This is a genomic window from Parabacteroides massiliensis (genome assembly GCF_900155425.1).
In the GTDB taxonomy this organism is placed as follows: Bacteria; Bacteroidota; Bacteroidia; order Bacteroidales; family Tannerellaceae; genus Parabacteroides; species Parabacteroides massiliensis.
Window position 1 is genome coordinate 1,835,371 of the sequence record NZ_LT700191.1, and the last position, 57,671, is coordinate 1,893,041.

A 57,671-nucleotide genomic window follows, 5' to 3' on the forward strand; every position below is an offset into this window, starting at 1 on the left:
CCCAGCTGTTCGACTTCGACATTTCTCCGGACCTGAGTATGCACTGGTCGCCGGAGGTGACCCCGAAGACCCGCTATACGCCGGGTTCGTATGGATTGAATTGCAGTTTTAAGTTCTGACATCATGAATAAAAATCTACTTATCCTGTTCTGCCTGTTTTGCCTGATGCAGGTTTCCCGTGCACAGGAACCTATAGCGGGTGAACCGCAGTATTCGACATTATCGACAGACTCGTTGTCTGACGTGGTGGGCTTGATACCTGAAAGCCTCGATGCAAACGTGGATAGTTTGCTCCATTCCTGGCATGTGCAATACTTCTCGAAGGTGGATGAGTATTGCCACGATGATGTGGAGAATGTCTATTTCTCCGATTCTGTTTATGAAGAACGCTTGGAGCGTCTTCCGAGTGTGATCCATTTGCCTTATAACGAGGTGGTGAGGGACTGCATCGACCTGTATGCAGGACGCAAGCGTGACCTGGTACGCTATATGTTGGGAATGGCGGATTTCTATTTTCCCATTATCGAACAGGTGCTCGACAAACATAACCTGCCTTTGGAGTTGAAGTATCTGGCCGTTGTCGAAAGTGCCCTGAATCCGGTAGCCCTTTCCCGTGTGGGCGCTTGCGGGTTGTGGCAGTTCATGCTTCCGACCGGCAAGATATATGGTCTGGAGATCAACAGTCTGTTGGACGAGCGGCGTGATCCGGAAAAGGCGACCGAGGCCGCCTGTAAGTATTTCGAAGATATGTATGCCATCTATGGCGACTGGAACCTGGTGCTGGCTTCCTATAACTGCGGTCCGGGCAATGTGAACAAAGCGATACGCCGTTCAGGAGGAAAGACTGACTTCTGGGAGATCTTCCGCTACTTGCCCCGCGAAACCCGTTCGTATGTGCCGCTGTTTATCGCCGCCAATTACATCATGAACTATTATTGTGAACATAATATCTGCCCGATGCAGACCAGTCTGCCGTTGGCGACCGATACGGTTATGGTGAAAAGCATGCTTCACTTGCAGCAGGTTTCCGATGTGCTGGGGATCGACATCGAACAGCTTCGCGCCCTCAACCCGCAATATAAACGCGACATCATTCCGGGGAATACGGAACCTTCCGTGTTGAAGCTTCCAGCCTCGCAGACCTATTCGTTTGTCGACAAGGAAGATTCGGTCTACACGCATCGTATAGAAGAGTTGCTGGCCGATTGCGTGCCGGTCAACGCCGCTGACGGATCCAAGAATCTCACGCTTGAGAAAATAACCCATGTGGTAGCCTCCGGTGAGAATATCTATACCATCGCAAACCGCTATGGCGTTACTCCGAAGGATATCCGTAAATGGAACGGGCTCAGTTCCAACCGCGTTGCCAAAGGCCGCCGCCTGCATCTGCATGTCGATAACGGAGGTGTCGCTTTTGCTTCAACTAAGGCTAAGAAAGCGGAGACTGCTAAAACAGGGCAGAAGGCGACTCCTGTCGCTACCGGAAGCAACCAGACGGCTCGCGTTTCAGGCAAAAGCCAGACTTATAAAGTGCAGTCCGGTGATTCCCTTTACTCCATTGCCAAGAAGTATCCGGGTGTATCGACAGAAGACTTGCAGAAAGCCAACGGGCTGACAAATGCCGATATCCGGCCGGGACAAGTCCTGAAAATACCGGTCGTCTAACTTTTTCTGTCGCTTTCGGGGATATATAAGCAAATATTTCCATATATTTGCCTACATACACGTTTTAAAATACGGGAGGGCATTCGATATGAGCGACATAAATGATACAAAAGACACAGCAGACACGCAGCCGGACCAGCAGGCGAAACCCGCTCTCTCGGCCGACGAGCAGATGATTCAGGATGGCTTCAACGCGCTGCTGCAGGATTATCTTAATTCAAATCACCGGCGTAAGGTGGAGCGCATAACCAAAGCGTTTAACTTTGCCAACCAGGCACATGCCGGTGTGAAACGTCGTTCGGGCGAGCCTTACATCATGCACCCGATAGCCGTGGCACGTATTGTTTGCCGCGAGATGGGACTGGGGTCCACATCTATTTGTTCGGCTCTGTTGCACGATGTGGTGGAGGACACCGAGTACACGGTGGAAGATATAAAGGATATGTTCGGCGAGAAGATCGCCCAGATCGTGGACGGCCTGACGAAGATATCCGGCGGTATATTCGGTGAACAGGCATCGGCGCAGGCAGAGAATTTCCGTAAGTTGCTGCTGACGATGAGTGATGATATTCGGGTAATCCTGATCAAGATTGCCGACCGTCTCCATAACATGCGCACGCTGGGCTCTATGTTGCCCGCAAAGCAATTCAAGATAGCCGGTGAGACGCTTTACCTCTATGCCCCTCTGGCACACCGTCTGGGGCTTTTCTCCATCAAGACGGAATTGGAAGACCTGAGCTTCAAGTATGAACATCCGCAGGAATATGCCTTTATCAACCTGAAACTGAAATCTACGGAAGCAGCCCGTAACACCTTGTTCGAGCATTTTGCCGTGCCGGTAGACAAGAAGTTGAAGGAGATGGGGCTCCACTACGAAATGCGTGCCCGTGTGAAATCCGCCTATTCCATTTGGAACAAGATGGAGAGCAAAGGGGTCAGTTTTGAAGACATATACGATATATACGCCGTCCGTATCATCTTCGACCCGCTGCCGGGGGTGGACGAGAAGAACCAGTGTTGGGATATCTATTCCGCCATCACGGATATCTACCGTATCCGTCCGGACCGTATCCGCGACTGGGTGAGCCGTCCGAAAGCCAACGGGTACCAGGCGTTGCACCTGACCGTGATGGGACCTGACGGGCAATGGGTGGAGATACAGATCCGCAGCCGCCGAATGGACGAGATCGCCGAGAAGGGCTTTGCTGCCCATTGGAAATATAAGGAGCATAACATAGAGGAGGATACGGAGCTCGACAAATGGTTGCAGACCATCACCGAGATACTGGAAAGCCCGGATCCGAATGCTTTGGACTTCCTCGACACGATCAAACTGAATCTTTTTACCTCCGAGATATTTGTCTTTACTCCGAAAGGCGATATCAAGACTTTGCCTCAAGGAGCTACGGCTCTGGATTTCGGATATGCCCTTCACTCGGACATCGGAAACAAATGTATCGGTGCGAAAGTCAACCATCGTTTGGTGCCGCTCAGCCATCAGTTGGCAAGTGGCGACCAGGTGGAGATCCTGACCTCCCGTTCGCAGAACCCGCAGCCGGAATGGTTGAATTTCGTCACGACGGCAAGGGCGCGTGCAAGAATCGATGCTTACCTGAAAAAGGTCCGTAAAGAGGCTGCCAAAGAAGGTGAGATTAAAGTGATCGATGCTTTCAAGCGTAATAATTTGGAGGCCAACACATCCAATATCGACAAGTTGTGCATGTATTACGGTTTCTCCAAACGGGAAGAATTCTACTATGCGGTAGAGAAAGGAGATGTGATCCTGCCGGAAAATATCCATAAACTGTTGAAAGAGAAAACGGACAATGTCCTCTTTAAATATGTCAAGCAGGCGCTCCGCGTGGCAACGAAAGCAACATCCGGAAAGAGAGAAGAGGAAGAACAGCCGAAAGAGAAACCGAAATATGACAAGAAGAAACCTTATATCCTGAAAGAGGAGGCTTTTGAACGCAATTATGTCATTGCCGATTGCTGTAAACCGATTCCGGGTGACGAGTCGTTAGGCTTTATCAACGACGATGGCAACGTGGTAGTCCACAAACGTTCCTGCCCGATAGCCATGCGCTTGAAAAGCAGTTTTGGTGAACGTATCCTGAATACGGAATGGAGCAGCCATCATTCTTCGTTCGAGGCAACGCTTGAGATTAAGGGTATTGACTCGATTGGGGTTTTGAATACGATTACCCGTACGATTTCCGACGATTTCAATGTCAATATCATCCGCCTGCTGATCGAGGCGAAAGACGGTGTGTTCGAAGGAAAAGTGAAGATGAAAGTGCACGATGTGGAGGATATCCAGCGGATGTGCGTAGTCCTGTCCAAGATAAAGAATATCCAGTCTGTGGCCCGTGTGGCAGACTAAGCCGAAAAAGGTGGTGTGTGAAAAACGGCCTTGTCCCGTGCTTGACACACCACCTCTTTCTTTATTAGATATTAGAAAGGCAGATCGTCTATCGGATTGGCCGGGCCGAAATCCGGAACAGCGGATGCTGCAGGGGCGGATGCCGGTACTGCGTTTTCAGGAATCATGGCTCCCGGTGCTGACTGGGGAGCGGCGGCCGTCGGACGTTCCACTTTCCAGGCGTTGATATTCGTAAACCAACGTCCTTGATATTCGCGGCTGTCTATGTCGAAATATACTGTAAGTTCTTCTCCGGGCTGTATGGCTGCCTGGTCGATGCGGTCTGCACCGAAAATCTGGAAGCATACTTTCTTCGGATATTGATCATGTGTTTCCAGGACATATTCCTGCTTTTTCCACTCGTTTCCGTTTTTGCTGATACCGCCTTGAACCGGCAGTACTGCGATGATTCTTCCCGTAATTTCCATGTCTCTTGTTTTTATAAATTGAGTGCGAAGGTACGATTTTCCGGCGTAACAAGCTAATTCTTTAAAGCCGTTTTTGTATGCAGAAGCTATTTGGACGCTTCTAAAGCATCGAATGCATCTTTCATGGCGAGCAGTTCTTCCTTGATCTGCTTCAACCTGTTTACGATCTCTTCATGGCGTATCGTCGTTTCCGGATTCTCTTTCAGCTTTTGCCGGGCGCCAGCCAGTGTCATTCCCCTTTCTTTCACCAAGTGGTAGACCAGACGTATGGCGTCGATGTCTTCTTTCCGGTATGAGCGGGTCCCTTTGCCGGTCTTGCGTGGGTTGATCTGGTCGAATTCTTTCTCCCAGAAACGCAGGGTAGACTCGTTGACGTCGAACATTTGTGCCACCTCGCTGATGGAGAAATAGAGCTTTGGATTTTTATCTTTATTTAATGCCATCGTATTAAACAATGTTTAATCCATAACCTGGCCGTGATTTTCCGCAATCTGTATCATACGGTCGTATTCTTCCGGAGTCAGGTCCATATAGTAGTATTTGGACGGGTTGTCGTACTTGCCACGGACAATCACCTCGTAGTGCAGGTGCGGGCCGGTGGATTTTCCGGTGTTGCCCACTTCCCCGATCACTTCTCCGCGCTTGACTTTCTGGCCGACGCGTGCGCGGTATTTGCTCATATGGCCGTAAAGTGTCTGGAAACCATGACCGTGGTCGATCATCAGACAGTTTCCGTATCCTTGTTTCCATGCGGCAAAAGTGACGACTCCGTCGCCGGTGGCATAGATTTCCGTACCCACTTTGGCGGAAAAGTCCATACCGGAGTGGAAGCGGGGAGTACGGTAGATCGGGTCGATACGTACGCCATAGCCGGATGCCGTGCGTTTCAGGTCCTTATTGGCAATCGGCTGTATGGCGGGGATGCATTTGCTTCGTTCTTCTTGGTTCTTGCCCAAGGTGATGAGTTCGTCCAGCGAGTTGGATTGGATATAGAGCTGTTTGCTCAGCATATCCATCTTGCGGGTGGTCGAAACGACCAGCTCCGAATTGGACAGGCTCATCAGATGTTCATACCGGTTGGTCCCGCCGAAGCCGGATTTGCGGACGGATTCGGGGATCGATTCCGCCTGGAAGATTGCCCGGTACAGGTTTTCATCGCGTTGCTGTATGTCATCCAGGACTTCCAGCGCAGTGTTCAGGCGCAACGAAAGCACTTCGTATTGCGTCTGCAACAGCTTGTTCTCTTTCTTTAAAAGCGATTCGACAGGCGAGTCGAACGTGCGTGAGAAGATAAAGAAAATACCTGCTCCGACCACAATCCCGATGCTCAGGTGGCGGAGCACACCGAAGAAGCGGTCCTTGACGGAAGGGTAAACACGTTCGTAACTGAGCGTGTTTGGGTTATATAAGTAATATGTTTTTCTGTTTTTAAATAGTTTCATCAAATATTTTTTTGCTTGAATACGTGCAAAAATAATAATTTGCTGTACTTTTGCAAATTGTTTTTCAGAATATTAACGAGACTATATAGAATAGATTATGTTGACAGCAAAAGAAATCCGTGAATCATTTAAAGACTTCTTCGCTTCCAAGCAGCACCAGATTGTGCCTTCTGCTCCAATGGTTGTGAAGGGCGACCCTACATTGATGTTTACCAATGCAGGTATGAACCAGTTCAAAGATATAATCCTGGGAAACGTACCCCGTAAATATCCACGTGTCGCGGATTCACAAAAGTGTCTTCGTGTGAGTGGCAAACATAACGACCTGGAAGAGGTAGGACACGACACGTACCACCACACCATGTTTGAGATGTTGGGAAACTGGTCGTTTGGTGACTATTTCAAACAGGAAGCGATCGGTTGGGCATGGGAATACTTGGTAGAAGTGCTGAAACTGAACCCCGACCGTTTGTATGCAACCGTGTTCGAAGGAAGTCCGGCCGAAGGCCTTTCTCGTGACGACGAGGCTGCCGGCTATTGGGAAAAGTTCCTGCCGAAAGCTCATATCATCAATGGTAACAAACATGATAATTTCTGGGAGATGGGCGATACGGGTCCTTGCGGTCCTTGCTCCGAAATCCATATCGACCTCCGTTCGGAAGAAGAACGTGCCGCTATCCCCGGTCAGGAGATGGTGAATAAAGACCATCCGCAGGTGATTGAAATCTGGAACTTAGTGTTCATGCAATATAACCGCAAGGCCGACGGCTCGCTCGAACCGCTGCCAGCCCGTGTGATCGATACCGGTATGGGATTCGAACGTCTCTGCATGGCTTTGCAGGGTAAGACATCCAACTATGATACGGATGTTTTCCAGCCGATTATCAAAGTGATTGCCGATATGGCAGGAACTTCTTACGGCAAGGACAAACAGCAGGATGTGGCCATGCGCGTAATCGCCGACCATATCCGTACGATTGCTTTTGCGATCACGGACGGACAGCTGCCTTCCAATGCAAAGGCTGGCTATGTCATCCGCCGGATCCTGCGTCGCGCCGTCCGTTACGGCTATACGTTCCTGAATCGCAAGGAATCCTTTATGTATAAGCTGTTGCCCGTGTTGATCGAGACAATGGGAGATGCTTATCCCGAACTGATCGCGCAGAAGACGCTGATCGAAAAGGTGATCAAGGAAGAGGAAGAATCTTTCCTGCGTACGTTGGAAACCGGTATACGTTTGCTGGATAAGAAGATGGAAGAAACAAAGGCTGCCGGAAAGAACATGATCAGCGGCGTAGATGCCTTTACACTCTATGATACGTACGGATTCCCGTTGGATTTGACCGAGTTGATCCTTCGTGAAAACGGTATGGAAGCCAACATCGACGAATTTAACGTCGAGATGCAGAAGCAGAAAGACCGTGCCCGCAACGCTGCCGCTATCGAAACCGGCGACTGGGTGGTGCTGAAGGAAGGCGGATCGAACTTCGTTGGTTACGACTTGTTCGAATGTGATGCCGAAATCCTGCGTTACCGCCAGATCAAGCAGAAGAATAAGGTATTATATCAGATCGTCCTGGACCAGACTCCGTTCTATGCAGAGATGGGCGGACAGGTCGGCGATACCGGCTGGTTGATTGCCGACGACGAGACGGTCGATGTGATCGATACGAAACGCGAAAACAACCTTCCTGTCCATCTGGTAACTAAATTGCCGAAAGATGTGACGGCGACTTTCACTGCCAAGATCAACGAGAAGAAGCGCATCCAGTGTGAATGCAACCACTCTGCCACTCACCTGTTGCACGAGGCGTTGCGTGAGGTTTTAGGAACACATGTCGAGCAGAAAGGTTCTTATGTATCTCCCGACTCTCTGCGTTTTGACTTCTCCCATTTCCAGAAAGTGACGGACGAGGAAATCCGTAAGGTGGAAAAGCTGGTGAGCGAAAAGATCCGTGCCAACTATCCGTTGGAAGAACATCGCAATATGCCGATCGCCGAAGCGAAAGCATTGGGTGCTATGGCTCTGTTCGGTGAAAAATATGGTGATGAAGTCCGTGTGGTCAAATATGGCAACTCTATCGAGTTGTGCGGTGGTACGCATATCCCAGCAACCGGCATGATCGGTTCCCTGCGTGTGGTTGGCGAAAGTTCTATCGCGGCAGGTGTGCGCCGTATTGAAGCGGTAACGGCCGAAGCGGCTGAAAACTACACCTTCATGTTGCAAGATTCTTTGCGTGAACTGCGTGCGATGTTCAATAATGTGCCGAATCTGTCTCAAACCATCAAGAAGGCTATCGAAGAGAATGCCGAACTGAAAAAGCAGGTAGGCGATTATCTGAAAGAAAAAGTCCAGCAGTTGAAAAAAGAGTTGATTGCTAAAGCTGTTGAGCGTAACGGGGTGAAAGTTATTGTGTTCCGTGGTGAAGCCAATGTTGATGCAATCAAGGATTTGGCTTTCCAGATCAAAGGCGAAAGCAATACGGACGAAAAGGTCTTCTTTGTGGCAGGAATCAAAGACGGAGAGAAGTGTGCATTGATGGTCATGCTGAGCGAACCGTTGGTAGCCGAAGGTTTGAATGCCGGCAAACTGGTGAAAGAAGCCGCCAAACTGATACAAGGTGGCGGAGGCGGGCAGCCTCATTTTGCAACAGCCGGTGGTAAGAATGTGGCCGGACTGGGCGAAGCCGTCGAACATATCTTGGACGCGGCCGGCCTGAAATAAGAAAAAAGAGATGTTTCCCCTGCATGAGATGATTGTCCCTGCAGGGGAAATTTTTTCCCCCCTGTTTTGATAATCGGATAACATATAATACCTTTGTCGTAAAGATTATAATAAAAAAGGACATTATGGCCGCTCAAAAAGTAGTAATCAGCAAGGATCTCAAAGCCGATTTGCAGGCGTTCTTTGCTTCACTGAGTTATGATAAACTCTTTATCCTGACCGATACGAATACGCAAGAAAAATGTTACCCGCTGATAAAAGATATTCCTGCCTTGCAGAATGCCCCGGTCATTACGGTACAGGCGGGCGATACGCATAAAAACATCGAACAGGTCGCTTCTATCTGGTCTCACCTGTCGAATGAAGGAGCTTCCCGCAACTCGCTTTTAGTCAATCTGGGTGGTGGCATGATTACCGATATGGGAGGCTTTGCAGGCGCGACTTTCAAGCGTGGGCTGCGGACCGTCAATATCCCGACTACCCTGATGGCCTCCGTCGATGCGGCTGTAGGAGGAAAGACCGGAGTAAACTTCAACGGTTTGAAGAACGAGATCGGTTCTTTCTATCCCCCCGAATGTGTCTTTATCGATTGTGAGTTCCTGCGTACGCTCGATCGCGACAACTTGCTTTCCGGTTATGCCGAAATGATCAAGCATGCGCTTATCAGTTCAATGGATATTTATACTTCCGTCCTGTTGTTCGATCTTGATGCGAAAATCGATTATGCTTTTCTGAACAAGATGGTCGCCCAGTCGGTAGCCGTAAAAGAACGTATCGTGGAGGAAGACCCGAAAGAACATGGCATCCGTAAGGCGTTGAACTTCGGCCATACGATTGGCCATGCCTACGAAAGCCTGTCCTTTAAGAAGAACCGCCCTTTGCTGCATGGTCATGCCGTTGCCGCCGGTATTGTCAGCGAATTGTATCTGTCTCATAAGGTATGCGATTTTCCGATGGATAAACTGAGCCAGGTCGTTTATTATTTGAAGGAGTATTATCCGGCTTTCGTGTTCGATTGCAAGGATTATGATACCTTATACGAGTTGATGACACACGATAAGAAGAATGAAGCGGGAATCATTAACTTTACTCTGCTTTCTCAAGTAGGCGATGTCCGGATTAATCAGCAGGTGAGCAAAGAGAAAATCCTCGAATCTCTGGATTTTTATCGTGAAAGCTTTGGAATATAACGAAAACTTTTTACCTTTGCAGCCGTAAAACAAAAGCGGGGTGTAGCTCAGCCCGGTTAGAGTACGCGTCTGGGGGGCGTGTGGTCGGAAGTTCGAATCTTCTCACCCCGACAATAGCTGAGCAAATAAAAAAGAGGCTTACTTGTAAAAGTAAGCCTCTTTTTTATTTCTTTATTTGTTTACCTCCTCCAGCAGGTGGGGAGCGCATTTGAAATGAATGATGGTTCTGGGAGGCAGTTGTACGGTTGTCCCGTTTTTCAGGTTACGTGCAGGACGGCTGGATTGAAAACGGGGTTTGAATGAGCCGAAACCATGCAGGCAGATTCTTTGACCTTCTTTGATCTCCTGGACAATTAGCTTTTGCATTTCATCGATTGTCCGTTTGACATCCTTTTTGTCTAATCCTGTTCTCTTGGACAGGATGTCGATAAATTGACTTCTGTTCATGTTTATATTATATCGCTAATAATTTCACCCATGCCTTTAACCGGAAAGGTCGCTTTTTGTTTAAGGATAAATTCTAAAGAATTTTAATGTGGATCGTATCATTAAAGGGAAAAGATTTCTCTAAAAATCCGGGAGAAGGTATGGCTGTTAAGGAATCGGGCTAAAAGGAAAAAACATAAGAACCGTAACAATAGTTATGGCCATTATGTTTTTTTACAATATACAGAAACTAAGGTTTTCACCAGGTGATTTGTGGCAAAAATTTAGAAATGGTTCTTTTCAGTTCGACAATATTGATGGGTTTGGTGATAAATCCGTTGCTACCAGCGGCACGGGCAGCTTCCATATCGTTCTCGAAAGCGTAAGCAGACTGCATGATAACGGGTATTTGTGAGTTTTTCTTTCTGATTTCTTTCAGAGCATCGATCCCATTCATTTCCGGCATTTTTATATCCAGTAAAATCATGTCCGCCCCTTTTTCTTCAAAAATCCTCAATAGTTCCAAGCCTGTTCTGGCTTGCAGCACATTACAGTGTCTTTTTAGAATGGTTTTTAATAGCAGGAAATTGCTTTCCTCGTCTTCTGCGACCAGAATAGTTACATTGTAGTTGTCTTCGTTCGTCCCCATATTTTTTATATTTGCTATGAACAAATTTCAGTATTAATTTTCACATGAGCAAATAGATTTGGACTTATTCTCTATTTTATGGATCGATTGTTCTTGTTCGCCATTGAATATCGTGAAGCCGGGATCGGATTCATTTTTCCTGTTTGTTGAAAATAAAAGGTCCGAAAGGTTGAAAGATCCGAGGATGTTTGTATATTTAGTGCGTTAAACGAAACGGAGAGATTGAACTTGCCGTTTTCGGGAATGGTTATTAACGAAAAACATGTATAACTTTAAAATCAAACATCATGGGAAAGAGTCAATTAATTCACAACAATGAATTTCATTTGATTAGTAAAGCTGAAATTCGCAAAGCTACAGGCAAATTGGTAGAATCATTGAATCTGGCTGCTGGTTCTACGGACGGATTCGATATTTATAAAGTTGTGGACGCCTATTTTACCGACTTGGACAAACGTCATGAGATAAACGCTTTGTTGGGCATTGGTGAAAGTTGTAACTATTACGGTGAACAGGAACGGGTAGAAGAAGAGATCAAGGAGGTGGACTAAGAGAACTCTCTCCATTCTTTTTTTCAAGCAATAAAAAAGGAGATATCCGTGTGGACATCTCCTTTTCTTTTTATCTGAAAAGGCGGTAATTATTTACCGGCCAATTTTTCTTTCAGAGCAGCGAGTTCTTCAATGTCACCCAGTGTAGTCTTTTCAACCGGACCGGTTACCATTGCAGATTCTTCTTCTTTCTTGCCACCGCGTTTTGCAGATGATTTCTTTTCACCGGCTTCTTTCTTAGCGCCTTTCTGTTCATCTTCGAAGATACGGCTGTGAGAAAGGATGATTCTCTTAGCTTCCTTGTTGAATTCGATCACTTTGAACGGCAGTTTTTCGTCTACCTGAGCCTGTGAACCGTCTTCTTTTACCAGATGTTTCGGAGTTGCGAAACCTTCTACGCCGTAAGGCAGAGAGATTACAGCGCCCTTATCCAGCACTTCGATGATTGTTCCTTCGTGGATAGAACCTACAGTGAAGATTGTTTCGAATACATCCCAAGGATTTTCTTCCAGCTGTTTGTGGCCTAAGCTCAAACGGCGGTTTTCTTTGTCGATTTCCAGAACCTGAACTTCGATTTCAGCACCGATCTGAGTGAATTCCGACGGGTGTTTGATTTTCTTTGTCCAAGACAGGTCAGAGATGTGGATCAAACCGTCTACGCCTTCTTCAATTTCTACGAATACGCCGAAGTTAGTGAAGTTACGAACTTTAGCCATGTGGCGAGAACCTACCGGGAAGCGAGATTCGATATCTTCCCATGGGTCGGCTTTCAGCTGTTTGATACCTAAAGACATCTTACGTTCGTCGCGGTCCAGAGTCAGGATGACAGCTTCGATTTCGTCGCCTACCTTCATGAAGTCCTGAGCAGAACGCAAGTGCTGTGTCCAAGACATTTCAGAAACGTGGATCAGACCTTCTACGCCCGGAGCGATTTCGATGAATGCACCGTAGTCAGCCATAACGACAACTTTACCTTTTACTTTGTCACCGACTTTCAGGTTCGGATCCAAAGCATCCCAAGGATGCGGAGTCAGCTGCTTCAAGCCGAGAGCGATACGTTTCTTTTCATCGTCGAAGTCAAGGATAACCACGTTGATCTTCTGATCCAGCTGAACGATTTCTTCCGGATGAGAAACGCGGCCCCAAGACAGGTCTGTGATGTGGATCAAACCGTCTACGCCACCCAGGTCGATGAATACACCGTAAGAGGTGATGTTCTTAACCGTACCTTCCAGTACCTGGCCTTTTTCAAGTTTGGAGATGATGTCTTTCTTCTGCTGTTCGAGTTCAGCTTCGATAAGAGCTTTATGAGATACAACAACGTTCTTGAATTCCTGGTTGATCTTAACGATCTTGAATTCCATTGTTTTACCTACAAATACATCGTAGTCGCGGATCGGTTTTACGTCGATCTGAGAACCCGGCAAGAATGCTTCGATGCCGAATACGTCAACGATCATACCGCCCTTAGTACGACATTTAATGTAACCTTTGATGATTTCGTCTTTTTCAAGAGCTTCGTTAACACGATCCCAAGAACGTGTAGCGCGTGCTTTCTTGTGAGACAGGATCAACTGTCCTTTTTTGTCTTCCTGGTTTTCGATGTAAACTTCTACTTCGTCACCAATTTTCAGATCCGGGTTGTAACGGAATTCCGCCATAGACACAACGCCATCTGATTTGAAACCGATGTTTACTACAACTTCACGTTTGTTCATTGCAGTTACAGTTCCCATAACGACTTCTTTGTCCTTTACTGTGTTCAAAGTCTCGTCATACGTTTTTACAAGATCGTCCTTGCTTACCTGACCGTAAGAATCGCCCTTTTCAAGAGCATCCCAGTTGAAATCTTCAATGGGCTGAATGTTCTTTAAATTTTCCATTCTCTAATTGTTAATACTTAAGTTTGCTTTAATTAGTAAGTTAGACATTATGTTGTCATCTCTCAAAAATCGGGGCAAAGGTAATGCTTTTTTCTGACTTACAAGACTTTTTATATGGAAAAAACAATCTTTGGGGCTTGTAATACCGCGACTTACATCTTTTCTTTCTGAGACGTTTGCCTCCTTTTGAATATTTGCCTGAACTTGTAATCGGCCCCTAACAGGATGAGGGCAAGTATCCCGATGTGGGCATAGAAAGGCAGCATGCTCATGTCGGGTATCTGTACGGATATTTTTGGGAGGCCCATATAAAGGAACGAGGCGGCCGCAAGGCCGATCATAAGCAGCGAGGCGGTGATGACGGCAATCCATCCCCAACGTTCGCCCAGTTTGCGTCGACGTTCGGCTTCGGCCATGATCTGCCTCATCACGTTGGCACGGAACGAAGCGGGAAGCTCCTCTTCCGGCATCCGGCTAAACAGGTCTTTCAATATATCGTTCTTCTCGGTCATTTTATTGTTCCTCCATTCCTTTTAGTACAACAAACAATTTCTTTCGTATGCGGTGTAGTTTCACTTTTATATTAGAAGAAGTCAACCCGGTGATCGTCGCCACTTCGTCGATCGTTTTCTCTTTCATGTAGAAGAGCAGGATGATCGCCCGCTCGTCGGGCGGCAATTGGGCGAGAGCTGCATCGAGCATCTGTATCCGGTCGGAATCGTCCGTCCTGCCAAGCGCCTCGACCACATCTTGCTCCGATACGTTATTGATAACCGATTCTTCGATCGCCAGAAATTCGTGTTTCTTTTTCCGTGTCTCCGAGATGGCCGTGTTGTAGGCGATCCGGTAGATCCAGGTGGAGAAACTGCATTCCCCTTTGAACGAAGAGAGGTTCTTGAACACCTTCATAAACACATCCTGCGCCAGTTCCTCCGCATCTTCCCGGTTTCTGACCACCTTCAAGATCAACGAATGAACAGGACGGCTGTATTTGTCCAGAAGGCAGGCGAAGCATGCCGTATCTCCCGCTTGTATCCTTTGTATATAATATGTATCGGTATACAATTCCATCGTATTATAATGGACGCAAGCCGGGCGAATAGGTTACAACTTGCATCGACAAAAATAAAAAATATTTTTTTTCTTCCCGGTCTGTAACCTTTCGGGAAGAACAGCGTCAAAAGTAGCAAAGAATTTAATTAATCATTTAAAATAGTACAGTTATGATGAATTTTATTACAGCTCCGTTGATTGTCGGATTTATTTGTTTAGGTATTTATGCGTTGTTTGAACTGTTTGTTCGCCGTAAGGAACGTTTGTTGATCATTGAGAAGATCAGCGAAAGAATGGACATTTCTGATTTAGGGAAAAAGTTGAGCTTCCCTTCGTATTGCCTGCCTCGTTTTTCGTTTAATTCTTTAAAGACGGGATGCCTGTTGATGGGTATTGGTTTTGGGATACTTGTGGGCTTTTTCTGTAATCTAATAATTGCGGCAAATCGCAGCTCTTTGGATTTTGATGATGTATACGATGTTGTCAGCTCAGCCTATGGCGCATCTGTCCTTTTGTTCGGAGGCTTGGGTTTGGTCATTGCATTCATAATTGAGATAAAGATGAAGAAAAAAGAGGATAAATGAAAATGTTTTCACTTTCTTCTTAGGGTGAAACAAAAGTTCCATCGGCAGGAAACAAAAAATCCGTGCCGATGGAACTTTTATTTTATTGGGAGGAAAGAGCCGGTTGGTCGGAACGTTTCCACTCGTTGATCAGCTCGCTGATCGTTTCCTTCACCGACATGATGCGGGTTGTCCGCCAGGCATTGCTGCCTGCAAAGGCGTAGCCGTTTTCAAAGTTCCCTTTGAAAGCGTTATACAAAGCGGTTACGATGCAATAGGGGCTTCGTGAGATGTCGCATGTCTTGATGCAGTTGAAAGGACAAACTTTCGGTTGTTTCAAGCCGTCTTTTACTTTCTGCAAGAAAGAGCTGTGGATGGCTCGTCCCGGCATGCCGACCGGACTCTTGATGATCTCGATGTCCTTTTCTTCCGCTTTGATGTAGCTTTCTTTGAAAGCGTCGGAAGCGTCGCACTCGGTAGTGGCGACGAAACGGGTTCCTAATTGAACGCCCGATGCTCCCAGGTCCATCACGCGTTTGATGTCTTCACCCGTGTAAATGCCTCCTGCCGCAATTACCGGGATTCTCTTGTTGTATTTCTCTTCGAAGTGGGAAACTTCTTTCACTACCTGAGGCAGCAGTTCTTCCAGTGAGAAATGTTCGTCTTCCAATTGGTTCTCCTTATATCCTAAGTGACCGCCGGCTTTCGGGCCTTCCAGCACGACAGCGTCGGGAAGATAGTCGTAGTTGTTTTTCCATTTCTCGCAGATGATGCGGATGGCGCGTGCGCTGGAAACGATGGGGACCAGCTTCGTCACGCTGTCTTTCTTCAGGAAAGACGGCAGGTCCAGAGGAAGTCCGGCACCGCTGAAGATGATGTCCACCTTTTCCGCAATACTGGTTTTTACCAGTTCGGCGAAGTCTGAAAGGGCAACCATCACGTTCACACCGATAATACCTTTGGCCTTTTCCCTGGCTTTCCGGATCTCGGCTGCAAGGCCCAGGTTTCCGGCTTCGGTGTAATTGGGAGAAAGTTTTTTGTATAAGAGACCGAGACCGGCTGCGGAGATAACGCCAATCCCACCTTCATTTGCAACGGCTGAGGCTAAGCCGGACAGAGAGATTCCTACGCCCATTCCACCCTGGATGATTGGAATGCGGGCTTTCAGATCCCCAATTGTTAATGTCTTCATGTAAATATAATATGTAGGTAAAAAATATATGCGGCAAAGGTAGCACAATAAACCAGAGAATGTGCAAAATTAACTGTTATTGTTGCACAAATAAACAATAATTGTGCATCGTGATCGGGGGAAACAAAAAAGGCGGTATCAAAACCGCCTTGCAAGGATTCATTATTGAACTTATTTAACAGGGATATAACCGACTTGTTTTACCGTTGCCTGTCCTTCTGCCGATAAGATATAATCGATAAAGGGTTTCACTTTCCCTTCGTTCTTCACATCGTAGTAATAGAATAGCGGGCGAACGATTGGGTATGTCTTGTTCTTTGCATTTTCGAAGGATGGCTCGGTGAATGTTTTACCGGCGTCGTAAGAGACATGGATCGGTTTTACTTCTTTGTTGACATAAGCCAAGCCGACATAACCGATCGCTCCTTTGGTCTGGCTGACAGACTGGATGATGGCTCCCGTTGCAGGCATGCTGAGGATACCGTTCATATAGTTCTTGTTCTTCAGGACGCTTTCTTTGAAAAACTCGTATGTTCCGGAAGATGTTTCGCGTGAATAGGCTACGATCTTCATGTCGGCGCCGCCCACCTCTTTCCAGTTTTTGATCTTTCCGGTGAAAATGCCTTCCAGCTGTTCACGCGTCAGGTTGGACACTTTGTTGGACGGGTGTACGACTATCGCCAACGCATCGTAGGCGATCACCACTTCTTTGGTGTTTTTCTTCGCTTCCTGCAATTTGACTTTTTCGTCGAATTTCATCTTACGGGATGACATGGCAATGTCGGTCGTCCCTTCCATCAAGGCTGAAATACCGACACCGGAACCGCCTCCTGTCACTGTAATCTTGGCCGATTTATTTTTGTTGATGAAGTTTTCTGCTTCCGTCTGGCTTAAGGGAAGGCAAGTGTCGCTTCCTTTGATTTTCTGTGCAAACACATTCGATACAAACATACAGGCTGCTACTGCGGCCATAACAATTGTCTTTTTCATTACTCTGTTTTTGAATTAATTTTCTGTATGCAAAGTAAATAGTCGTGTGTTGCAAGCGTGTGAAACGGATGTTACGTTTGTGTTAAAACTTATATTGCAGCCGCAGGGTGAAAACGTCGTCTTTCCTGTCCTTCTCATATCCCTTTACGAAGTTGCTCTTTTCGTTGAAGTTGAATTCGTAATAAGCTTGTACGCGGATATGTTTGTTGAAGTGATACAAGGCGCCGATGCCGAGTGTGCTTTGGGCGAGGTCGGTCTTGGAGGTCAGGCTGTTCTCAACGCCGATCTCGTTCCCTTTCAACTTGGTGTTGGGGTCGTAGGCGTCATATTTGAGGACAGCGGAGAATGGAGTGGTGCCGATGTCGTGCACCAAATAGAAAAAATAGCCGATGAAAGGGCGTTTGAACAGGGCGTTTTCCGGTTCGTTGGCCGGACGTGTGCCTGTGTTGGGGCTTTTGCTGCTGGTGGCGATGCCGGGTTGTGTTCCTAACAGTCCTTCACCGCGTAGGGTTGTCGTTCCCCAACTGTTGTTGAACGAGAACTGCGCATCCAGACCGATGTACTCGCGTTTCATGTATGTGCCGGTTTTGCCTTTGTCGATAGCGATGAATTTTTTGCCTTGAAGTTCGTAGGCCGTGGTGGTCGGATTGTAAACGCCGCCGTTGTAGTAGGAAGCGCCTAATCCCCATTTCCCCCAGTTGCCTATTTCTTTTTCGGCTCCCAAGCGGCCGATGAAGTCTTTGCGGTTGTCGGTTTCGCGATTGATGCTGTTGCCGGCAAACAGTCCGGCATCGAGACGGAGAAAACCGATCGGGCTTGTCTCTTTGGCACGGAGCGTCAACATGGCGCCTAAGTCGCGTTCGTCCGGAAAGAAGTATTGGATGATAGTAGCGCGTTCGGGAGATTCCAGACCGCTTGTCGAGTAGCCGATCTCGTATCCGAAAGGCCGGTTGAAAACGCCGGCCATCAGTTGGCTGCGTTTTGTCCAAGGATCTTTGAGGCCGATATACAGATCGCGGAAGCTGATACCTTTGTCGTTGGCCTCGATCTGTACGGCACCGGTTCCGAGGCCGTCGTTATATTCGAATTTCAACCGTCCTCGGCGGATGCCGAAGCGGTTGAAACCTTTATCTTCATGTTCGTTCTTGTCGCCAACTTTCAGGGTGGCATCTTCCTGGCCGTACTGAAATTGTCCTTGGATATAGGCGGACACTTTGAACTTGCTGAGCTTCTGGACGAGTTTGTCCAATGTTGTCGTCTCCTGCGAAAGCGAATCGACACGTGCATTCAGTTTCTCTATTTCCAGAGCTTCCTGTGCCTTCATCGCAAGTGGAAGCAGCGCCAGCAGGCCGAGCGCGATAACCTTTCCTAATTTCATTCCTGATTTTTGTAAATCGTCGTTTATGATTATAATTTTGTTTGCAAAGAAACAGGAATGCTGTTTCGCGACTACGACATATATGTTACATTTATGTTACAGATTGCCCACGACATGGCGCGTGTTTCCCGCACGCTTTTCAAGTTCTTTGATTGTCAGTGTTATCACTTTTCCGATCGGCTTGTTGTCCCGATAAGTGACGATACGCAGCCAGGTTGCATTTTTCGGAATCCGGAGCGGCGTTTCGTATTTCGGAGTGAAACTGTCGGGATCCGTGTTATCGAATGTATAATAGATGTCGAGGTTGCCCGGTTCGCTGTCCAGTTTGATCTCCAACGCACCGTCTTCGGCGTAGTAAGGAGTGACGATGGCGTTATACATGCTGCGTGCGTAGTTGATCTGTGCCTGGTCCGCACGAACGAAATGCTTTTCGACACGCGGCAGGAACCGATCCCATTCCGCCTTGGACGGTCCGGTCCAGAGGACTTCGGCAAGTGCCCATCCGCGTGGCCAGGTCATATATTCGGCATGGTGGAAAGTGGGAACGGATTCAGCCCAGAGGTTGCCTTGTCCTCCTAATATCATCTCGGCCGGCACGCCATCGGGGACCGGGTTGAAACTGTAGGAATCTTTCAGGCGGCACATAGAGTAGGTGTCCGGTTCGACAGACGGTTCGCCTTGCCAAAGGTCGATGTAGCAATGTTCGGCCGGTGTCATGATCACATGATGACCGGCTTTGGCCGATTTGATTCCGCCTTCCATCCCACGCCAACTCATGACGGTAGCATCGGGAGCCAGTCCGCCGTCGATAATCTCGTCCCAACCGATCAGTTTTTTCCCTTTTTCTTTCAGGATGCTTTCCATACGGTGGATAAAGTAGCTCTGCAATTCATTCTCGTCCTTTAGGTTTTCCGCTTTCATGCGAGCTTGGCAACGCGGGCATTTATGCCAGAAACCTTTGAAACATTCGTCGCCTCCGATATGGACATATTCGTCCGGGAACAGGTCGGCTACTTCCGTCAGGACTTTGTCCATAAACTCGAAAGTAATATCCTTGCCTACACAGAGCGTATTTTCGTCCTCACCGTAAAACTTGTTGCCGACCCCGACAGCCGACGGCGCCTTCATACACGCCAGGTCAGGGTAGGCGACGAGTGCCGCCAGGCTGTGCCCCGGCACGTCTATTTCCGGTATGACACGCACGTAACGTTCTGCCGCATAAGCCAACACCTCTTTTACATCTTCCTGTGTGTAGAAACCTCCGTAAGTAGCTTCTTCTCCCGGTTGCTGTGGCTCGCGCTGCCACCATTGCCCGACACGCGGAGCACGCCAGGCGCCAACTTCCGTCAGGCGCGGCAGGGATTTTATTTCCAGGCGCCAGCCCTGGTCGTCGGTCAGATGCCAGTGGAACACATTCATCTTATATTCCGCCAGTTCGTCGATGTATTTTTTCACTTCCTCTTTGGTGAACCAGTGGCGGCTGACATCCAGCATAAGTCCGCGCCAGGCAAACTGAGGCTTGTCGGTGATGTCGGCACAGGGAATTGTCCAATCGGTGCCTTTTTGTTCCCGGTTGCTTTTTATTTCGGGAGGGAGCATCTGCAATAAGGTTTGTACTCCGTAGAAGATTCCGGCCGGCTGATGGGCGGTGATGTCGATATTGCCATGTTTTACCTGCAGGCGGTATCCTTCCGCACCGAGAGCTGCATCTTCGGTCAGTTTGAACTCGATGTTGCCGTGTTTTTCAACCGGGATTTCGAAACCTGTTGCAGGTGCGACCTTATTGTTGAAGTAACGTGCTATCCCCATTAACTGCGGATTGGAAGTGTCGAGTGTGATAGCTGCCCGGCGAGTCAGTTTGAAATGGTCCGTCCCGACCGTCATTTCTTGGGGTTGCGGGATCAATGCCGGTGCATTGTTCGGAATGTCTTTTTGGGAACAGGAGCTAAATCCCATTATGAGGCCAGCTGCAGCGAAGATAAGTAGAGACTTTTTCATGAATTTGTGTACTTGTTTATGTTTAAGTCGCAAAGATAGGGATTAATTGCGAATGCCTGCCGGTTTTTGTTCCGGCAGGCAGATGTTTTCAGAATCTCCAACCGAGGTTGATCTGCAGGACACCGTTACGGGATTTCTCCCCACCCCAATTTATGGAGTTGCCATTCAGTTTGATGTCACCGTCGGATAGGGTATTGGTGAGCCCTATATTGTAGTTCATCGAGACCAGCAAACCTAAATCGAATTGATAGCCGACACCGATACCTAATGCAAAGTCAAAAGTTTTGAATGCATCTTTCGAATCGACCGAGAGATCGGCCCCATTATAAGAGGCACTCGCTTTGGAACGGGCCAAGAAACCGAACTGAGGTCCTGCAAATGCATAAAAACCTTTGTAAAGGTAAGCTTTTGCATAGATAGGAATGTTTATGTAATCGTTTTTGATTTTACCGGAGACACCGCTCTCTGATTCTTTCACACCTTGCATGGAGTAGTAAATGCCCGGTTCTATGGCAAACTGCGGATTGATTGGAAACTCGGCGGCAAAACCGACGTTCAGTCCCGGTTTCATGCTTCCCTCGGTATTTGTCATATTAGCGAGGTTCAAACCGATCTTCGGTAAGAAATGGAACTCTTGTGCACTGGCCTGAAACGCCACGAACATCAACAATAATAAAGCAATCTTTTTCATAATGGATAATATTAAAATGAATAATAGATAAACTTTTCATGACTAAAAAGTTGCGCTATGCTATTATAACGCAACTTCCTATCAATTTATTATTTCTTATGCTCTTCTATCCACTTTCGTGCATTCACGAAAGCTTCGATCCACGGAGTGACTTCGTCACTGTTCTTACGATCTTCAGGGTAGTAACCGCACTGCCACGGGAACAGGGCTCGTTCCAAGTGAGGCATCATTGCCAGGTGGCGTCCGTCGTGCGAGCAGACACCGGCAACCGACCAAGGCGAACCGTTCGGGTTGGCAGGATAGCCTTCGTAGTTGTATTTAAGTGCGATATGGTATTCTTTTTCTTCATACGGGAAAGAGAACTTGCCTTCGCCGTGAGCCACCCAGATTCCTAATTTGGATCCGCTTAATGAACCGAACATGACGGAATGGTTTTTCGGTATCTCGACCGAGATGAAGTTCGATTCGAACTTATGCGAATCGTTGTGCAACATCTTGTGTTTCTTTTCATGTTCCGGATAAACCACGCCCAGTTCAGCCATCAACTGGCAACCGTTGCAGATACCCAGGCTCAAAGTGTCGGGACGTGCATAGAAATTGTCCAGCGCCTTCTTGGCTTTCTCGTTGAATAAGAAACCGCCGGCCCATCCTTTGGCAGAGCCCAAAACGTCGGAGTTGGAGAAACCGCCGCAGAATACGATCATGTTTACATCTTCCAGTGTTTCGCGTCCGGATGCCAAATCGGTCATGTGGACATCTTTCACATCAAAACCTGCCAGATACAGTGCATAAGACGTTTCACGTTCGCACTGGCAACCTTTTTCACGGATTACAGCAGCACGGATTCCGCTCTTTCCTTTGCGGTCGGCAGTCAGGCCGTAAGAAGACAGTTTGCCGGTGAAGTTTTTCGGATACTTGAATTCCAGCGGCTGCATCTTGTAGTTCTCGAAACGGTTGCCTGCGCATACGTTACCGCTCTGCTTGATGTCCAGTTTATAGGACGATTCGTACCATACGTCGCGCATGTAGTCGATGCCGAAGTGGTACTGGATGCCTTCTTTGGACACCAGAATGTGACGTTCGGAAGTCGGCTTGGCAATAATGGCAAAACCTACGCCTGCATCTTCCATCAGCTTTTCGAATGCTTTCTTGTCTTTCACCTGAACCAGGATACCCGGGTTTTCGGCGAACAGAATCTTGACAATGTCCTGTTCCGACAATTTGTCGAGGTTCACTTCCAGGCCGCCTTCCACGTTGGCGAAACACATTTCGAGCAATGCCGTGATCATACCACCGGCTGAAATGTCGTGTCCGGCGAGAACCAGGCCTTTTTCGATAGCGTCCTGCACGGCGTTGAATGCGTCGGCAAAGTATTCGCTGTCTTTAACCGTCGGCACTTCGTTGCCCAATTTGTTCAGAACTTGTGCAAGAGCGGAACCGCCCAACTTCATCGTGTCGAACGAGAAGTCTATATAATATATGTAAGAATTCTTTTCGTGAGCCAATACCGGAGAAACGATCTTGCGGATGTCGCTGACTTCCGCACCGGCGGAAATAATCACCGTACCCGGAGCAAGCACCTTATCGTCGCCGTATTTCTGTGTCATGGACAGGGAGTCTTTGCCGGTCGGGATATTGATACCCAATGCGCAAGCAAAATCTGAAGCAGCCTGGACTGCCTTGTACAGACGGGCATCCTCGCCTTCGTTGCGGCACGGCCACATCCAGTTGGCACTCAAAGATACGCCCGACAACTTATCGGACAACGGAGCGAAAACAATATTTGTCAATGATTCGGCAATCGCCATGACAGAACCGGCTGCCGGGTCGATCATCGCCACCTGCGGAGCATGGCCGATGGAAGTAGCGATACCCGCTTTTCCACGGTAATCCAAAGCTACTGCACCCAAGTCGCTCAACGGCAACTGCAATTCACCTTGGCACTGCTGGCGTGCAACCTTGCCTGTCACCGAACGGTCTACCTTGTTGGTCAACCAGTCCTTGCATGCAACGGCTTCCAACTGAAGCACGTTTTCCAGATAGTGATGCAGTTCGGATTCTTTATAAACGACCGGAGCGTATGTCTCTTCGACCGTATGATCCTTCATGATCGTTCTTGGCGGTTTGCCGAACATATATTCCAGCTTGATGTCGATCGGTTTCACGCCGTCGGCCTGTTCGAAGACGAACTTCATGTCATTGGTCGTTTCTCCCACCACATACATCGGTGAGCGTTCGCGGTCGGCAATACGTTTTACGCGAGCAACATCTTCTTCCTTCATCAACAAGCCCATACGTTCCTGGCTTTCGTTGCCCACGATTTCCTTGGCGGAGAGTGTCGGGTCGCCGACAGGCAGCTGGCTCATGTCGATATGCCCGCCGGTCGCTTCCACCAATTCGGAGAGGCAGTTCAAGTGACCGCCAGCACCGTGGTCGTGGATGGAGATGACCGGGTTGTTGTCCGATTCGGCAATCGCACGGATCACGTTGGAAACACGTTTCTGCATTTCCGGGTTGGCACGCTGTACGGCGTTCAGCTCGATACCGCTGGTATATTGGCCCGTGTTTACGGAAGAGACAGCGCCGCCGCCCATGCCGATGCGGTAGTTGTCACCCCCTAACAGGACTACTTTTTCGCCTGGTTCGGGATTGCCCTTCAAGGCATCGCGCATATTGGCATAACCGACACCGCCGGCCAGCATGATCACCTTGTCATAAGCATATTTCTTCTTGTTCTCTTCGTGTTCGAATGTCAGGACCGAACCGCAGATCAGCGGCTGTCCGAACTTGTTACCGAAATCGGATGCACCGTTGGAGGCTTTGATCAGGATTTGTTCCGGAGTCTGATACAGCCAAGGGCGCGGATCGAGTATCTTTTCCCATTCACGTGCACCTTCCGTACGCGGATAAGATGTCATGTAAACGGCTGTTCCGGCAATCGGCAGAGAGGATTTTCCACCGCCCAGACGGTCGCGGATTTCACCTCCCGATCCGGTAGCCGCACCGTTGAACGGTTCGACCGTTGTCGGGAAGTTATGGGTTTCTGCTTTCAGCGAGATAACCGATTTGATTTCTTTTACTTCATAGAAATCAGGTTTGTCGCCGCTTGCCGGGGCAAACTGTTCGATTACCGGGCCTTCGTTGAAAGCCACGTTATCTTTGTAGGCGGAAACCAATTTGTTCGGGTTTTCCGCCGATGTCTTCTTGATCAGGTTAAAGAGAGAACTTTCTTTCTCTTCTCCGTCGATAATGAATGTACCGCCGAAGATTTTGTGACGGCAGTGTTCCGAGTTCACCTGTGCAAAGCCATACACTTCGCTGTCGGTCAGCCTGCGTTCCAGCTTCTGGCTTACTTCGTTGAGGTAGGCTACTTCTTCATCGCTCAATGCCAGTCCTTCTTGTTTGTTGTAGGCTTCGATATCCTCGATATAAACAATCGGGTCCGGTTGTTTGCTGATCGTGAAGATGTCCTGGTTCAGACCGTTGTAGATACGCTGCAACATCGGGTCATGTTCTGCTTCGCCGGAAGAAACGGGGAAGTATTCCTCGATACGTGAGATTCCGGTGAGTCCCATGTTCTGGGTGATTTCCACGGCATTCGTACTCCACGGGGTGATCATTTCCCGGCGTGGACCAACATACCAGCCTTCCAATGTTTCAGCTTGGAGAGGTTTTGCCTCGCTAAAAGCCCAAACTAATTTTTCTACATCTTCAGGAGAGAAAGCGTGTGCAGCCTCCACAGCTAACACCGTCTTTGTTGGAGATTGAAAGAATAGAATCATATCGTCGATTTATTAATGGTATTCCGTTCATGCGGGAGATAACAAAGGATATCCCTCGCTTACAAAGTGCAAAGATAGTGCTTACTAACTGAATTTCCCCCAAATCTGTTGAAGAAAATAAATTTGTACCTCTCGATAAGTCGCTGTATCTTTACAAACAAAAAAGTGAGTTATATTTTACTCAATAATAAATCATGGCTATAGAACATAAATGTAAGATTACTGTCCTTGAATGCAAGTGCTATAAGGATTATCAAGAAAAATATTTGGCAGATCCAAATAGCGGGCCTTGTCCTTGTTTCAAACCGGGTGATGAGTTCCTTCTCGAACGCAATGGCAGCAGGGATGACTTTTGGCATATGCTTGATGGCCGGTTTTGTTCGGAAGCCTGGGATGCGATCAGTCGTTATGTGTATGCCGCATTGCAAGGAGGCAGCATCATGAAGGGATGGACAAATGACGAAAAGATGATGATCGCTTGTTGCAGTGATGGCACACGGCCTGTCATTTTTAAGATAGAAAGGATTGACGTTGAAGTAGAGAAAGAGACCAATCCCGACGGAAAGCAATAATATAATCTTCGCTATTGTAATGAACATGGAAATGAATATGAATATGAAAGGAATGTCGATAAAAGCAAAACAATTAATTCTGTTTCTTGCCATATCAATGTCAGTGGTAAGTTGTGAGTCAAATGATGTCATAGACGAGGAAACTCCCGTTATGACTATAGAAGACTTCCCTGTGATAGATTGTTCAACATCCACCCAGCCACTAAGTGTCATCTTGGCGGCAAAAGTATTGGGATTGTCTTATACTTGGTGGAATCATGCTGTTTTGGATCAAATATGGTATTGTAAGATCGACTATGATAATGCGGATATTTCGCAAGAAGAGGCGCGATTGTTAGACAGCAAATTGAATTGTAGCACGACTCATGGTTCATACACGAACTTAATCGATGGCAACGTTCAGCTCATAATAGCCTCTCGTAATATATCGAGAGATGAAAAAGCCTATGCCGACAACAAAGGAGTGTCATTGATTGAACGCCCTATTGGCCGTGATGCTTTCATATTTATTGTCCCTGAAAAGAATCCTGTAACCAATCTGACCATTTCACAGATACAAGATATATATACCGGCAAAGTCAGAAACTGGAAAGAAGTTGGCGGAAACGAGGCAACGATCAATCCTTATATAAGAGATGCCAATTCAGGCAGTCAAGAGAAAATGGAAACTATGGTTATGCAGGGCCTGACAATGATTGATTGGCCGGAAATGATCACACATGGCATGGCTGGACCTTTCTTTTCTTTGCGCATGGACAAAAACGGCATAGCTTTTACTCCCTATTTCTATTATAGTATTATGGCACGAGACGAGACTTGGGCGAAATCCATAGGGATTAATGGGGTAGAACCTAACAAAGAAAATATTTCAAACAATACATACCCTTACATATCAGAAATATATGCAGCCGTGCGCTCTGATGTAGACAAAACATCCCAAGCCTATAAACTATTTGAATTCTTGACAACAACAGCCGGGCAAAAAATCGTAAAGGAAAGCGGATATGTCCCAATGCCGACAGGGGCAGAGGGTTCCAAAAGTTCACAAGTACGTTGACAATGACTTGTAACTGATAAGAACCGCTGCCTATTTTACTTTCATTCGCTTAATGTATTCACTTGGGGTTATACCTTCTATACGTTTGAAAAAACGACCGAAATGTGAAGGATAATCAAAACCTAAAGAATAAGATGTCTCGGTCACAGATTTTCCCGACATGAGCATTCCTTTGGATAGTCTGACTATATGCTTGGCGATATATATGTGAGCGTTTTCGCCAGTTTCTTCCTTTACCAAATCACCCAGGTAATTTGGAGCGACACATAAATGCTTGGCACAGTATTTTACCGTTGGCACGCCTAATAGGTGTTGCTGTTCTTTTTGATAATAGTCAGCCAACGTTTTTTCCATTCTGCTTATGATATGGATTCTTTTTGTTCCCAAAGGCAGACTGTATTGCTTGTTAAACAGTTTGTTGCAAAGAACAAGCAGCAGTTCGATAATCTTCTCTATCAGATTGCAGTCTTGGCGTTCTTCGTAGAGTTCGCCTTGTAGCATTTCCAATAAGTTCTTCATCTGTTTCTGCTCTTGGTTGTCCACCACCAAAGCTTCATTGACATGATATTTGAAGAACTCAAAACGAAGAAGAGATTTCTCGAAAGTTTTGCCTTGAAACACTTCCGGACTAAATAATAAAGCCCAGCCTTTCCGTTGAAAACGAGTTCCATCATCAGCAGAACCACCTATTTGAGATGGTGCCACGCATACGATGGAACTCTGGGAATAGTTGTAATGCCCAGAACCATATTCGAGGGATTCTTCTTCATCTTCTAACAAGAATATGCCATATATTCCCCACAAACACCGGCAATGGCGTATGGGAGGCAAGTCATTATAATGGATGATGCTTACAAGTGCATGGTGATCTTCCGCTCCGACAAAAGCATTGTAGTCATGTACACTTCTTATCTTTATATCATATTCCTTTGCCATGGCCAAAAAACAAATTCATCTGTAACTTTGCTGCAAAAATAAGGGAAAAACAACCATAATTCCCTTTGTCGTTGCCATTTTATTCAATATCAGTAATTTTGGCTTTTCTTTCGTTGTTTTGTGTTCTTCTTCAGCCTCTTCCACGCCTTATTTTTGTAACCGTGTTATAAATTAAGGATAGAAATGAAAAGGACATTAATATTGGGGGCTTCTGGAATGTTAGGGCAAGCTATTGTCAAGAAAATGCACTGTCTTTCTGATAATAGGCCGTTAGTCTTGGCTGCACGCCATGCAAAAGAACATTTTCTTGAAAATGCAGATTGCCGTGTAGTGAATTGTGATGCTACGGATGCTTCAAGTCTTCGGACGGCCATGGCAGACTGTGATACCGTGTTCTGCGCTGTATCAGGTGAAGATTTGCCGATAGTCGCCAAGAACATCATTGCCGAAATGGAAGGAAACGGCATTTCACGACTTGTTTTCATGGGAGCTGTGGGTATATATAACGAGATACCTGTCGAACTTGATGACGAAGACAATGTCAGAAACAATGCAGAGCAGATACCTAATCGTGACGCAGTGGAGGCTATTGAAGCAAGTAATCTCAATTATACTGTCATTCGGCCTGGTTATTTGATGACAGAAGGCGATGCGTCAGATTTTGTGCTTACATTCAAGGGAGAACAGGCCAAAGGGTATGAAACCACGTTGAGTTCTGTTGTAAACTTGGCAGTCGAGTTACTTGATAACCCTGGATTATATTCAAGGATGAGTGTAAGCATAACGAAAGATATGACAACAGAATAAGTATATTAACAGGCCTTGTCATGCTCCTTGTAGGAATGACAGGCGCAATAAAAGCACAGAAGATGAACGTTATACCAACAATCAAACTGAACAATGGCATTGAGATGCCACAATTGGGAATAGGAACATTTGCAGTAAAGGAAGATGCCGCTGAAAGAGTGTGCCATGCCGTCAAGACGGGTTTTCGCTTGATAGATACAGCACAAGGGTATGGCAATGAAAAAGAAGTGGGCGAAGGCATCCGTAAAAGTGGCATCGACCGCAAGTTGCTTTTCATTACAACCAAAGTGAATACTACAGAAATGCGCAATAAGACTGTTCGCCAGTCTATAGACAACAGTCTCAATGATTTGGGTCTCGACTATATCGACCTTGTTCTTATCCATTGGCCTGTGGCAGGACATATAGAAGAGACATGGAAAATTCTTGAAGAATATGTAGATAAAGGAAAGATACGTAGTATCGGATTGAGCAATTTTAATCCCCATCATATCGATTCTTTGCTCTTGTATGCGAGGATACGTCCAGTGATTAATCAGATAGAAATCCATCCTTACATGACACAGCAAGCAAATGTGGACTTCAATTTCGGCAAAGATATACAGGTGGAAGCATGGGGACCACTCGGACAAGGTACCAATGGTGTTTTGAATGATCCGACCATCGAGGAGATAGCACGACGTTACAACAAATCTGTTGCCCAAGTTATTCTTCGTTGGCACATGCAGCGAGGACTCATTACAATACCTCGTTGCGATAATGATGACTACACAGGTGAAAACCTCTGCATCTACGATTTTGAGTTATCACCAAAAGAGATGGAAACTATTAGTGGGTTGAACAGGAATCTACGTACATACGAAAAGAATGACCCTGATAACTTTCCTTGGTAAATAACAGGCAAGGATGGGGCGAGAACTGTCATACTATCATTTTTATTTCGTATCGTATGAATATCAATGTTTATGTCGCATGATGGTTGGCATGATGGATGGATATTCAAGTATCATACTATCATGGGTACAACCGCTTTTTGTATGTGTATAAGGTTTATTATTAGGCGTATAGCAATATCGCCACCCGAAACCGTATCTATTACGATCGTTCCTCTCTTGCTCGTTTTTGAATCAAAAGTGCCACTTAAGAACCGGTTCTCATGGAGCGACTAATCCGGAACATGCTAAAAACTAATTCGAAAGTCATAGTAAACTAATTCAAAGCATATAGCATATTACCGATATGTAGTACTACCTATCCTTCTTATGTGGTACTACCTATTGTCGATTAGTAGTACTACATAAGGACAATTGGTGGTAACTACCAATAGATACTTTACTATATGTTTTCATTTAGTTCTTCGGATGCTTTGACTTAGTTAGCGGCATGAACCGAATTAGCCGGGCGGTTACCTGAGGGCGGGGTTCAAGGAGTGTCTTATGAGGAGATGATAATTGAAAAATAAAGAACAGTTTCAATTGTATATAGGGAATTTGTGATTTATATGTCGTATTTTTGTTTTGTGGTAAGGTAGATTAATATCGATATAATAATTAATTTAGTATCATGAAATCAACAATCGTATTAGGAATAGGGGCCACCTTGTTGGCCTCCTGTTCCGGGAACAAACAAAAGACGGAAGAGAAGGGGGGGCAGCAGAGGCCGAACGTTATTTTCCTGATAGCCGATGATATCGGTTATGGCGACTTGAGTTGCAACGGATCGAAGACGATCCATACGCCGAATGTGGAACGCTTGGCGGCGCAAGGTGTCCGCTTTACGGATGCGCATGCGGTGGCTGCGACCAGTACGCCTTCGCGCTATTCGCTGTTTACGGGGCATTATGCTTGGAGACGGAACGATACGGGAATTGCTGCCGGAGATGCCGGAATGGTGATCCGTCCCGAACAACCGACCGTTGCCGATATGTTCCGCGAATGCGGCTATGTGACCGGGGCGATCGGGAAATGGCATTTGGGATTGGGCGACAAGACCGGAACGCAGGACTGGAACGGCTTTATCACGCCCGGCCCGACGGATATCGGTTTCGATTACTCCTATCTGATGGCAGCCACGGCCGACCGTGTCCCCTGTGTATTCGTCGAAAACCAGCGGATCGTCAATCTTGATCCTAACGACCCGATAGCAGTCAGTTATAAGGAACCGTTTCCGGGCGAGCCGTTGGGCAAAGACCATCCAGAGCTGTTGACGAAGCTCAAACCGAGTCCGAACCACGGGCATGATATGGCGATCGTGAACGGCATTTCGCGTATCGGCTACATGAAAGGGGGCAAGCAGGCCTTGTGGGAAGATGAGAATATAGCGGATAGCATCACGGTGAAGGCAGTCCAATTTATCGAAAACCACAAAGATGAACCGTTCTTCCTGTATGTCGGGACCAACGATGCGCACGTCCCCCGCTGGCCGCATCCCCGTTTTGTCGGCAAGAGTGGCATGGGTCCTCGTGGCGATGCTTTGCTGCAATTCGACTGGACTGTAGGAGAAGTGATGGCAGCGCTCGAAAAAGCCGGCATTGCCGAAAACACGTTGATCGTATTGAGTAGCGACAACGGTCCTGTTGTGGATGACGGTTATGCAGACCGGGCCGTGGAATTGTTGGGCGATCATAAACCCTGGGGACCGTTCCGTGGAGGTAAATACAGCATCTTCGAAGCCGGAACGCGTGTTCCGATGATCGTGAGCTGGCCGGCCCAGGTGAAACCGGGTGTTTCCGATGCATTGGTATCGCAGGTCGACTTGTATGCCTCCATGGCAAGCCTGATGGGTAAGACGCTCGAAGAAGGGGCCGGCCCAGACAGTCAGGACCACCTGGATGCATTCTTGGGAAAGGATTTGAAAGGACGCGACTATGTGGTCGAAGTTGCCGGTTCTCTTTCTGTATCCGACGGCGAATGGAAGTATATCGCTCCGAGCAATGGAGCCGCCTACCAGAAACTGACGAATATCGAGTTGGGCAACAGCAAGGAAGAACAGCTTTACAACTTGAAGCAGGACATCGGCGAAAAGAAGAATCTGGCAGCCGAACATCCCGAAATCGTTGCTAAGATGAAAGCTATTTTAGAAAAAGAAAAGGCAAAATAGCCTTTTTACATAAAGAGTGAAAGCGCCTGTAGGTTGTCTAAAAAACATTCCTACAGGCGTTTTTTAGTTAAAAATGAACAAGCTCGTTTTATTCTGTTTTCGGTTTGCGTTATCTTTGCAAATTCATAAGGCAGAAAATAAAAGGATAATGCTTGGATTGATTAGTAAAGGAATTGTTATTGGCGTGCTGGTTTCCGCCCCGATGGGCCCGATCGGTATGCTGTGTATACAACGAACGCTGAACAAAGGACGCTGGCACGGGTTTGTTACCGGATTAGGGGCTGCTCTGTCAGACGTGATTTACGCTACGTTGACCTGTCTGGGAATGGGGGTCGTGGTGAACTTTGTGGAGGCGAACCAGGCTCCCTTGCAATTGATCGGCAGTGTCGTATTGGGTGTTTTCGGTTACTATATTTTTCAATCCAATCCTGTAAGGAATTTAAAAAAGCAGCGGGAGAAAAAGTTATCTTTCACCCAGGATTTTATTACAGCTTTTCTTCTTACCTTTAGCAACGTTTTAATTGTCTTGCTATATATTGGTTTGTTTGCCCGTTTTGGCTTTGTCTTGCCTGAACATTCTGTCTGGATGTTGTTGAGCGGTATTGCTTTTATAGGGGTGGGAGCTGTCCTTTGGTGGTTCGGAATTACTTATGTAGTGGCAAAATTAAAAAAATGGTTTAATGTGAGAGGTATATGGTTGTTAAATAGGATTGTCGGATCGATCATTATCGTTTTGTCGGTTATCGGAATTTTGTCCGTATTGCTGACTTCTTATTGGCATCAACCAATGCTCCAAATCTATAATTGAAATGAAGAAACTGAAAGTCCCTTATTTGGAAACGCTGGATGTACTGGACCTGTCATCTGTAGGCTTTTTGATGGAAAAAGCCCGGCGAGAGTCGATCGATGTGATTAACTGGGAAGAATATCCCTATAAGCCTATCGTGGCATTCGATATCGCAAGATCGAAAGAGAGTCTGTATATTCGTTACTTTGTAAAAGGCAATTCTCTGAAAGCTCTTTATGAAGTGGACGGTTCGCCTGTCTACCAGGACAGTTGCGTGGAATTTTTTATGAAGCGGCTGGACGATCCCAATTACTACAATTTTGAGTTTAACTGTATCGGGACATGCGATGCTTCCTATCGGGAATCGCGTGATTCGAAGAAATCGCTGACAGCCAAAGAATACGCTTCCATACGGCGTTTTTCAAGCCTGCCTCATGTCGCTTTCGCAGAAAAATTGGGGATTTATAGCTGGGAATTGGTGGTTGCCATCCCTTTCCGGTTGATGGGACTCGATCCTGACAACCTGCCTGAGAAAATAATGGGCAATTTTTATAAATGTGCGGACGATACGGAATTCCCGCATTTTGTCAGTTGGAATCCGATCGACCTTCCTGCCCCGAACTTCCATTGTCCGGAGTTTTTCGGGGAGATATACTTCTAAGGTATGACGTGAGGGCGGCAAGCCCGTCCCTTTCACGGATTATAAGTGGATATCGTTCAGTTCGACTAATTTGTTGACAATGGCGTATACAGTCAAGCCGCTGACACTGTGTACTTGCAGTTTCCGGGCGATGTTGCGCCGATGGGTGACGACGGTGTGTGTGGAAAGGAATAACCGGTCGGCTATTTCGCGGTTTGTCATCCCTTTGACAACGCAGACTACGATCTCTTTTTCACGTGCGCTGAGCGTCTGCTGTTCTTCGTTTTCGATCTCCTTCTCCGGTGGCATGTGGAGGCGTTCCAGTTTGTGGCGGATTTCTTCCGGGCTGTCGTAGATGCTGATCTGGTCATCGTAGAGCCGGAGTAAAGCATGATCGGCGACGGCATATAGCAAGGCTATGCATTTCATTTCCGTACAGCCGGTTTCCTCTTTGAGAAGCTGCATGGTGTAGAAGCCGGGAAGCGACGGGTTGATAATCAGCATATCCGGTTTGTGCGAGCGAAGTGTCTCCTGCAGAAGTTCCGCAGTGGCGATTTCGATGAGCTGGATGCGGAACCCGGGAAGCCGTTTCAATACCGCTTCGAGCCCGCCCCGAATGATGGCGGACGGTTCGGCAATCGCTATGTTTAATGAAGTGCTCATAGGTTCACTGTATTGTTTTTTCGAGAGCCAGGATTGCCGGCACGAAAAGAAAGTCTTCCACATGGTTGTGGGACGACAAGTCCTGCTCGGTTGCAAAAATATCAAACAAGACACTGTTCAGCAAGTTGTTGCCCGGTCCCGGATAATATTTGATCAGGATATTTTTCAGTTCGATGATCTTCATTTCGATCTGGTCGTGATGTTTCCGGAAGATCGTTATGTTGTATTTCGGGTCTCTCACCCCCTTCAGCAATCCTCGTACATAAGGAAATACCGTCTTTTCTTCATACAGCATGTGTTTGTTTACCTCCGTCGCATAATCGTCGAAAAATTTGGTAATGACGAACGCCACATCTTTCGGGCAACCGGCAATCGCATCTGTCAGCTTACGGCGGATATGGGGGAGGCGGAAGTCCAGAAAATAGGCGTGTGCTTTATGCAGATAAGCGATCAAAGCCTCGATCGACAGGCATTTGTCAATGTTTGTCACCGGCTCGGATACCTCTTCCGTCAGGAAGTTCACGACGGTCAGGAACGTGCAGGGATCGACACCGTTTTGGCGGCATACCTCTCCGATGTTCTTTTCTCCGAATCCGAGTGCAATACCGAAGCGACTCATGACAAGCACCATCGGGTAGTTCTCGCAGATCAGATCGCTCATTTTATCGGTCTCCCGATATTTACCATTCTTATACATAGGCTTTTCTCTCTTGTCTTGGAAGTTTGAATCGCCAAAGATATAACTTTTTCGGAAATATGTTTGTCCGGAAACGTAAGCCGTTAAGAAGAATACACCATAATTACGTAAAAATCAGATTGGTTGATCTCTTTTAAAACATGTTATAATGTCGCAAACCGTTCATCCCCTTTGGCCGTCACCGCCGTGCATTCCATTTCGACCAGCCAGCCGGTCCGGCAAACCGGGGCACGGACGATAATATAAGGCAGGTTGGGATGGTGCTCGTCCATATACCGTTTGACCCGTGCATAATCTGCCGTATCGCGGATGTAGATCACCGCCTGCATGATATCGTCTAAAGTGGCTTCCGCCTCTTTCAGCAGGGCTGCAATATTCTCGATCATGCGCGAAGCCTGTTTCATGACATCGCCGGCATGCACGATTTCCCCGTACCGGTCGATGCTGGCTGTGCCGGAGATGAAGACATGGCGGCGGTCGCCGTATGTGACGGCTGTCCCCCGTTCGAACGTGACGCCATATTCGTACGTGCGGTTCAGATGTTCGGATGCATATAGATAGCGGAGCTGTTCGGGGCAGATGCCGGAAACGGCATACGTGTCCATTGTCACGAACACCATCGGGTCGAAATAGCGTCCCTCGATCCCCGTACTGGCAATGAAATGAGTCTCTTCCGTCAGGCCCTGTGTCGCAAATACCTCTTTGCGGGCTTTTACCACACCCGGATAATTTACGTCTACATTCTGAACGAAGATCCATGTGCGCAGGCAGTTGGCTGCTAACGTACAATTGGCTTCCGTCAGTTGCAGGATATAATCGCGGAAGATCAGGCGGGTCTGATATTCCGAATTGGCGGCCCTGTTACACTGGTTGGCTCCTAATATCTGGCTGTAGGCTCCGTGACGCGCCTCGAACAACCCGCTGGGCAACACTTGTGTCTGCACGCCGGTCTGCAACCAGGCCCATAACGCAATCTTCGTCCCGTTCATCGGGGCCTGTTGCACGATCGACAATGCGCAATAGGGGAAAAGGCGTTCCTGTTCCATCAGTTCATCTGTCTGGTTGGTTACGTCGCTCAGGAAATAGCGCCGGAAAATGGCGGCGGGATTACCCGGCAACTCTTCCACCGTACGGGTGTAGACCTCTTGTATATGTTGCAATTGGGAGTGAAAATCCTCCATGCAGTCTGTCTGCTGGAAGAAGATGTGGTATTCTGTTATACCTTTGGAAGATTGAAAAGTGGAGATTTGTACCTCCGTCGTGCCGTATGTTTTCCTTATCAGGTTCATATTGTGTATTGTGTTTTCGCAGTATAGATCGTAAAAATAAGGCTATTTAATTGAAAATTGAAAATTGAGTCCTGAAAATTACTTAATAAAGTAAGGAACGGCCTTGTTTGTTAGCCGTTCAAGTCCTTCAGTTCTATCAATTTGTTCACGATGGCATAGACGGTCAGGCCACTGGCACTGTGTACCTGTAATTTCCGGGCGATATTCCGGCGGTGGGTGATAACGGTGTGGGTGGACAGGTACAAGCGGTCTGCTATCTCCCGGTTTGTCATGCCTTTCACCACGCAGACGACAATCTCTTTTTCCCGGCTGCTCAGTGTCTGCTGGTCGTCGCTTTCTCCTTCTTCGGACGAAACTTCTTCGGCGTTGAGGCGCTCCAGCTTCTGCTTCAATTCGTCCGGACTGTCGTATACGGATATTTGGTCGTCGTAGGGGCGGAGCAGCAACGGGTCGCTTACGTTATACAGAAGGGCGAAACATCTCATGTCCGGGCAACCGCATTCGTCTTTCAGATGTTGCAGGTTGAAGTTTCCCGGAATGGATGGGTTCATAATCAGAATGTCCGGTTTATAAATGCGTAAGCCCTCTGTCAGACTGTCTGCCGCTGTTATCTCGGATATCTGGATACGGAATCCGGGTAATCGTTTCAGCAGCGTTTCCAACCCGCACCGGATGATGGCGGACGATTCGGCTATCGCTATTTTTATGTTTGTGGACATGGCAGCTGTTTTTTATTGTTTCTCTAAAGACAAGATCGCGGGTACGAAGAGGTAGTCTTCTACCCGGTTATGAGAGGCAAGGTCTTGTTCGGTTGCGAAAATATCGAACAGGACACTGTTGAGCAAGTCACTGTCCGGTCCCGGATAATACTTCAGGATCAGGTTCTTCAGTTCCGTGATTTTCATTTCTATCTGGTCATGCCGCCTACGGAAGATGCTGATATTATATTTCGGATCTTTCTTTCCTTCCAGCAAATTACGGACATAGGGGAAAACTGTCTTCTCTTCGTACAACATATGCTTGTGCACCTCTTCGGCATATTCGTCGAAGAAGCGGCGGATCACGAAGGCCACATCTTTGGGGCAACTCACGATCGCTTCTGTCAGCTTGTGGCGGATATGGGGAAGACGGAAGTTCAGGAAATAGTCGTGTGCGTTATGCAGGTAAGTGATAAGCGAAGAGATGGAGATATCCTTATGGATCTCCGCAACCGGAGCTGTCTCGGTTTCCGTCAGGAAATTGACGACAGTCAGAAAAGTCTGTGTGTCGATCTTATTCTGCCGGCATACTTCTCCGATGTTTTTCTCTCCGAACCCTAAGTCGATGCCGAAGCGGCTCATCACAAGGACCATCGGGTAATTATCACATATCAGGTCGCTCATCTTGCTTGTTTCCCTGTATTTTCCGTTCTTCATGTTTCCCATGTCTTTTATCATTTGTATAGTAGGTTGATTATAAGCATGCATATTGAGGTGCATCTGCCGGTACGACAGCTATGCATTCCGTTTCGATCAGCCAGCCCGGACGACACACGGGAGCATGTACGATCAGATGCGGCAACGACGGGTAGCGGCTTTCGATATATTGCTTGACCACGACATAGTCTGCCGGGTCGCGCAAATAGACGATCGCCTGCATAATATCCTGTAACCCGGCACCCGCTTCCTGCAGCAAGGTCTCAATGTTTTCCAGCATGCGCTCCGTTTGCTTCAGGATATTTCCCGGATATACGATTTCGCCTTTGTTGTCGATGCTTGCGGTTCCGGAAATAAAGATTTGTTTCCGGTCGCCATAGGTTACGGCTGTCCCCCGCTCGAAAGTCACTCCGTATTCGTAGGTCGGATTCAGGTGAGTGGGAGCATAGAGGAACTGGATTTGTCCGGGCTGCAAGCCTTTTACGGCATAAGTATCCATCTGGACAAAAACATTCGGATCGGCATTACGTCCTTCTATTCCCGTGCTGGAAATATAATGAGTCTTTTCCGTCAGGTTTTGCGTGATGAAAACCTCTTTGCGGGCTTTGACGACACCGGCATAGTTGACATCCACATTTTGGACGAAGAACCAGGTGCGGATGCAATCGTCGGCCAGTCTGCACCCTTGTTCGGTCAGTTGCAAGACGTAATCGTTCAACAAAAGCCGTGTCTGGTATTCTGAATTGGAAGCTCTGTTGCATGCTCCGCCACCCCAGAAATGGTGATACCCGTTGTGCGTGGCTTCTACCAGCCCGTTGTCATAATTCTGAACGGCCATGTCGGTCTGCCAATAGGTCCACATTGCGATCTTGCTTCCGTTCAACGGAGCCTGCTGGACGATGGAGAGGGCGCAAAAAGAGTTTTCGCATTCCCATGCCATGACCAGGTCGGCCTGGTTGGTGGCATCGCTCAGGAAGTAGCGGCGGAAAACGGCAATAGCGTTGTCGGCAAGGATATTTCGGGTCATATAGGTGTAGGCTTGTTGCAGAGACTGCAATTGCTCGCTGAAAGGGAGACTGGGGTCCGTTACGGAAAACAGTGCTTGATACTCTGTTACTCCGTCTTCCGTGTTAAAGGAAGAGAGTTGGATTTCCACAATCTTGTCGTCACTTATTATTTTTCTAAAATCCATACGATTTCGTGCGTCGTTATTTGTAATTTTGTTTATTTATCGAGAGGCTCCGCCATCAATCCAATCCTTGATGATAGTCCTCAGGACCGGAGTCTGGGTCAGCAAGCCATAATGGTTGTATCCCCAACCTTCGTGTTGTTCCATTACAACCTGATAGAGAAGGCTTTCTTCTGCATTGCCGGGTTGCACTCGTTTCACGTCGGGCAATTTGTGGGAGGCCTCGTCTACCAAAGATACATAGCTTTTGCCGGGCATCAAATTCAGGTTGCCTGCCGGATTCCCGCTGCCTCCGCCGTGGCAATTGGCACAGGTTGGCGTAAAGAGATGGTCCTGTATGACGGCAAACATGCTGAGGTCGAGCGTGCCGACATCGAAGACGATCGTGTCGGTCGTGGCCGGAGCCTCCATTGATTCGAAAGTCATGATCCGTGTGCTCATCGCGTCGATGGCGCAAAGTTCCAGCGTCTCGACATCGTCGGCGATTCCTCCCATTATGACTTCGACATGTTTCCCGTCCGAAGGCGGCATGATTCTGGCTGATGTCTCGGCATAATTGCTGGCGCTGTTGAATCCCGCGATCGTGATCCTGTATTTCAACGGCCAGTTGTCCAGTCCGGATATATCGCCGACCAATTTGACTACCCGTCCCTTTTCAGAGATGTTGATGTCTTTTTCGGGGATACGTCCGTCATCGCAAGAGACAAAAAGGACCGTCCATGCGATTAAACCAGATAAAAAAGTTCTTATAGAAATCATTCTTTTCCCTCCGTTTAAAATGTGTACTGGAGCAGTGCGGTTGCCGAGTGGGTTGCCAATCCCAGGTTGTCGTTGTCGCGGTCCAACTGTGTGTCGTGGCCGGTACGTCCGACAAATTGATACATGGCTTGCAGCTTCAGGTTGCATCCTTTGAAGAAATAGTTTACCCCTACGGCAGGCATGTTCAGGAAACCGTCTTTGTCTGTCCCGTTACGGTTGAACAGGTCATAGCGCAACGCTGCCTGCACGCGGGGAGCGACGAAGTAACCACCCTGTATGTAACCGCCGATATAATTGTAATGTTCGTTGATCTTCTGGCGTTTGGTAAAGCCTACGTTCATCCAATAGGCTTCGGCTGCCAAATATAATTTGTTTTTCAGCATAGCGAATTCCAACCCGATGCGGCTGTCGTTCGTACTCTCGTTCTCGCTTTCCACGTTCAACGATCCGGAGATGGCGAACATGATCTTGTCCTCATGCAGGCGGTTCGGATTTCCCTGGGTGGAAGGCATCACGCCTTTGGGCATATAGCTCAAACGGCCGGCATAGAGCAACGACGGTATGTGCCAGTCATCGCTGACGGTTTTGGTTGAGGTGTTGACACTTGCGCCTGTACCGTTGAACAGGCCGACTTCGTAACCGAATTTTTCATCCAGCAATCCGTGCAACTCGATACCCAAGTCGAATCCGGTTCCGATATTGGGAGTCACGGCATTCAGCGAGTAAGGCATGATGACGGACGAGGTCAGCGAGAGAGGAAGTTGCGGAAGCAACGTTTCGCCTAATGTCGTCAGGTAAGCATGTGAGAACGGAGTCTTGAACTTACCTACGCGCAGTTGCAATTTCTGGTTGAACTTCACGTCGAACCAAGCCTGTTGCAGCAAGGCGCCTCCGCTGGCGGCGGCATTGATGGACAGGTTGAAGGTTACTTTGTTGAATGCTTTTCCTGTAAAACCGAGGACGGCATAGGGAATGGAAAAACCGGAGTTGGCGATGTTGTCCTGGTTATAGGCTTTGTCCAGGCCTTCGTCGTCATACCAATTGAAGTTACCGGCTGTTTGTACCATTAAATAGGGCTTGAAAACGAAGTCGCCCTTTTTGGTTCCGATGGTGAAACCTTCCCTTCCGGCCAGTGATACCACGCCGTTTTCAGTATCTTCTTCATGTTGGGCCATCGCTGTGAATGGCAAGATGGCCGACATTGCCAATATGATCCACTTTTTCATATATTGTATCGTATTTTACTTTCTATTGTTGATTATTGAATTATAAAGATTCCAAGAATTTGATTAAGGCATCCCGGTCTTCTTTGCTCATCTTCTTGAAAAGATTCTTGGATGCTTCTCCTTCTCCGCCGTGCCACATGATGGCTTCGACGAAGTTACGTGCCCGCCCGTCATGCAGGAAATAGGTATGCCCGTTGACTTTCTTCTGCAGGCCGACACCCCACAAAGGCGTGGTGCGCCATTCGTTGCCGCGGGCCAAGCCGCTCACGTAGTTGTCGTTCAGGCCGACTCCCATGATCTCGGATCCCATGTCGTGCAGAAGGAAATCCGAATAGGGATGGATCGTCTGTCCGCCCAGCCAAGGAAGCCGGGTCCCTAACATCAGGCTGGTTCCGCGCGGTTTCGTGTGCAGGGTCGTGACGTGGCAGAGGTGGCATTTGGCTTCGTAGAATTTCTGTTCTCCCTTTTTTACCTCCGGGTCGTTCACGTTCCGGCGGGCGGGGACGCCCAAGCATTGCATATATAGTTCGACATCCTCCATCTCTTCGGCTGTGACATCTAACTGGTCATAGGTCAGCCCCATCAGGCTGCCACCCTTCATTTGGCTCTGCCCTTCGCAAATCTCCTCCGGATAGCGGCTGTTGGTCGCTCCCATATCGCTGGAGAATCCCAACTCGACGGTCAGGTCCTGGTGTTGAGCCTTGTTGCCGGACAAGCCTACGCCCCTGATTCCTTTTTCGGTGACATAGTTGCAACGTCCGCTGATACCATATTCCGGATAATTGCTTTGTTTTGCCAATGCTTCGATCTCCGTGGGATCGAGCGCCATCATTTGCCCCATGCCGACGTGGCGGAGCGGGATGCGCACGGTGCAGAACAGGTCTTCCGGCTTGATACTGTCGGCATACCATTCCGTGATGGTGTAATTGGGTTTGCAAAGTTCGTATTCTTCTCCGTCAGGGAATGTGAAAGTCTGTTTGGTATATTCTACTTTCAGTTTACCTTCCGGTTTAACACCATAAATTGCCTGGTCGTGGAGCACACGGCCGTAGTCCTGGAAGAATGAACCGTTTTTACGGGTGATGTAGATCAACATGGACGAGAATCCTGTGCTGCCGGATCCTCCGTTTGTCCAAAGCGTGGGGGTTGTGCGTCCTGCATTTACGTGGCAACTGCCGCATGAATAGCCCGCATATACGGGGCCCAGGCCGCTCGCGCTGGATAGTGCGTTGTCGTAAAGTCGGTTACCGGTTGTGAAGCGGGTCAGGTATTTTCCGCTTACCCAGTTGGATTCGACATCGTAAGCTGTAGATGAATTTAAGAAGACGGTCGATATGTCGGCCGACAGGGCATATCCATCGGGTACGGATATGTCGGTTATGTCAAGACCGTCTGTGTCATAATCGCAAGACGAATATGTCGCTATGCATAAAAGTGAAAAAAGACAATATTCAGATAAACGCTTTATCATATTCCTCTATGTAAATTTGTGTATGATTGTTATACGCGGCTGTGTGCCGAAACCAACTTGTCCTGCGCTTGGCAAGGACAAGCCGGTTTCGGCACACTTTCTATGCCGTAGCTAAGCTATTCTTATTTGGCAGGAACCGTACGTGCCTTTCCATCTTTGAAGACAAGGAATTCCAACGTGTGGAAACCGCGTACGTTCTGAGCTGATTCGACAGCGGCGTCATCGTCTCCGTCTTTCCAAATCAAAGAAGACCAAGATTCGGATTTCATGATCTGTACGATAGCCGGAGCATCCAAAGGCCAACTATCCATGTTGGGGTCTAAGCCAAATTCGTCTACCGGTCCGAACAAGAATGCTTCACTCTTTTCCCACGGTTCACGAGCTGCCAACCATGCGTTGCAAGTTGCAGTGAAACCTTCATTCGAAGGATTGGCTGCGAATGCATCGACTGCTGCCAACAGGGCTTTGTTCTTTTCTTGCAATTTCTTGTATGTCGGAACAACTACATTATCCACATAGTGGTTAACGATAGCCTGCAGTTCTGCTTCCGGAATGTTGTTGACCGCATCTTTCAGGTTGACATCATCAGCTCCGATTACACTTCCGTCTTCTGCTTCCACTTCGCTCAGCAGTTTCTGCAATTTGGAGCAAGCTGCCATGGCTGCTTCAGTCTGTGAACTGACAATATGGTTACGGAAAGGAGCTGGGATTGCCTGGATTGCTTTCCAAGCGTCGTTGATCGCTGCATCGACTGCTTTACCAATGGCTGTGTTTTCAAGCGCTTTTGCCAAAGAGTGTTCGGCAGGAACTGCTGATTCAATGGCATTGGCTGTCACAGCTTCGCCGTCAATATAGATACCGTAGTAGGAGTTTTTGATAGACACGATGTTGTTGCTATAGTCGTCGATGGAGTGCCAGCTATACCATGATTCAACGGCCAGAAGCGCTCCGTCTTCGTCACCGCCTACATACAGGTTGTAGGGATCTCCGATTTTGGCAGTACCTACTTCATTGGCGATTTCCGCACATTTTTCAACGATTTCCTGTGCACAGCTCTGAATACTGCTATATCCGGTTGAAGCATCGTGGCTCTTGAACAATTCGGCATACGTTTTTCCGGTATTGTTGTAGTTGACAGCCCATGCGTTGTATAGGTTTTCTGAATCTGTATTCAGCAGTCGACCTACATTTTTCATGTAGTTACCCCATGCAGAAGCATTTTCAGCAGTGTAATCGACATCTGTTGCCGGAACTTCAGGTGTAGGATCGTCGTTACTGTCGCAGGAAACGGCAGAGAAAGCCAGTCCTACTGACAACAAAGAAGCTAAGAATAAATTCTTTTTCATTTTTTTCTATTGTATAATTATTAGTGATTAATATTTATTTACTCAAAAACCAACCGACATAAGCGATACCGATTGAAAACTCGTTTTCGCTGTTGTAAGGGCCGGTGCCGAACATCTTGCCTGTTCCGATCTGCCGTGTCATATAGTCGGCTTTCACTACCAGGTTAGGCAGTGCGAACCAGTTCAGACCGACTGTCCACATGCTGACTTTGTTTCTCAACTCCATCACCTGCATGCCTTCTCCCTCTTCTTGCGGGTTGTAGTATTCATAGCGGGCGAACGGATAGATCACCGGAACTTTGGGGTTGTTGAAGAACGCGCTTACGTTCACTCCGATTTCGCCGGCATAGCTGACAGCTCTTTTGGCGACGGGAACGACACGGGTGTAAGGCGATTTATTGGACAATTTCGTGTTTACGGAACTGACATATTCTGCGTTGGACAAATTACCCCAGACGAAATTGGTACGGGCCGTTACGTATTTGTTCTTGTACTGCGCATCGGCTGTATATATACGTACGGGAATCTTGTGCAACGGATATTCCGTCAACTTGTCGGAATTGGCTCCTGTATTGGCGCAATAGTAGAAAGAGGCGCCTGCACGCAAACCGGGGACACCTTTGTAGTCCAACCGGAACGCATAGCCCGGAGAAGTGAAATTGTCTTCTTCGAAAATTCCCTGTTTGCCGCCTGCAATCCATGTGTTACGGTCGAAGCCGTTTGCATTCAAACCGGAAACGACCAAAGCCTGGTAACTGAAAGTCGTATAGCCGCGACCGAACGTACCGAAGATTTCAAGACCGTTGTCATGCCAGGTCGACGGTAAGATCGTCGTTTCCCCTTCCGGACGGTAGGTGCCGAAGAAGTTGATCGGTTCATGATGCGAGTTGGTCAGGCCGACCGGTACGATAATGTGGCCTGCACGGATGTTGAATGTCGGATGGATCAAACGAGTGATGTGGAACTGCTCCAAGGCGACTTCTCCGCCTTTCTCCACTTCCGTTTCATATTCTCCGTTTTCCGAATTCTCAATTTCGTATGCCGTGCCCACGCCGCCGGCTTCAAATTCGATCTCTGCTCCCAATATCCATTTGGAGTTGAATTTATAATCGAATGCTGCGACAAAGCGGGGAATGGAAATCGTGTTGCGATGATCTTTTTTATTGCCTAAATGACCTCCATAGAAACGGTTAATGCCATAATCCTTGAAACTTGCGACAGCTTCACCGTATCCGCCGAAACGGAACTTGTTGTATCCGGATGCGTAAATGGCTTCGGAGCGTTCTGCGGCAGATCCATCTGTCATTGTTTCTTCTTGCTCCTGTGCAAACGCTGTTGCGCAAGAGGTTAGTAGAGTGATTGCTAATAAATTAGTTAACCTTTTCATTGCGTTTTTAAATTTTGGGCAAAATTAGATGGGTTGCGGACAGTGCGCAATCGCAATTAGTAGGTAAAAAGGTCTTGATGTTACCTATTTGTAGGTATTGTGTGGTTTTTTGCAGGAGAAATGGTATGAAATCCCTATAATAGGGGAGGTTAAAGACAAATATACATATTTATAGGTATTGTCCTGCTGATCGTCCGGTCATACTTTTGCGTTTGTCAATTATGTATCATGATTAGGTATAATCGTCAACTGAAGCCTTATTGATAGAATGTCAATGTAATGTTTATTTAAAGTAAAAAGTAAATAACAACAGCGGGGATTTTTTATTGGTTTTCCTTGCGCAAAAGAAGAACTGTTTTGAGAAAAACGGTTCTTTTTGTTTAAATATCACCCTGATTAGGTAGCAAAAGGAATCTTTTTACTCATATATAGGTATTGCGGGACGCCGGAAGTGCCCGTATCTTTGCAATGTCATTAAGAAAGTAACACTATTAGTATAATCGCTATATCAAAACCTTTTGCTAATTATGTAAGCATATAAGATGATTAACTATATCGGAAAGTTTTTATTGGTTATTTTCGATATAAAAAAGAAGCCTCTCTGTGAAGAAAGGCTTCTTTTTTATATTCCCGTATCTCATCCATATCCGTCCGGAATCAATTCGACATCAATGATTTTCTTCGTTGATTGCTTTTCTCTTTTTACTGTAATTTCATGCATTGGCATAGTTGCGTTTCTCACCTTTCTTATTTTCCTCGGTTGAAACTAAAATGTCTGCGGTCGAAACAAAAATGCCTGCGGTCGAAACTAAAGTGTTCGCGGTCGAAACAAAAGTTTCTGCGGTCGAAACAAAAGTTTCAACCGATGAAACAAAAGTTTCGTCCGAGGAAACTTTAGTTTCAAAGGAGGGAACTGTTTGAAACTTTAGTTTCACGAAAAATAGGTACTGAAACTTTTTACCGCTCAATGCTTTCCCGTCACAAATTGAAAATGGATCCATCCTCAAAGCAATACCCTTGGCCTATCGGGTGATCCCAGGTTTCAGGCTGTTCTATTTTTTGTATATCCTTAACAAGGGAGAAAGGCTTTTTTTGATGGATTTTGCGGGGTTTGCTGTTTTTACTGCTTTTACGTTCCGATGCATAGATTGGGGTATAAGCTTGTATTGTATTGATTGTTTTGCAGTTATGGGTATTTGGAGGTGCCGGTCTATTATATGGGAAAGGGTTATATTTGGTAGTACTTAATGACTGTTTGGTAGTTTTAGATTGTTGTTTGTGAGGAAGTTATATCGGCTTGTCGGAATGACTAAAAAAAACGTAGGTTTAAATTAGTCATTTCTTCGAAGCCCTGGATCGTTTTGTATCGGAAAGTAGGTTTTTCGTCCTTGTTTAGCTATCTGATTGATAAGAAAGAATATAGAAATGGAAAAATAATTTGATGAAAGGATTGCAGGTTTAAAAAGTAGTTGTATTTTTGTAGCTGAAAATGGCGAATAAAAACGTACGTTTTATCTCGTCAAAATACAGGATTTTAGTAAAAACCTGTTAAGTAGAAAGTAAGAACGATATTCAATATACATATTATTATTAATTAAACATTTTAGATTATGAACAAGAAGTTTTCTACTCTCCTGATGGGTGGTTTGCTGATGGCAGGTGCAGTTTCTGCACAAACTCCGGCTTTGATTGAAAGAGGTTGGGGACAAGCTGAAACCGAACCCTCTGCTAAGTTTTATTACCAGATTGTAAACGGTAACGCAGGTACTGTTGGCTACGCTTTGCAAGCTGCTGTCCATACAAATGGTGCTGATAGCTTGAAAGCTGTTAGCGTTACTGCTTTGAATGATGCCTTGAATGGCCCTGATGTAGAAAAGGCCATCGAAGCTATGGCTACTTTAGACTCTACTTTGTGGGCTTTCGCTCCGAACGGAGATGAAAACCTGGGTTACTACTCAATTGTAAACAAAGCCACTGGTAAAAAATTACAGTTTGCAAAAGAAGGCAATGCTGTTATGGGGGCCGGTCTGAATGCTTGGTTTATCGAGGAATTCGGTTCTAATAAGGACGTTAAATTGAAAAGCTACGTTATCAATGCTGACGGAAGCAAAACAAGCTATTCTATTGAAAGCAATCGTACTGCTGGTGGTCCTGTAACAATAGCAAAAGGAAACGCTTCTGCCGGTTACAAGATCGTTCGTCCGGGACACATCTACATGAACGCAGCTCAGTTGAATGCTGAAGGTGATGGTAATTCTTTCAAAATGGCCATCGAAGATTTGGCCGATGCTGAAAATCCGTTTGTAAAGACAGCTTTGAAAGCTTATGATTTGAGCGAACAAAACGGACAGAAGAATGTTGGCCTGAAAGTTGTTGACGGCAAGATCCTGAGAGCAGATGCCAACAAATATACAGGTGATGCTAAATACAACACTAATGTATATGTTGTAGTTGATACTGCTATGTATACTTCTAAAGGTGGTGTAGACGTTAACGGTGTAGACGCTTTCGGTTTCAAATTTGCTGTTGACAGTGCAAAAGTAAACGCTGACGGCAAAATTGATGGTGCTGTACAGGCTCCGGGCCGTAACGTTGCAAACTATCGTTTTGCCATTTACAAAGACGTTACTTTGGTTGGTGAAGACGATCAGTTGCTGATCAAGCTGCTGGGTGTTCCGACATACAATGAAGCTGCTCAAGGATCAAAATTCACTGGTGCTCCTAAGGTCTCTTATGTAAGTTGGGCTGGCTTCGCTGAAAAGGGTGATGAACTGACAACTGCAAGAATTTCTCGCGACAATTCAAAATATGTATATGAACTGCCGGTTATCACTTTGGCTGCTGGTGCTAAGGCTGACATCGCTCCGGGTGTTTACTACATCAAGTATAAAGATGCTAAGTATGCTTATGCAAACATGAGTTTGTCATCTTCTAACGGTTGGACTCCTTCTTATGCAGAAGCAACTCCGGCTGCAAATATGAACAACGACTTGTTGGCAAGAACACAGTATGTTGTTACAGGTGCTAACGGTAAATATACGATTGTAAACCGTGAATCTGGTGAAACTAAGATCAGTGGCCGTATCTATGTAAAAGATGGCAAGTTCATTCAGGGTTCTAATACATTCGAATTGGAAGCCGTTCCTGCAGAAGTTGCAGCTGACAACCACGTAGGTTACAGATTCTTCTCTAATGAAGAAGTTGGTAATTTGGCTGTTGCCTTGAAGTTCAACTCGAAGATCGGTTCTGCTTTCATGGTTGACGCTAAAAAGAAAGTTTCAGTTGATGCAGAAACTCAATTAGAAGATGCTTCATTCTTCAAGATGTTGCCGGTATCTACAGTTAAGTTCGGTGTAGATATGGAATACGGTGTTTACAAACTGTACAAACAGTTTACAAAAGACTTCTTGGCTGCCGATGGTAGTGTAACAGTAAACAACGGCCTTTCAAATGTAACATTGGATACTGAAGCCAATGCTGCTTTGGTTGTATTCCGTTCTACAGGAAAAGCCGGTGAATATCAGATTATTTTTGCCGACAATGCTGAAAAACTGTATGATCAACTGAGTGTATTGGCAACAGAAGCTAAATTCAACAAACTTGCTGTTGACGATGCTAATGCGGCAGTTAACGGTTTCTGGACACTTGAAACTCCGGCTGCTCCTGACTATCTGACAATCGAAGATGCTCCGGCTCACAAACGTATCTTCTCTACAGAAAATACTTCTTTGGCCATCTCTATGCAAGCTAACAGAAACGGTATCTTGAAAGCAGTTGCAGACAAGGGTGACTATATCGAAGATCAGTTCAAGATCTGGGTAGACACTGCTTGTGTTGAAAACGCTGAAAAACCGTTGTATTACATCACAACTGGTGCTGGTTTGAGCGAAGAAGCTCGTGAAGAAGGCCACATGATGTACATGAAGCCGACTTCATTCACTACTGTAAACAATGTAGAAGTTGCAAAAGTAGAATTCGTTGAAGGTTATGCATTTGGTGCTGACTCTTTGGCTTACGCAATCTACAAAGATGATGCTACTGTCAAAGAATTCAAGGAATTCAAAGATATGGCTAAGAACGAGGCTGCATTCGCATTCCAGACTACTCCGGTAGAAGGCGAATATGTTGTAGAAAATGTTGCTACTCAGTCTTACCTGCGTCAGGTGAACGGTGTTCTGTATTTGACTAAAAAGTATGCAGACGCTCTGACATTCGGTATCGAAGCAACAGACACTCCGACAGCTAACGAAACTATCGCAACATCTGAAGTTAAGGTTATCGCTGGCGAAGGTAACGTAACAATCGCTGGTGCTGCAGGCAAGAAAGTTGTTATCAGCAACATCTTGGGTCAGACTGTAGCCAACACAGTTATCTCTTCTGACAATGCAACAATCGCTGCTCCTGCAGGTGTAGTTGTTGTAGCTGTTGAAGGTGAAGCTGCTGTTAAAGCTATTGTTAAGTAATAAGAAACAATACTGTAGTAGTCAGGGGCGCAAGTCGCCCCTGCAACGCATTATTTTATAATCAAATAATTCAAAACAACTTGCGTGAAACCGTATGAAGGGGAATTTCCTCTATTTATGATTTTAAGTACCCTGTGACAGGTGAACAAGCGGTTGGATTTAATATTAATAATACTAAAGTAATGAAATTAAAAATTCTTCTGCATCTCCCTCTGTGAAGATAAGGTGCAGGCAAAAACAAGCCCCGGTAGTATTTGTACTGCCGGGGTTTCGTTGTTTTATATGTTGCCTTGTGAATTCCTTTATCCCTATTTGTAGGTATTTTTCTTCAGTTTAACATTCCTCTTCTTTTACAATGGTTTTTGGATAGAAGAAAAGACTTATCTTTGCACGCCTAAACCGAATTAGACAAGATAAGCTTATGATGTTTGAAAATGAGAACTGGAAGCAGTTCAAAGGTGAAACCTGGAAAAAAGAGATCAATGTAAGAGATTTTATCCAGAACAATTACAAACCTTACGAAGGAGACGATGCTTTCCTCGTACCCTCTTCGGAGAAAACGAAGAAAGTGTGGAACAAACTGACCGAAATGTTTAAGGTGGAAAGGGAAAAAGGGGTATATGATGCCGAAACAAAACTTCCCCAAGGAATCGATACATACGGACCCGGTTATATCGATAAGGAAAACGAGGTGATCGTCGGATTGCAGACAGACGCCCCGTTGAAACGCGGTATCTTCCCGAAAGGTGGTATCCGCATGGTCGAAAACAGCCTGGAAGCCTATGGCTATCATTTGGACCCGATGACAAAGGAAATCTTCACCAAATACAGAAAGACGCACAACGAAGGTGTTTTCTCTGCTTATACGGACGAGATGGTGGCTGCACGCCGTTCTGCCATCATCACGGGGCTGCCTGATGCCTACGGCCGCGGACGTATCATCGGTGACTACCGCCGTGTGCCTCTGTACGGTACCCGGATCCTGATCGAAGAAAAGAAACATTTCCAGAAACGTCTCGATATCCAGGAGTTGACGGAAGAAATCATCCGGAGCCGTGAGGAGATAACGGAACAGATCAAGGCACTGAAAGCCTTCGAGAAAATGTGTGCCGGTTATGGTTTCGATGTGACTCGTCCGGCAAAAGATGCCCGCGAAGCCGTGCAGTTCCTGTATCTGGCTTACCTGGCTGCCGTAAAGGACCAGGATGGAGCGGCCATGTCTCTCGGACGTACTTCCACATTCCTCGATATTTACATTGAAAAGGATCTCCGCGAAGGCAAGCTGACGGAAGAGGAAGCACAGGAGCTGATCGACCAGTTTATCATCAAACTGCGTATTGTCCGTTTCCTGCGTACACCGGAATACAACGACCTGTTCTCCGGCGACCCTGTTTGGGTGACCGAATCGCTGGGCGGGCAAGGCGTCGACGGCCGCTCGTTGGTGACAAAGACTTCTTACCGCTATCTGCATACCTTGTATAACCTCGGCCCGGCACCCGAACCCAATCTGACGGTGCTTTGGTTCAACAATGCTCCGGACAACTGGAAAAACTTCTGTGCGAAAGTTTCGATCGACACCTCTGCCATCCAGTACGAGAACGACGACCTGATGCGTCCGGACTATGGCGACGATTACGGCATCGCCTGCTGTGTGTCTCCGATGAAGATCGGCAAGCAGATGCAGTATTTCGGAGCTCGTGCCAACCTGGCCAAGTGTTTGTTGTATGCGATCAATGGCGGACGCGACGAGAAATCGGGTGTGCAGGTGGCTCCCCGCTTCGAACCGATCACCAGCGAGTATCTGGATTACAACGAAGTGATGGAGAAATACGAGCAGATGATGCGCTGGTTGGCAAAAGTCTATGTCAATGCGCTGAAGATCATCCACTACATGCACGATAAATATGCGTATGAGGCATTCGAAATGGGGCTTCATGACGGAGACGTGGAACGTATCCGCGCAACCGGTATCGCCGGCCTTTCTATCGTTGCCGACTCGCTGGCTGCCATCCGTGACACGAAAGTGAAAGTGATCCGTGACGAACGCGGTTTGGCTGTCGACTTCGAACGCGAAGGCGAATATGTGCCTTTCGGAAACAATGACGACCGTACGGACAGTATTGCTGTCGACATTACCGAGAAGTTCATGGAATACCTGCGCCAGCATCAGACATACCGCAATGCTACGCCGACACAATCCATTCTGACGATCACATCAAACGTGGTTTACGGAAAGAAAACCGGAACGACTCCCGACGGCCGTCCGGGTGGTACGCCGTTCGCTCCGGGAGCCAACCCGATGAACGGACGCGATACGAAAGGGGCTGTCGCCGCTTTGGCTTCTGTAGCCAAACTGCCTTTCCAGCATGCGCATGACGGTATTTCCTATACATTTGCCGTTTCACCCGCTACGTTGGGTAAGGAACGCGATATCCAGGTGAACAACTTGGTGAGCCTGTTGGACGGCTATTTCACGCCCGATGGTGGCCAACACCTGAATGTGAACGTGTTCGATAAAGAACTGTTGGTCGATGCGATGGAGCATCCGGAGAAATACCCGCAACTTACGATCCGTGTTTCGGGCTATGCCGTCAACTTCGTCAAGCTGACACGCGAACAACAGCTCGACGTCATCTCGCGCACCATCAACAGCAGTTTATAATTGTCAATTCTCAATTGTCAATTGTTTAAAGTCCATTGATTAATATGTTGGGGCGCATTCATTCTTTAGAGAGTTTCGGGACCGTTGACGGTCCCGGAATTCGCTTTGTCATTTTTATGCAAGGTTGTCCGCTTCGTTGCCTCTATTGCCACAATCCGGATACTTGGGAGGTAAAGCGCGAGACGCCTTATCGGCTGGAACCCGAAGCGTTGCTTGCCGAAGTGCTGCGCTATAAGAATTTTATCGCTAAAGGCGGTGTTACCGTGACCGGTGGCGAACCTTTGCTGCAACCGGAATTCCTTAAAGAGTTTTTCCGCCTTTGCCGTGAGAACGGTATCCATACGGCGTTGGATACTTCCGGCTATATCTGCTCCGGCAAAGCATTGGAAGTTCTTGAATATGTCGATCTGGTCCTGTTGGACATCAAGACGATCGATGCCGGGCTTCATCCCCGCCTGACTGCTGTGAAGCTCGATAACACCTTGCGTTTTCTTGATGAGCTGGAGAAACGCGGCATTCCCGTGTGGATCCGCCATGTGGTTGTTCCCGGCCTGACGGATAATGATGAGGACCTGGAAAAATTGGCCGAATACATCAGCCGCTATAAAGTGGTTCGGAAAGCCGAACTCCTGCCTTACCACACGATGGGAACCTACAAGTATGAGGCACAAGGCTTGGACTATAAGCTGAAAGGTGTGGAACCACTTTCGGCAGAGCGCCTGGCCAATGCAAAAGCAATCTTCCGAAAACATGGGATAACCGTATAAACCGCATCGGATTCCTTTCATGATACTATTTGATTCTCAAAGAATATTCTTTTCTACCTTCCTGTAATTCCGGGGTTTTATGGATAGTTTTTCTTTTTGCTGCCTAAAACCCCTTTTGTCCCCTTTTTTTCTTCTTTTTTTCAAAAACAGTAATTTTTTACTTGTAGTATTACTTGAATAAAAACGTGCAAGTTCTTGTAACTTAGAAATATATTTCTTTGATGCAAAATAACGGAAAAGCCTGTTTCTGAGGGGTGAATTCGGCTCATTTCTTGTTTGTAAATTCTTGTGGATAAGAAAGATAGCGGAAGAAACCAAAATGACTAAAAAAACGTACATTTTTATTCGCCATTTTTCAGCTACAAAAATACAACTACTTTTTAAACCTGCAATCCTTTCATCAAATTATTTTCCCATTTCTATATTCTTTCTTATCAATCAGATAGCTAAACAGGGACGAAAAACCTGCTTTCCGATACAAAACGCTCCAAAGCATCGGAAAAATGACAAATTTAAACGTACGTTTTCATTGTCAACGTACATTTTTTAAGAGTTCATGAATAAGATGCGAATGTTGTAAGAAAAGAAATAGCATATGTTTGGACGTTTTACATCTTTATTGACTGTGGCTTCACTGGTTTGTTGGGGAATCGTGAGTCATGTTTCTGCGCAAATACCATCTTTGTCGGCCGACATCATGGCTTTGTACGGGTATCAGATGGACGGTCGTACCAGCCTCCCTCTCGGTACGAATGAAAACATATCTATATATAATGTATACGACGCTCCTGTCGATGGGTGTTATTTCGGTTTGAGCAATCCGAAAAACACCTATGATCCGATGGGAATTGATTGCGAAGCCTGTTTGGAGGCCGGAGGGCGGTTGAAGATAAATGGTTCTTATGTATGGGGCTTGACAAGCACAAGCGATAAGATATATTGGGGGACGACAAACAATTTGCTTTGCCTTGCATTTGCCATTGTTGGCGAAGCGGCTACTACAGCCTATGAAACATCCGACTGGACGTGCGATTGTCCCGAAGGTTCGAGCAATGAAGCTTTGCCTCCGAGGGTTTATGTCTATGAACCCAATAGCGGGGTTGTTAAGGATTTGACGCCTGACGACGAGGCGGTCAAAGGCACGGCTTGCACAGGGCTTCGTTCTGCCGGAAGTTTGAATGATGTGGTCTTTTTAGGTGGGCCGGATACCAAGCATGGGTTGACGGTTTACGCTTATTCTACCAAGGACGATACGTTCTTGGGGCTTAGCCATTTCGAAAATGTATCTAATATAGAAGGTTTTCAGGTGACGAATATCCGGAAATGGTTGGTTATCGATGGTGTGCTTTATTGTGGCGTACGCTATGTGCATGGCGAAAAATCAGGTGGTGCGATCCTTCGTTGGAGAGGAAATGCGGAAAATCCCTTCCAGTTTGAAGTGGTCGGCTATACTGCTGCAGAAGCGGCAGAATTGGCTTTCCATGACGGACGTATCTATGTAGGGGGATGGCCTGCAATGATTTTCCGCAGCCCGGAGCTTCCCGAAGGCGGGCTCACTGCCGATCATGCGGCAACTTGGGAAACTGTTTGGAGCATGTCCGACTACGAGATCGATCCTTTTGTCTTGAGACTGACGGGTATCGGCGGCTTTAAATCCTATAAAGGCCGTTTGTATTGGGGCTTCCTGCATATCCCTTGGGCTTATCTGTCTGTGCTTCCTGCTTATTACGGTCTTACTTCGCAAGAAGATATATTGGCTGCGGTCTTGGGCGCTTGGCGTTCGTCTGCGCTTTTCTCGGCTTCTGACTTTTCGAGCAAAGATGATGTGGTGATGCTCTATGGCGAAGAGAAGTTGCCTCAGTTTGACCGGGCGAAGAAGAAGTGGGAGATCAAACCCAATGCTTCCGGCTACAAACCGAAATGGGGGCGTAGCGGTGCCGGTAACCTTTTCCTCAACTACATCTGGTCGATGGAAGTGTATAACGACAAATTATATATCGGAACGATGGATATGTCAGACCTGATAGAGCCGGCGTTGAATTCTTCGGAATTTTCTTTGGGTGGCATGAGTTCTTCATTGGTGCTGAATATGCTCAAAGTCGATAAGAAACAATATGGCTATGACTGCCTGGTGATCGATGATCCGGAGAAGGAACCGTCTTTGGTGACGAATGATGGTTTTGGTAATCCGGCAGCCTACGGGATACGTAATATGTTGGTCCATGACGGGCAACTCTATATCGGGACGGCCAATCCGTTGAACCTGCATGAACAGGGCGGCTGGAGCCTTTTGACGTTGACTGAACGGTCAGCGCCTACAGCAAGTGCTAAACAACCGGAAGTGGCGGATCTGCTCTATCGTCAGACCGATAGTTATGTGGAGATTTCTTCATTGAAAGGTGAGTCGATTGAATCGGTTACACTGGTCGATATGGCCGGTCGGATCCTCCGGAAAGAAAAAGGAGATTCTCCTACAGCAGTCTTGGTTACGGACGGATTGCCGGGCGGAGTTTATGTGGTTATGGTTCAGACGAACGCTGTTACGAAAAGTTTCAAAATAAAAGTGAGATAATCAATATTTATTATTAATTAAATTGTTTAACACATGAAAAAAAGTACTCTTAGAAAAGGAGGCGTAGTCCTTCTTGGTGCTATGACCTTGTTCGGCACGGGTGTTCTTTCTTGGGCGAATATTACGGAAGCTGTGAATCCGCCTATTGAAAAAGCACAGCCGGGGTGGACAAAGGTGACAAATGGTAAATTCGGTACGGAGTCGACAGATTTGGACAAGAATCTTCGCGACTACGTGAAGATGGATCTGACTCAGGCAGCTAAACCGAGCCATGACAATGTTGCTCGTTACTGCTCAACGTTCGATTTCAGCAACCTGGGTGTCGATCTGCTTCCGGGTTTGGCAATTAGTTTTGCTAATACAGACGGGAATGAGGTTGTAAACGGTCTTTTCCAGGCTTGGTCTTATGATGAGGTTAAGAACCATGAACCGATCAAGAGTTCTTCTGTTTTCAAAGTTGCTTTGAATGAAGAAGGTACTGAATACGGTTTGGGTATTTATCCGAACTATTCGGCTAATGCTCGCGTTGAATTCGTTTACAGCACAAGAGGCCTTTCTGATGTCAACAGAATTCAAGTGAAATTGGATTCATACGGTGATAAAGCCGAAATCAATGTTTCTCGTACTTACAACGTACATGCTACTATTTACAATTTGGATGGAACTAAGGTTAAAGACCTGAATGAGTATACTTATGTAGCTGACAAGAATCATTTAGGAAAACCGGAAGAATGGGCCATCCAGACTTCTAATGTGAATGCAGGCGAAAATCTGAAAGTCGGAGATTTGGACAATAAGATCATTCGTGTGATCATCACTTCTGAAAACCCTGTTCAGGATGGTCAAACTGACGTTACTGAACCGTTGTTGGTAATCAGCGATGTTCATATCGATTTCTTGCGTCCGGAAGTTACTTTGGCTGTTGCAGATAATGAAGTTTTGGAAGCTGGTGCCGGCCGTACTACCGATTGCGATCTGAAGACATTGGAAACTACAGTTAAGTTCTGGAATACATTGGATATGACAGAACTGGGTGCAGCTGCTCGTGGTGATATCTATCCTAACGAAGGCAATGAGTTGTCAGAAGAATTGCGCTATGAAGGTGAAAGACCTGCTTTCTATGAAATCTCTGCTGCCCATCCGTTTAGACTGCATGGCATTAAGGTGTCAAACGTGAGTGATCCTACCAAGGAAGATAAATTCTTTGATTTTGCTGAAATAGCAAGCAAAAACGGTAAAATCGGTAAAGATGTAACGAAATTTACAACAGGCGCTTTGGTTGGTCAGGACTCTTTGATTACTTACCGTATTCCGAGAGAATTCTTCATTGAAGCAAATGGTGAAAAATTTGCCAACGAATATAAGGTTACGATGACCTATGCTTTCGAGCCGTTGACAGTTGGTACATTCGAAGATGAGTATATCAAGGCTACAACATCTGCTCGCAGCACAGATACAGCTAAGGTTGTTCTGAAAGGTAATTCTGTTCCTGTATACAAAGAAGCTGACGAACTGACATTTACAAAATATCGTGAAGTTCAGTACGCTAACGCTATTGAATTCAAGAACCTTCCGAATTTTGCTGATGTTGATGGCGGTTTCTATTTGAACAATGATACAAAAGCCGATGAAAATGCAACAGAACGTTATGACGATGATGCTGTTCAGATCGGTTGGAGAGTTGTTACAAAAGATAACGTATACTTTATCAGACAAGAAGGTGCAACTCATATTTTGCCTGCAAAAGCTGCTGCTCCTGAATATGAAATTTACGACTACGACAAGATCAATTGGAACCTGAATACATCTATTGTATTTGAAGATGCTATCTTCCCTGACGAACCGTTTGAAGGTCCGCTTTCGATTATCGACTGTACAGGTAAACTGGAAAAGAACGTTATTTCTGTTCACCCGGTATTCCGTTGCGTACGTAAGGATGTTAACATCAGCAATAGCGAATCTCTGAATCCGATCGAAAAATTCGCTTTGGCAGATGAATTGACTTATGAAGTTAGCAAGTACAAATATACAGGTGCAGATCTGAAGGCTGGTAAGGATGAAGCTGTATATGAAGGTCCGGTTGTCGCTAAATGTGCTCAGGCTTTCGTATGGTATCGTTTCGAAGGCGATTCAACTGCTCTGGGTGGAGCTATGTTGGCTAAAGCTATCGACGCTATGGATATCAACACTGGCCGTGTAGATGCTTACTTCTCTGGTTACAGAACTGGTGCATTGGACGAAACTGCCATGAGATCTCGTGAACATACAATCCGTATTTTTGCCGGTGAAAATGTTGAAAAAGATGCAAATGGTATCGCTACAATCAAAGTCTTCAAAGAGAAATTCAATATCGACTTGTGGGCAAATGATGTTACTGGAGATAAGAACTGGTTACCTGCAGAAGGTTATTCTTACAAAGATGACAGCTTCGAACAGACGACTAATGGCTTCTTCTTCACTTACAATGCTAAACAGCAGTATGTAAAAGCAAGCTGGAGCGCAACAAGCAATGCTAACGACGCTGCTTCTGCATGGCGTGGTCAGAATGTAACCGATACATTGTATATCAAAGTCGATCTGAGTACTCCAGCTATGCAGGCTGCTTTGAAAGAAGATGGTATCCCTGTACAGGTTGTTTATCGTCCGTACAACGAAAGATATACATTGTTGGAAGGTTTGAGAGATCTCTTCAGAGGTGATATTCCTCTGTGGGCTAACTCTTGGAACCATGTTGCTCAGTTCGGTATCGTTGTAGGCAATGCTTATAATGAGTTCTATACAACAGGTTCTACTTCTAAGGGCTTGATCACAACTATGACTACAGACCACTCGATTGCTT

Annotated in this window: 44 protein-coding genes and 1 tRNA gene (1 of these 45 running past the window's edge); 19 read left to right on the plus strand and 26 right to left on the minus strand. The window is 46.7% G+C overall.

Annotated features, from left to right (window positions below; genetic code table 11):
* From BQ9893_RS18375 to BQ9893_RS18385, 3 genes are all read left to right on the plus strand, one after another.
* Positions 1-119, plus strand: the 3' portion of a protein-coding gene (locus BQ9893_RS18375; protein WP_075967262.1) for a DUF5683 domain-containing protein. Its footprint begins 595 nt before the window's first position; the window shows 119 of its 714 coding nt (coding positions 596-714); its start codon lies beyond the left edge, outside the window; its stop codon occupies positions 117-119.
* 4 nt (positions 120-123) lie between these two features.
* Positions 124-1,665 carry a lytic transglycosylase domain-containing protein gene (locus BQ9893_RS18380; RefSeq protein WP_075967263.1) on the plus strand — a complete coding sequence of 514 codons (1,542 nt, stop codon included), beginning with the start codon at positions 124-126 and terminating at the stop codon, positions 1,663-1,665.
* Between the two features lie 88 nt (positions 1,666-1,753).
* On the plus strand, positions 1,754-4,048 hold the full coding sequence (locus BQ9893_RS18385; RefSeq protein WP_075967264.1) for a RelA/SpoT family protein: 2,295 nt from the start codon (positions 1,754-1,756) through the stop codon (positions 4,046-4,048).
* Between the two features lie 71 nt (positions 4,049-4,119).
* Here the strand turns inward: BQ9893_RS18385 and BQ9893_RS18390 are convergent, their stop codons facing one another.
* The 3 genes from BQ9893_RS18390 to BQ9893_RS18400 all read right to left on the minus strand — a co-directional run bounded on the left by BQ9893_RS18390 (position 4,120) and on the right by BQ9893_RS18400 (position 5,957).
* On the minus strand, positions 4,120-4,515 hold the full coding sequence (locus tag BQ9893_RS18390) for a DUF3127 domain-containing protein (protein WP_075967265.1): 396 nt from the start codon (positions 4,513-4,515) through the stop codon (positions 4,120-4,122).
* 86 nt (positions 4,516-4,601) lie between these two features.
* A complete protein-coding gene (locus BQ9893_RS18395; protein WP_075967266.1) occupies positions 4,602-4,958 on the minus strand; it encodes a MerR family transcriptional regulator in 357 nt (118 codons plus the stop codon).
* A gap of 15 nt (positions 4,959-4,973) precedes the next feature.
* Positions 4,974-5,957, minus strand: a complete 984-nt coding sequence (locus tag BQ9893_RS18400) for a M23 family metallopeptidase (protein WP_075967267.1) — start codon at positions 5,955-5,957, stop codon at positions 4,974-4,976.
* Between the two features lie 97 nt (positions 5,958-6,054).
* Here BQ9893_RS18400 and alaS point away from each other — a divergent pair, with 97 nt between their 5' ends.
* From alaS to BQ9893_RS18415, 3 genes are all read left to right on the plus strand, one after another.
* The gene (gene alaS / locus BQ9893_RS18405) at positions 6,055-8,682 is read left to right on the plus strand and encodes an alanine--tRNA ligase (protein WP_075967268.1); all 2,628 of its coding nucleotides are present in this window, start codon (positions 6,055-6,057) and stop codon (positions 8,680-8,682) included.
* 125 nt (positions 8,683-8,807) lie between these two features.
* Positions 8,808-9,872: a 3-dehydroquinate synthase gene (gene aroB / locus BQ9893_RS18410; protein ID WP_075967269.1), complete on the plus strand. Its 1,065-nt coding sequence runs from the start codon at positions 8,808-8,810 to the stop codon at positions 9,870-9,872.
* Between the two features lie 36 nt (positions 9,873-9,908).
* Positions 9,909-9,983 (plus strand) — tRNA-Pro (locus tag BQ9893_RS18415).
* A gap of 60 nt (positions 9,984-10,043) precedes the next feature.
* Here the strand turns inward: BQ9893_RS18415 and BQ9893_RS18420 are convergent.
* Together BQ9893_RS18420 and BQ9893_RS18425 are read right to left on the minus strand one after the other, a co-directional pair.
* Complete coding sequence (locus BQ9893_RS18420; RefSeq protein ID WP_075967270.1) at positions 10,044-10,319, minus strand: HU family DNA-binding protein; 276 nt, start codon at positions 10,317-10,319, stop codon at positions 10,044-10,046.
* Between the two features lie 238 nt (positions 10,320-10,557).
* Entirely contained in the window at positions 10,558-10,947 is a 390-nt protein-coding gene (locus BQ9893_RS18425) for a response regulator (protein WP_075967271.1), read from the minus strand.
* Positions 10,948-11,234: 287 nt separating this feature from the next.
* Here BQ9893_RS18425 and BQ9893_RS18430 point away from each other — a divergent pair, with 287 nt between their 5' ends.
* The gene (locus BQ9893_RS18430; RefSeq protein WP_075967272.1) at positions 11,235-11,498 is read left to right on the plus strand and encodes a hypothetical protein; all 264 of its coding nucleotides are present in this window, start codon (positions 11,235-11,237) and stop codon (positions 11,496-11,498) included.
* Positions 11,499-11,587: 89 nt separating this feature from the next.
* Here the strand turns inward: BQ9893_RS18430 and rpsA are convergent, their stop codons facing one another.
* From rpsA to BQ9893_RS18445, 3 genes are all read right to left on the minus strand, one after another.
* Positions 11,588-13,381: a 30S ribosomal protein S1 gene (rpsA, locus tag BQ9893_RS18435; RefSeq protein ID WP_075967273.1), complete on the minus strand. Its 1,794-nt coding sequence runs from the start codon at positions 13,379-13,381 to the stop codon at positions 11,588-11,590.
* 152 nt (positions 13,382-13,533) lie between these two features.
* Positions 13,534-13,893, minus strand: a complete 360-nt coding sequence (locus BQ9893_RS18440) for a hypothetical protein (protein WP_075967274.1) — start codon at positions 13,891-13,893, stop codon at positions 13,534-13,536.
* 1 nt (position 13,894) lies between these two features.
* Complete coding sequence (locus BQ9893_RS18445) at positions 13,895-14,452, minus strand: RNA polymerase sigma factor (RefSeq protein WP_075967275.1); 558 nt, start codon at positions 14,450-14,452, stop codon at positions 13,895-13,897.
* 152 nt (positions 14,453-14,604) lie between these two features.
* On the opposite strand from BQ9893_RS18445, the gene BQ9893_RS18450 reads away from it, so the two are divergent.
* The gene (locus BQ9893_RS18450) at positions 14,605-15,018 is read left to right on the plus strand and encodes a DUF6249 domain-containing protein (RefSeq protein WP_075967276.1); all 414 of its coding nucleotides are present in this window, start codon (positions 14,605-14,607) and stop codon (positions 15,016-15,018) included.
* Positions 15,019-15,100: 82 nt separating this feature from the next.
* Here BQ9893_RS18450 and BQ9893_RS18455 read toward each other — a convergent pair whose 3' ends face one another.
* The 6 genes from BQ9893_RS18455 to purL form a co-directional block, all read right to left on the minus strand.
* Positions 15,101-16,189, minus strand: a complete 1,089-nt coding sequence (locus tag BQ9893_RS18455; protein ID WP_075967464.1) for an NAD(P)H-dependent flavin oxidoreductase — start codon at positions 16,187-16,189, stop codon at positions 15,101-15,103.
* A 171-nt stretch (positions 16,190-16,360) separates the two neighbouring features.
* On the minus strand, positions 16,361-17,179 hold the full coding sequence (locus tag BQ9893_RS18460) for a phosphate ABC transporter substrate-binding protein (RefSeq protein ID WP_075967277.1): 819 nt from the start codon (positions 17,177-17,179) through the stop codon (positions 16,361-16,363).
* Between the two features lie 82 nt (positions 17,180-17,261).
* Complete coding sequence (locus BQ9893_RS18465; protein WP_075967278.1) at positions 17,262-18,557, minus strand: porin family protein; 1,296 nt, start codon at positions 18,555-18,557, stop codon at positions 17,262-17,264.
* 96 nt (positions 18,558-18,653) lie between these two features.
* Positions 18,654-20,555, minus strand: a complete 1,902-nt coding sequence (locus BQ9893_RS18470; protein ID WP_075967279.1) for a beta-N-acetylhexosaminidase — start codon at positions 20,553-20,555, stop codon at positions 18,654-18,656.
* A gap of 88 nt (positions 20,556-20,643) precedes the next feature.
* Entirely contained in the window at positions 20,644-21,246 is a 603-nt protein-coding gene (locus BQ9893_RS18475) for a porin family protein (RefSeq protein ID WP_075967280.1), read from the minus strand.
* An 89-nt stretch (positions 21,247-21,335) separates the two neighbouring features.
* Positions 21,336-25,028, minus strand: coding sequence for a phosphoribosylformylglycinamidine synthase (gene purL / locus BQ9893_RS18480; protein WP_075967281.1), 3,693 nt, complete (start codon positions 25,026-25,028; stop codon positions 21,336-21,338).
* Positions 25,029-25,222: 194 nt separating this feature from the next.
* Here purL and BQ9893_RS18485 point away from each other — a divergent pair, with 194 nt between their 5' ends.
* Positions 25,223-25,600 (plus strand): TIGR04076 family protein, encoded by a 378-nt coding sequence (locus BQ9893_RS18485; RefSeq protein WP_208610820.1) that lies wholly within the window; start codon positions 25,223-25,225, stop codon positions 25,598-25,600.
* 37 nt (positions 25,601-25,637) lie between these two features.
* Positions 25,638-26,657, plus strand: coding sequence for a PstS family phosphate ABC transporter substrate-binding protein (locus BQ9893_RS18490; protein ID WP_244155194.1), 1,020 nt, complete (start codon positions 25,638-25,640; stop codon positions 26,655-26,657).
* A gap of 30 nt (positions 26,658-26,687) precedes the next feature.
* Here the strand turns inward: BQ9893_RS18490 and BQ9893_RS18495 are convergent, their stop codons facing one another.
* Positions 26,688-27,593: a helix-turn-helix domain-containing protein gene (locus BQ9893_RS18495; protein WP_075967283.1), complete on the minus strand. Its 906-nt coding sequence runs from the start codon at positions 27,591-27,593 to the stop codon at positions 26,688-26,690.
* 183 nt (positions 27,594-27,776) lie between these two features.
* Here BQ9893_RS18495 and BQ9893_RS18500 point away from each other — a divergent pair, with 183 nt between their 5' ends.
* From BQ9893_RS18500 to BQ9893_RS18520, 5 genes are all read left to right on the plus strand, one after another.
* A complete protein-coding gene (locus tag BQ9893_RS18500) occupies positions 27,777-28,400 on the plus strand; it encodes an NAD(P)H-binding protein (RefSeq protein ID WP_075967284.1) in 624 nt (207 codons plus the stop codon).
* Positions 28,401-28,462: 62 nt separating this feature from the next.
* On the plus strand, positions 28,463-29,293 hold the full coding sequence (locus BQ9893_RS18505; protein ID WP_167369886.1) for an aldo/keto reductase: 831 nt from the start codon (positions 28,463-28,465) through the stop codon (positions 29,291-29,293).
* Positions 29,294-29,963: 670 nt separating this feature from the next.
* Positions 29,964-31,499 carry a sulfatase family protein gene (locus BQ9893_RS18510; RefSeq protein WP_075967285.1) on the plus strand — a complete coding sequence of 512 codons (1,536 nt, stop codon included), beginning with the start codon at positions 29,964-29,966 and terminating at the stop codon, positions 31,497-31,499.
* 148 nt (positions 31,500-31,647) lie between these two features.
* Positions 31,648-32,307 (plus strand): LysE family translocator, encoded by a 660-nt coding sequence (locus BQ9893_RS18515; RefSeq protein WP_075967467.1) that lies wholly within the window; start codon positions 31,648-31,650, stop codon positions 32,305-32,307.
* 1 nt (position 32,308) lies between these two features.
* On the plus strand, positions 32,309-32,947 hold the full coding sequence (locus tag BQ9893_RS18520; RefSeq protein ID WP_075967286.1) for a carbohydrate-binding family 9-like protein: 639 nt from the start codon (positions 32,309-32,311) through the stop codon (positions 32,945-32,947).
* A 39-nt stretch (positions 32,948-32,986) separates the two neighbouring features.
* Here the strand turns inward: BQ9893_RS18520 and BQ9893_RS18525 are convergent, their stop codons facing one another.
* The 11 genes from BQ9893_RS18525 to BQ9893_RS18575 form a co-directional block, all read right to left on the minus strand.
* Positions 32,987-33,589 (minus strand): response regulator transcription factor, encoded by a 603-nt coding sequence (locus tag BQ9893_RS18525; protein ID WP_075967287.1) that lies wholly within the window; start codon positions 33,587-33,589, stop codon positions 32,987-32,989.
* Between the two features lie 4 nt (positions 33,590-33,593).
* Complete coding sequence (locus tag BQ9893_RS18530) at positions 33,594-34,286, minus strand: hemerythrin domain-containing protein (RefSeq protein ID WP_075967288.1); 693 nt, start codon at positions 34,284-34,286, stop codon at positions 33,594-33,596.
* Positions 34,287-34,429: 143 nt separating this feature from the next.
* On the minus strand, positions 34,430-35,575 hold the full coding sequence (locus tag BQ9893_RS18535) for a Rid family hydrolase (RefSeq protein WP_075967289.1): 1,146 nt from the start codon (positions 35,573-35,575) through the stop codon (positions 34,430-34,432).
* A gap of 110 nt (positions 35,576-35,685) precedes the next feature.
* Positions 35,686-36,294, minus strand: a complete 609-nt coding sequence (locus BQ9893_RS18540; RefSeq protein ID WP_075967290.1) for a response regulator transcription factor — start codon at positions 36,292-36,294, stop codon at positions 35,686-35,688.
* 12 nt (positions 36,295-36,306) lie between these two features.
* Positions 36,307-37,011 carry a hemerythrin domain-containing protein gene (locus BQ9893_RS18545; RefSeq protein ID WP_075967291.1) on the minus strand — a complete coding sequence of 235 codons (705 nt, stop codon included), beginning with the start codon at positions 37,009-37,011 and terminating at the stop codon, positions 36,307-36,309.
* Positions 37,012-37,027: 16 nt separating this feature from the next.
* Entirely contained in the window at positions 37,028-38,182 is a 1,155-nt protein-coding gene (locus BQ9893_RS18550) for a Rid family hydrolase (RefSeq protein WP_075967292.1), read from the minus strand.
* Between the two features lie 36 nt (positions 38,183-38,218).
* Complete coding sequence (locus BQ9893_RS18555) at positions 38,219-38,938, minus strand: hypothetical protein (protein WP_075967293.1); 720 nt, start codon at positions 38,936-38,938, stop codon at positions 38,219-38,221.
* A 14-nt stretch (positions 38,939-38,952) separates the two neighbouring features.
* Positions 38,953-40,164: a porin gene (locus tag BQ9893_RS18560; RefSeq protein ID WP_075967294.1), complete on the minus strand. Its 1,212-nt coding sequence runs from the start codon at positions 40,162-40,164 to the stop codon at positions 38,953-38,955.
* Between the two features lie 40 nt (positions 40,165-40,204).
* Complete coding sequence (locus tag BQ9893_RS18565) at positions 40,205-41,635, minus strand: di-heme oxidoredictase family protein (RefSeq protein WP_075967295.1); 1,431 nt, start codon at positions 41,633-41,635, stop codon at positions 40,205-40,207.
* A gap of 122 nt (positions 41,636-41,757) precedes the next feature.
* Positions 41,758-42,981, minus strand: coding sequence for an imelysin family protein (locus tag BQ9893_RS18570; RefSeq protein WP_075967296.1), 1,224 nt, complete (start codon positions 42,979-42,981; stop codon positions 41,758-41,760).
* 34 nt (positions 42,982-43,015) lie between these two features.
* A complete protein-coding gene (locus tag BQ9893_RS18575; RefSeq protein WP_075967297.1) occupies positions 43,016-44,368 on the minus strand; it encodes a hypothetical protein in 1,353 nt (450 codons plus the stop codon).
* A 1,610-nt stretch (positions 44,369-45,978) separates the two neighbouring features.
* Here BQ9893_RS18575 and BQ9893_RS22465 point away from each other — a divergent pair.
* The 4 genes from BQ9893_RS22465 to BQ9893_RS18605 all read left to right on the plus strand — a co-directional run bounded on the left by BQ9893_RS22465 (position 45,979) and on the right by BQ9893_RS18605 (position 54,832).
* The gene (locus BQ9893_RS22465; protein ID WP_075967299.1) at positions 45,979-48,831 is read left to right on the plus strand and encodes a DUF6383 domain-containing protein; all 2,853 of its coding nucleotides are present in this window, start codon (positions 45,979-45,981) and stop codon (positions 48,829-48,831) included.
* A 421-nt stretch (positions 48,832-49,252) separates the two neighbouring features.
* Positions 49,253-51,493 (plus strand): formate C-acetyltransferase, encoded by a 2,241-nt coding sequence (gene pflB / locus BQ9893_RS18590; protein WP_075967300.1) that lies wholly within the window; start codon positions 49,253-49,255, stop codon positions 51,491-51,493.
* A 44-nt stretch (positions 51,494-51,537) separates the two neighbouring features.
* A complete protein-coding gene (pflA, locus tag BQ9893_RS18595; RefSeq protein ID WP_075967301.1) occupies positions 51,538-52,260 on the plus strand; it encodes a pyruvate formate-lyase-activating protein in 723 nt (240 codons plus the stop codon).
* 595 nt (positions 52,261-52,855) lie between these two features.
* The gene (locus BQ9893_RS18605) at positions 52,856-54,832 is read left to right on the plus strand and encodes a T9SS type A sorting domain-containing protein (RefSeq protein WP_075967303.1); all 1,977 of its coding nucleotides are present in this window, start codon (positions 52,856-52,858) and stop codon (positions 54,830-54,832) included.
* Positions 54,833-57,671: the final 2,839 nt, after the last annotated feature.

Coding starts and splice junctions, on each gene's coding strand:
- pflA (WP_075967301.1), top strand. CDS start 51,538: ATGTTGGGGCGCATTCATTCTTTAGAGAGTTTCGGGACCGTTGACGGT.
- BQ9893_RS18555 (WP_075967293.1), bottom strand. CDS start 38,938: ATGATTTCTATAAGAACTTTTTTATCTGGTTTAATCGCATGGACGGTC.
- BQ9893_RS18450 (WP_075967276.1), top strand. CDS start 14,605: ATGATGAATTTTATTACAGCTCCGTTGATTGTCGGATTTATTTGTTTA.
- BQ9893_RS18495 (WP_075967283.1), bottom strand. CDS start 27,593: ATGGCAAAGGAATATGATATAAAGATAAGAAGTGTACATGACTACAAT.
- BQ9893_RS18455 (WP_075967464.1), bottom strand. CDS start 16,189: ATGAAGACATTAACAATTGGGGATCTGAAAGCCCGCATTCCAATCATC.
- BQ9893_RS18535 (WP_075967289.1), bottom strand. CDS start 35,575: ATGAACCTGATAAGGAAAACATACGGCACGACGGAGGTACAAATCTCC.
- BQ9893_RS18470 (WP_075967279.1), bottom strand. CDS start 20,555: ATGAAAAAGTCTCTACTTATCTTCGCTGCAGCTGGCCTCATAATGGGA.
- rpsA (WP_075967273.1), bottom strand. CDS start 13,381: ATGGAAAATTTAAAGAACATTCAGCCCATTGAAGATTTCAACTGGGAT.
- BQ9893_RS18520 (WP_075967286.1), top strand. CDS start 32,309: ATGAAGAAACTGAAAGTCCCTTATTTGGAAACGCTGGATGTACTGGAC.
- BQ9893_RS18505 (WP_167369886.1), top strand. CDS start 28,463: ATGAACGTTATACCAACAATCAAACTGAACAATGGCATTGAGATGCCA.
- BQ9893_RS18560 (WP_075967294.1), bottom strand. CDS start 40,164: ATGAAAAAGTGGATCATATTGGCAATGTCGGCCATCTTGCCATTCACA.
- BQ9893_RS18500 (WP_075967284.1), top strand. CDS start 27,777: ATGAAAAGGACATTAATATTGGGGGCTTCTGGAATGTTAGGGCAAGCT.
- BQ9893_RS18440 (WP_075967274.1), bottom strand. CDS start 13,893: ATGACCGAGAAGAACGATATATTGAAAGACCTGTTTAGCCGGATGCCG.
- BQ9893_RS18380 (WP_075967263.1), top strand. CDS start 124: ATGAATAAAAATCTACTTATCCTGTTCTGCCTGTTTTGCCTGATGCAG.
- BQ9893_RS18530 (WP_075967288.1), bottom strand. CDS start 34,286: ATGTATAAGAATGGTAAATATCGGGAGACCGATAAAATGAGCGATCTG.
- aroB (WP_075967269.1), top strand. CDS start 8,808: ATGGCCGCTCAAAAAGTAGTAATCAGCAAGGATCTCAAAGCCGATTTG.
- BQ9893_RS18475 (WP_075967280.1), bottom strand. CDS start 21,246: ATGAAAAAGATTGCTTTATTATTGTTGATGTTCGTGGCGTTTCAGGCC.
- purL (WP_075967281.1), bottom strand. CDS start 25,028: ATGATTCTATTCTTTCAATCTCCAACAAAGACGGTGTTAGCTGTGGAG.
- BQ9893_RS18550 (WP_075967292.1), bottom strand. CDS start 38,182: ATGGATTTTAGAAAAATAATAAGTGACGACAAGATTGTGGAAATCCAA.
- BQ9893_RS18540 (WP_075967290.1), bottom strand. CDS start 36,294: ATGTCCACAAACATAAAAATAGCGATAGCCGAATCGTCCGCCATCATC.
- BQ9893_RS18430 (WP_075967272.1), top strand. CDS start 11,235: ATGGGAAAGAGTCAATTAATTCACAACAATGAATTTCATTTGATTAGT.
- BQ9893_RS18420 (WP_075967270.1), bottom strand. CDS start 10,319: ATGAACAGAAGTCAATTTATCGACATCCTGTCCAAGAGAACAGGATTA.
- BQ9893_RS18385 (WP_075967264.1), top strand. CDS start 1,754: ATGAGCGACATAAATGATACAAAAGACACAGCAGACACGCAGCCGGAC.
- BQ9893_RS22465 (WP_075967299.1), top strand. CDS start 45,979: ATGAACAAGAAGTTTTCTACTCTCCTGATGGGTGGTTTGCTGATGGCA.
- BQ9893_RS18575 (WP_075967297.1), bottom strand. CDS start 44,368: ATGAAAAGGTTAACTAATTTATTAGCAATCACTCTACTAACCTCTTGC.
- pflB (WP_075967300.1), top strand. CDS start 49,253: ATGATGTTTGAAAATGAGAACTGGAAGCAGTTCAAAGGTGAAACCTGG.
- BQ9893_RS18485 (WP_208610820.1), top strand. CDS start 25,223: ATGGCTATAGAACATAAATGTAAGATTACTGTCCTTGAATGCAAGTGC.
- BQ9893_RS18465 (WP_075967278.1), bottom strand. CDS start 18,557: ATGAAATTAGGAAAGGTTATCGCGCTCGGCCTGCTGGCGCTGCTTCCA.
- BQ9893_RS18605 (WP_075967303.1), top strand. CDS start 52,856: ATGTTTGGACGTTTTACATCTTTATTGACTGTGGCTTCACTGGTTTGT.
- BQ9893_RS18510 (WP_075967285.1), top strand. CDS start 29,964: ATGAAATCAACAATCGTATTAGGAATAGGGGCCACCTTGTTGGCCTCC.
- alaS (WP_075967268.1), top strand. CDS start 6,055: ATGTTGACAGCAAAAGAAATCCGTGAATCATTTAAAGACTTCTTCGCT.
- BQ9893_RS18515 (WP_075967467.1), top strand. CDS start 31,648: ATGCTTGGATTGATTAGTAAAGGAATTGTTATTGGCGTGCTGGTTTCC.
- BQ9893_RS18460 (WP_075967277.1), bottom strand. CDS start 17,179: ATGAAAAAGACAATTGTTATGGCCGCAGTAGCAGCCTGTATGTTTGTA.
- BQ9893_RS18390 (WP_075967265.1), bottom strand. CDS start 4,515: ATGGAAATTACGGGAAGAATCATCGCAGTACTGCCGGTTCAAGGCGGT.
- BQ9893_RS18445 (WP_075967275.1), bottom strand. CDS start 14,452: ATGGAATTGTATACCGATACATATTATATACAAAGGATACAAGCGGGA.
- BQ9893_RS18525 (WP_075967287.1), bottom strand. CDS start 33,589: ATGAGCACTTCATTAAACATAGCGATTGCCGAACCGTCCGCCATCATT.
- BQ9893_RS18570 (WP_075967296.1), bottom strand. CDS start 42,981: ATGAAAAAGAATTTATTCTTAGCTTCTTTGTTGTCAGTAGGACTGGCT.
- BQ9893_RS18400 (WP_075967267.1), bottom strand. CDS start 5,957: ATGAAACTATTTAAAAACAGAAAAACATATTACTTATATAACCCAAAC.
- BQ9893_RS18565 (WP_075967295.1), bottom strand. CDS start 41,635: ATGATAAAGCGTTTATCTGAATATTGTCTTTTTTCACTTTTATGCATA.
- BQ9893_RS18425 (WP_075967271.1), bottom strand. CDS start 10,947: ATGGGGACGAACGAAGACAACTACAATGTAACTATTCTGGTCGCAGAA.
- BQ9893_RS18395 (WP_075967266.1), bottom strand. CDS start 4,958: ATGGCATTAAATAAAGATAAAAATCCAAAGCTCTATTTCTCCATCAGC.
- BQ9893_RS18490 (WP_244155194.1), top strand. CDS start 25,638: ATGAATATGAAAGGAATGTCGATAAAAGCAAAACAATTAATTCTGTTT.
- BQ9893_RS18545 (WP_075967291.1), bottom strand. CDS start 37,011: ATGATAAAAGACATGGGAAACATGAAGAACGGAAAATACAGGGAAACA.